General features: G+C 72.2%; 39 protein-coding genes and 1 other RNA gene (2 of these 40 cut by a window edge). 19 read left to right on the top strand and 21 right to left on the bottom strand.

From position 1 onward, the window contains the following. Positions 1 to 594, bottom strand: partial view of a nitrate/nitrite transporter gene (locus AB0B50_RS34760; protein WP_362339815.1) — the 5' end (the start) only. The gene continues 750 nt to the left of window position 1, outside the view; 594 of the gene's 1344 nt are visible here — the first part of the coding sequence; it begins with the start codon at positions 592 to 594; its stop codon lies off the left edge, out of view. Between the two features lie 165 nt (positions 595 to 759). Further along, the gene (locus AB0B50_RS34755) at positions 760 to 1407 is read right to left on the bottom strand and encodes a MarR family transcriptional regulator (protein WP_362339814.1); all 648 of its coding nucleotides are present in this window, start codon (positions 1405 to 1407) and stop codon (positions 760 to 762) included. Between the two features lie 129 nt (positions 1408 to 1536). Between AB0B50_RS34755 and AB0B50_RS34750 the strand changes: the two genes are divergently transcribed. Together AB0B50_RS34750 and AB0B50_RS34745 are read left to right on the top strand one after the other, a co-directional pair. Then, the gene (locus AB0B50_RS34750; RefSeq protein ID WP_362339813.1) at positions 1537 to 2493 is read left to right on the top strand and encodes an EamA family transporter; all 957 of its coding nucleotides are present in this window, start codon (positions 1537 to 1539) and stop codon (positions 2491 to 2493) included. Positions 2494 to 2559: 66 nt separating this feature from the next. Beyond that, complete coding sequence (locus AB0B50_RS34745) at positions 2560 to 3204, top strand: NAD(P)H-binding protein (protein WP_362339812.1); 645 nt, start codon at positions 2560 to 2562, stop codon at positions 3202 to 3204. 86 nt (positions 3205 to 3290) lie between these two features. On the opposite strand, the gene AB0B50_RS34740 is transcribed toward AB0B50_RS34745, so the two are convergent. The 5 genes from AB0B50_RS34740 to AB0B50_RS34720 all read right to left on the bottom strand — a co-directional run bounded on the left by AB0B50_RS34740 (position 3291) and on the right by AB0B50_RS34720 (position 9824). Next, positions 3291 to 3890, bottom strand: coding sequence for a hypothetical protein (locus AB0B50_RS34740; RefSeq protein ID WP_362339811.1), 600 nt, complete (start codon positions 3888 to 3890; stop codon positions 3291 to 3293). Between the two features lie 398 nt (positions 3891 to 4288). Then, positions 4289 to 5476 carry an acyltransferase gene (locus AB0B50_RS34735; protein WP_362339918.1) on the bottom strand — a complete coding sequence of 396 codons (1188 nt, stop codon included), beginning with the start codon at positions 5474 to 5476 and terminating at the stop codon, positions 4289 to 4291. Between the two features lie 47 nt (positions 5477 to 5523). Continuing rightward, complete coding sequence (locus tag AB0B50_RS34730) at positions 5524 to 7599, bottom strand: glycosyltransferase (protein WP_362339917.1); 2076 nt, start codon at positions 7597 to 7599, stop codon at positions 5524 to 5526. Positions 7600 to 7832: 233 nt separating this feature from the next. Beyond that, positions 7833 to 8585 (bottom strand): hypothetical protein, encoded by a 753-nt coding sequence (locus AB0B50_RS34725; RefSeq protein ID WP_362339810.1) that lies wholly within the window; start codon positions 8583 to 8585, stop codon positions 7833 to 7835. Between the two features lie 231 nt (positions 8586 to 8816). Next, positions 8817 to 9824, bottom strand: a complete 1008-nt coding sequence (locus tag AB0B50_RS34720; RefSeq protein WP_362339809.1) for a LysR family transcriptional regulator — start codon at positions 9822 to 9824, stop codon at positions 8817 to 8819. Between the two features lie 84 nt (positions 9825 to 9908). Between AB0B50_RS34720 and AB0B50_RS34715 the strand changes: the two genes are divergently transcribed. Then, positions 9909 to 11249, top strand: coding sequence for an MFS transporter (locus AB0B50_RS34715; RefSeq protein WP_362339808.1), 1341 nt, complete (start codon positions 9909 to 9911; stop codon positions 11247 to 11249). On the opposite strand, the gene dacB is transcribed toward AB0B50_RS34715, so the two are convergent. The 8 genes from dacB to ftsE all read right to left on the bottom strand — a co-directional run bounded on the left by dacB (position 11170) and on the right by ftsE (position 18235). After that, positions 11170 to 12732 (bottom strand): D-alanyl-D-alanine carboxypeptidase/D-alanyl-D-alanine-endopeptidase, encoded by a 1563-nt coding sequence (gene dacB / locus AB0B50_RS34710; protein ID WP_362339807.1) that lies wholly within the window; start codon positions 12730 to 12732, stop codon positions 11170 to 11172. The genes AB0B50_RS34715 and dacB overlap by 80 nt on opposite strands. A gap of 222 nt (positions 12733 to 12954) precedes the next feature. Continuing rightward, positions 12955 to 13803, bottom strand: a complete 849-nt coding sequence (locus tag AB0B50_RS34705) for a collagen-like protein (protein WP_362339806.1) — start codon at positions 13801 to 13803, stop codon at positions 12955 to 12957. Further along, the gene (locus AB0B50_RS34700; protein WP_362339805.1) at positions 13800 to 14024 is read right to left on the bottom strand and encodes a hypothetical protein; all 225 of its coding nucleotides are present in this window, start codon (positions 14022 to 14024) and stop codon (positions 13800 to 13802) included. Before AB0B50_RS34700 ends, AB0B50_RS34705 begins: the two co-directional genes overlap by 4 nt. Before the next feature lie 229 nt (positions 14025 to 14253). Beyond that, positions 14254 to 14623, bottom strand: a transfer-messenger RNA (tmRNA) gene (ssrA, locus tag AB0B50_RS34695). Between the two features lie 134 nt (positions 14624 to 14757). Further along, a complete protein-coding gene (smpB, locus tag AB0B50_RS34690; protein ID WP_362339804.1) occupies positions 14758 to 15279 on the bottom strand; it encodes an SsrA-binding protein SmpB in 522 nt (173 codons plus the stop codon). A gap of 18 nt (positions 15280 to 15297) precedes the next feature. Further along, positions 15298 to 16497 (bottom strand): S41 family peptidase, encoded by a 1200-nt coding sequence (locus AB0B50_RS34685; protein ID WP_362339803.1) that lies wholly within the window; start codon positions 16495 to 16497, stop codon positions 15298 to 15300. Positions 16498 to 16575: 78 nt separating this feature from the next. Further along, complete coding sequence (ftsX, locus tag AB0B50_RS34680; protein WP_362339802.1) at positions 16576 to 17493, bottom strand: permease-like cell division protein FtsX; 918 nt, start codon at positions 17491 to 17493, stop codon at positions 16576 to 16578. Positions 17494 to 17545: 52 nt separating this feature from the next. Then, on the bottom strand, positions 17546 to 18235 hold the full coding sequence (ftsE, locus tag AB0B50_RS34675; protein WP_362339801.1) for a cell division ATP-binding protein FtsE: 690 nt from the start codon (positions 18233 to 18235) through the stop codon (positions 17546 to 17548). Between the two features lie 240 nt (positions 18236 to 18475). Here ftsE and AB0B50_RS34670 point away from each other — a divergent pair, with 240 nt between their 5' ends. Further along, positions 18476 to 18667: a hypothetical protein gene (locus tag AB0B50_RS34670; protein WP_362339800.1), complete on the top strand. Its 192-nt coding sequence runs from the start codon at positions 18476 to 18478 to the stop codon at positions 18665 to 18667. Positions 18668 to 18813: 146 nt separating this feature from the next. Here the strand turns inward: AB0B50_RS34670 and AB0B50_RS34665 are convergent, their stop codons facing one another. The 4 genes from AB0B50_RS34665 to AB0B50_RS34650 form a co-directional block, all read right to left on the bottom strand. Next, complete coding sequence (locus AB0B50_RS34665) at positions 18814 to 19488, bottom strand: LPXTG cell wall anchor domain-containing protein (protein ID WP_362339799.1); 675 nt, start codon at positions 19486 to 19488, stop codon at positions 18814 to 18816. A 280-nt stretch (positions 19489 to 19768) separates the two neighbouring features. Further along, complete coding sequence (gene prfB, locus AB0B50_RS34660) at positions 19769 to 20875, bottom strand: peptide chain release factor 2 (RefSeq protein ID WP_362339798.1); 1107 nt, start codon at positions 20873 to 20875, stop codon at positions 19769 to 19771. 324 nt (positions 20876 to 21199) lie between these two features. Beyond that, a complete protein-coding gene (locus AB0B50_RS34655) occupies positions 21200 to 22441 on the bottom strand; it encodes a protein kinase (protein WP_362339797.1) in 1242 nt (413 codons plus the stop codon). A gap of 178 nt (positions 22442 to 22619) precedes the next feature. Next, on the bottom strand, positions 22620 to 24299 hold the full coding sequence (locus AB0B50_RS34650) for a protein kinase (RefSeq protein ID WP_362339796.1): 1680 nt from the start codon (positions 24297 to 24299) through the stop codon (positions 22620 to 22622). Between the two features lie 439 nt (positions 24300 to 24738). Here AB0B50_RS34650 and AB0B50_RS34645 point away from each other — a divergent pair, with 439 nt between their 5' ends. From AB0B50_RS34645 to AB0B50_RS34590, 12 genes are all read left to right on the top strand, one after another. Then, entirely contained in the window at positions 24739 to 28050 is a 3312-nt protein-coding gene (locus tag AB0B50_RS34645) for an FHA domain-containing protein (RefSeq protein ID WP_362339795.1), read from the top strand. Positions 28051 to 28337: 287 nt separating this feature from the next. Further along, on the top strand, positions 28338 to 29732 hold the full coding sequence (locus AB0B50_RS34640; protein ID WP_362339794.1) for an ABC transporter substrate-binding protein: 1395 nt from the start codon (positions 28338 to 28340) through the stop codon (positions 29730 to 29732). A gap of 70 nt (positions 29733 to 29802) precedes the next feature. Beyond that, on the top strand, positions 29803 to 31083 hold the full coding sequence (locus tag AB0B50_RS34635; protein ID WP_362339916.1) for a sugar ABC transporter permease: 1281 nt from the start codon (positions 29803 to 29805) through the stop codon (positions 31081 to 31083). Next, the gene (locus tag AB0B50_RS34630) at positions 31080 to 31961 is read left to right on the top strand and encodes a carbohydrate ABC transporter permease (RefSeq protein WP_362339793.1); all 882 of its coding nucleotides are present in this window, start codon (positions 31080 to 31082) and stop codon (positions 31959 to 31961) included. Before AB0B50_RS34635 ends, AB0B50_RS34630 begins: the two co-directional genes overlap by 4 nt. A 153-nt stretch (positions 31962 to 32114) precedes the next feature. Continuing rightward, the gene (locus tag AB0B50_RS34625) at positions 32115 to 34364 is read left to right on the top strand and encodes a bifunctional glycosyltransferase family 2 protein/CDP-glycerol:glycerophosphate glycerophosphotransferase (RefSeq protein WP_362339792.1); all 2250 of its coding nucleotides are present in this window, start codon (positions 32115 to 32117) and stop codon (positions 34362 to 34364) included. A gap of 45 nt (positions 34365 to 34409) precedes the next feature. Next, the gene (locus AB0B50_RS34620; RefSeq protein WP_362339791.1) at positions 34410 to 36647 is read left to right on the top strand and encodes a CDP-glycerol:glycerophosphate glycerophosphotransferase; all 2238 of its coding nucleotides are present in this window, start codon (positions 34410 to 34412) and stop codon (positions 36645 to 36647) included. Positions 36648 to 36677: 30 nt separating this feature from the next. Then, positions 36678 to 38492, top strand: a complete 1815-nt coding sequence (locus AB0B50_RS34615; protein ID WP_362339790.1) for a hypothetical protein — start codon at positions 36678 to 36680, stop codon at positions 38490 to 38492. 47 nt (positions 38493 to 38539) lie between these two features. Further along, entirely contained in the window at positions 38540 to 40783 is a 2244-nt protein-coding gene (locus tag AB0B50_RS34610; protein WP_362339789.1) for a bifunctional glycosyltransferase family 2 protein/CDP-glycerol:glycerophosphate glycerophosphotransferase, read from the top strand. Continuing rightward, positions 40780 to 42543, top strand: a complete 1764-nt coding sequence (locus AB0B50_RS34605) for a hypothetical protein (protein ID WP_362339788.1) — start codon at positions 40780 to 40782, stop codon at positions 42541 to 42543. Before AB0B50_RS34610 ends, AB0B50_RS34605 begins: the two co-directional genes overlap by 4 nt. An 8-nt stretch (positions 42544 to 42551) precedes the next feature. Further along, positions 42552 to 43547 (top strand): class I SAM-dependent methyltransferase, encoded by a 996-nt coding sequence (locus tag AB0B50_RS34600; RefSeq protein ID WP_362339787.1) that lies wholly within the window; start codon positions 42552 to 42554, stop codon positions 43545 to 43547. A gap of 124 nt (positions 43548 to 43671) precedes the next feature. Beyond that, a complete protein-coding gene (locus tag AB0B50_RS34595) occupies positions 43672 to 44673 on the top strand; it encodes a hypothetical protein (protein ID WP_362339786.1) in 1002 nt (333 codons plus the stop codon). Next, complete coding sequence (locus tag AB0B50_RS34590) at positions 44670 to 47498, top strand: stealth conserved region 3 domain-containing protein (RefSeq protein ID WP_362339785.1); 2829 nt, start codon at positions 44670 to 44672, stop codon at positions 47496 to 47498. The genes AB0B50_RS34595 and AB0B50_RS34590 overlap by 4 nt, the downstream gene beginning before the upstream one ends. Here AB0B50_RS34590 and AB0B50_RS34585 read toward each other — a convergent pair. Beyond that, positions 47474 to 49585, bottom strand: a complete 2112-nt coding sequence (locus AB0B50_RS34585) for a CDP-glycerol:glycerophosphate glycerophosphotransferase (RefSeq protein ID WP_362339784.1) — start codon at positions 49583 to 49585, stop codon at positions 47474 to 47476. The two genes, AB0B50_RS34590 and AB0B50_RS34585, sit on opposite strands and share 25 nt — an antisense overlap. A 148-nt stretch (positions 49586 to 49733) precedes the next feature. Here AB0B50_RS34585 and AB0B50_RS34580 point away from each other — a divergent pair, with 148 nt between their 5' ends. Both AB0B50_RS34580 and AB0B50_RS34575 read left to right on the top strand, forming a co-directional pair. After that, on the top strand, positions 49734 to 53246 hold the full coding sequence (locus AB0B50_RS34580; RefSeq protein WP_362339783.1) for a CDP-glycerol glycerophosphotransferase family protein: 3513 nt from the start codon (positions 49734 to 49736) through the stop codon (positions 53244 to 53246). Next, a complete protein-coding gene (locus AB0B50_RS34575; RefSeq protein WP_362339782.1) occupies positions 53243 to 54802 on the top strand; it encodes a hypothetical protein in 1560 nt (519 codons plus the stop codon). The genes AB0B50_RS34580 and AB0B50_RS34575 overlap by 4 nt, the downstream gene beginning before the upstream one ends. A 40-nt stretch (positions 54803 to 54842) precedes the next feature. Here AB0B50_RS34575 and AB0B50_RS34570 read toward each other — a convergent pair whose 3' ends face one another. Then, positions 54843 to 56462 carry a glycosyltransferase family 39 protein gene (locus AB0B50_RS34570; protein ID WP_362339781.1) on the bottom strand — a complete coding sequence of 540 codons (1620 nt, stop codon included), beginning with the start codon at positions 56460 to 56462 and terminating at the stop codon, positions 54843 to 54845. Positions 56463 to 56572: 110 nt separating this feature from the next. On the opposite strand from AB0B50_RS34570, the gene AB0B50_RS34565 reads away from it, so the two are divergent. Further along, positions 56573 to 57671, top strand: partial view of a glycosyltransferase family A protein gene (locus AB0B50_RS34565; protein ID WP_362339780.1) — the 5' portion only. Its footprint extends 515 nt past the window's final position; the window shows 1099 of its 1614 coding nt (coding positions 1–1099); its start codon is at positions 56573 to 56575; the stop codon falls past the right edge of the window.

Here is a 57671-nt window from a genome sequence, read left to right as displayed (position 1 = left end):
GACCGCGGAGACGACGATGAGGGGGATGTAGATCCCGAGCACGGCCCGCGGCCCGCCGCCCGCGCCGATGACGGCGAGCCCGACGAGCTGCACCACCGGCACCCCGATGTTGCCGCCTCCCGCGTTGAGCCCGAGGGCCCACCCCTTCTGCTTCAGCGGGAAGAAGGAGTTGATGTTGGTCATGCTGGACGCGAAGTTGCCGCCGCCGACGCCGGTGAGCAGGGCGCACAGCATGAAGGTGGAGTACGAGGTCCCCGGCTCCATGGCGACGAACGCGGCGACGGTGGGCAGCAGGAGGAGGGAGGCGGCGATGACGGTCCAGTTGCGCCCCCCGAACCGGGCGACGGCGAACGTGTAGGGCACCCGCACGACGGCCCCCACGAGCGTCGCCATCGACACCAGGAAGAACTTCCCTGCCGCGTCGATCCCGTACTCGGGCCCCATGAACAGGACCATCACCGACCACAGGCTCCAGACCGAGAACCCGATGTGCTCGGAGAGCACGGAGAACACCAGATTCCGCCGGGCGACCCGCTCCCCTCCCTCCTCCTTCCAGAACCTCTCGTCCTCCGGGTCCCACCGCTCGATCCACATCACATGCCTCCACGGAGTAGTCGCCGTGCAACGGCCGACGCTCCAGAAGGTAGGGAGACCGCATTTCAGCCCTGTGGCCCACGGTGACCGCCGGGGAACGTTGCTCTCACTCGGGGCCGAGCGGGGTGGTGAGGAGGTGCGGGGGCGGATGTGAGGCGGGCGACCTCACCCCAGACGTGTGTCCCCCAGCGACACCAGCAGCGCGCGCAGCGCCTTGTCGACGGCGGCGCGGTCCTGCGGGGTCAGGGCCGACAGCATGCGTTCCTCGTTGGCGATGTGCTCGACGACCACGCGGTCGACCAGGTCGAGGCCGGCCTCCGTGAGGCAGACGCGGATGGCCCGGCGGTCGGTGGGGTCGGGGCGGCGTTCGATCAGACCCTTGCGCTCCAGCTTGTCGAGGCGGTTGGTGATGGCGCCCGAGGTCACCATGGCGGACTTGAGGAGGCCGCCCGCGGTCAGTTCGTGCGGGGCGCCGACCCGGCGCAGTGTGGCGAGGACGTCGAACTCGGGGAACTCCAGGCCGAATTCGGCGAACACCCGCTTCATGCCCTTGCTCAGCAGGTGGTCCGCCCGCTTGATGCGACCGACCAGGGCCATCGCGTCCAGGTGCGTGAGGTCCAGGTCGGGGCGCTCGCGGCGCCACTGACCGCGCAGCTCGTCGATGGCATCGGTGGCACTGGTTGCGTCGATGGCGCCAGTGGTGTCGGTGGCGCCAGTGGTGTCGGCGGCATCCACGGCATGCGTGGCGCCCACCACGCACACGGCGTCCTCCGCACCCGCGCCGGACCTCTCTGCCGTCCCCTGCTCAGCCATTCCTGCACCTCTTCCCTCATGGAGCCAGATATCTCAACGTTCAGATACTTGACGTTCGCAGACCTGGGGTCCATATTTATCTCAACGTTGAGAATAACAGCGTTCAGGGGAACAGCGAGGGGAAGCGTCATGTCCGTCAGCAGGAGCACCACCACACAGCACCCGGCCGCGGCCGAGGCCCCCCGGAGCCGTCCGGCTCCCGCGCCCCGCACCTCCGCCAAGGCCGCCGCGGGCATCGCCGCCCTCGCCGCCATCGGCCCCGCGACCTGGGGCACCACCTACGTCACGACCACCGAACTCCTGCCCCCGGACCGGCCGTTGCTCGCCGCCGCGCTGCGCGCGCTGCCCGCCGGGCTCATCCTGCTCGCCCTCACCCGGCGCCTGCCGAGCGGCGACTGGTGGTGGAAGGCGGCCGTGCTCGGCATCCTCAACTTCGGCGCGTTCTTCCCGCTCCTCTTCTTCGGCGCCTACCACCTGCCCGGCGGCGTCGCCTCCACGATCAGCGCCGTCATGCCGCTGCTCGTCGCGGGCTTCGGCATCGGCGTCCTGAAGGTCCGGCCCACCCGCCGTACGCTGCTCGCGGGCCTCGTCGGAGTCGCCGGCGTCGGGCTGCTGGTCCTGCGCGGCAACGCCGCGGTCGACACCGCGGGAATCGTGGCCATGCTGGTGGCCACGACGCTGATGGCTCTCGCCGTGGTCCTCAGCAAGCGGTGGGGACGGCCGGAAGGTGTCTCCCTGCTCGCCTTCACGGGGTGGCAACTGACCGTCGGCGGCGTCGTGTTGGCCCCCGTCGCGCTCACCGCCGAGGGCCTGCCCGACCACTTCACCGGCGCCAACCTCGCCGGGTACGCCTACCTCGGCATCATCGGCACGGCCCTCGCGTACGCCCTGTGGTTCCGCGGCATCGAGCGCCTGCCCGCCTCCTCGGTCTCCTTCCTCGGCCTGACCAACCCGGTCGTCGCCACGCTCGCCGGCCTGCTGCTCCTGGGGCAGACGATGACCGCGTGGCAGGTCGGCGGCCTGGTCCTGGTGGTGGGAAGCGTCGTGCTCGGCCAGACCCGCGCACCCCGGACGCCCCGCGCCTGAGCCGAGCCCCGCCCTCCCACTGAAGCCGCCGCTCCCTCCCCAACCCACCCCCGAGGAGCAGAACCCATGCGCATCACCGTCTTCGGAGCAGCGGGAAACACGGGCAGCCGCGTCGTCGCCGAGGCCCTCTCCCGCGGCCACGAGGTCACGGCCGTGGTCCGGGGCCCCGCCCGCTTCGCCGAGCTGCACCCGGGCGCCACGCACCGCGCCGGGGACGCCGAGTCACCGGAGGACGTGGCGAAGTCGAGCGTCGGCCAGGACCTGGTCGTGAACGCCACGAGACCGGCCCCCGGCCGCGAGGACGACCACCCCGCCATCATCAGGTCCCTCCTTGCGGGCCTGGCGGGAACCGGCGTCCGCCTCCTGATCGTCGGCGGCGCGGGCAGCCTGACGGTCCCGGGCACGGCGGGCGTCCTCGCGATCGACGACCCGCGGTACGTCCCGGTGGCCTGGCGGCACATAGCGGCGGCGTCCAACGCCCAGTACGAAGCGGTCCGCACGGCGGACACGGACGTGGACTGGACCTACCTGAGCCCCGCGGCCCTCTTCGAACCGGGCGCGCGCACAGGCAAGTTCCGTATGTCGAAGGACGAACTCCTTGTGGACGCGGAAGGCAACTCGTCCATCTCGATGGAGGACTTCGCGGTGGCGCTCCTGGACGAAGCGGAAACCCCCGCCCACCACCGCAGCCGCTTCGCGGTCGGCTACTGACACCCGGCACCGCGCCACACGGCGGAGGGCGCCGCACGGCGCCCCCTCACCCGCGAGGCCACGTACGACGCCCTCCCCGAATAGGCCTACTTCGCCGCGAACTTCCAGATCACCGGGTCGGCGTCGTCCTTCTCCGCCCAGTGGACCTCCAGGGACTTCGCGCCCGCGGGGATCAGGTAGGTCTCGCAGAGGACGTGACTCTCGCCCTTCTTCCAGCCCTCCAGGTCCAGCTTGTCCTCGCAGCCCGGGGCGTCCTCGGCGGCACCGATGAGGAGGCCGCCGCGGGTGCCGTCCGCGTAGATCTCCGTGGTGTCCGGGGCGTCGGGGGTGTCCGTGAGAGGGGCGCCGCCCTTGTGGGTGTACTTCACGTGGGCGGTGGCGGCGACCAGGCCCTTGGCCCGCTTCGGGTCCGAGACCAGCTTCTTGGTCTCGGCCTCCGTGCCCACGTCGATCTTCTGGGCGGCGACTTCGTACGTGACGGTCGCGTCGCCCTCCTTCACCTTGCCCGTGGTGCTCTCGCCGGCGGCCAGCGCGGAGGGCTCCTTCGGCTTGGCCTGGGAGTTGGCGGAGTCACCCTTCGGCTTGTCCTCGGCCTTCTTGTCGTCACCGCCACCGCAGGCGGTCAGCGCGAGGGCGAGCACGGCGACGGGCGCGGCCGCGCGCAGCGCGGTCTTCCTGAAAAGCAAAGCGATCTCCTGGCAGAGGTGGACCCACCGCCCGGCGGGTGTTCGACCCTCGACGCGCGGCAGGAAGAGCCGTCAGCTTAGGAGCCGGTCACAGGGGGCGTCGAGATCGTTACGCCCCACCGACGCAGCGGCGTTGGCGAATGCAACGCCCCAAGAGCGGGGATCGCCACGCCCGCCCCGCAAGTCCGCCTTCCGTCACGGAGATTTCATTCGTTCGCTGTAGCGAATACCCGCCGCCTTGCGGTCAGCGGCAGTTGCGCCCACGCGCCGCTCAACCACCCGATTTACAACCGCATTTCAGCTCATTGCGGGTGCGTACTCGTACGTAACAGTCGCGCAACGCATTGGGCTGGTCACCGGAATCCCGGCGACCAGCCCCCTTCGCTGCTAATGATCCGTTAAGAGCGACCTCGGGCACGGGCGCGACCCGTCGCCTTCGTCCCGTTCGGCCACAGCCTCGGCCGCCGCTTCGCCGCCAGGTCCTCGACCCAGCCCACGGCCACCACCATCAGGCCGATCAACGGCCAGACCAGGACGGTCATCCACAGCATGTACGTCGTGTCCAGGGCCGAGCTCCAGCGCTCGTCCTCCATGAACGGCAGGTCGTACGCCATGTCGATGATCGGCACCGTCGCCATGATCAGGAGGTTGTGCCAGAGGTAGATCGTGACGGCCCTGTTGTTGGAGAGCGTCACCAGCTTGTCCCACTTCGCGAGCCTGCCCGGCAGCTCCTGCCACGACGGGGAGTACGTGAGCAGGATGACCACGAAGCCGAACGACCATGTCGCCTGGGCCAGTGGGATGTCATTCAAGTCCCAGCCGTCCGGGCCGAGGTGGCCCGAGGCCCACCACAGCCCGAAGGCCATGATCAGCGCCGAGACCGACACCGCGAGGTAGCGCGGGACCTGCGCAAGGAGGCCCTCCTGGTGCGCGAAGCCGAGGACCCAGCAGCTGCCGTACACCGCGAAGTCCGAGATGGCGTTGCCCGTCTCGCCGGGGATCGTGACCACGCCCGTGCCGACGACCGCGGTCAGCGCCAGCGGCGCGAACAGCGTCGCCCACGGCACCTTGCGGAACGCCCACAGCAGGAGCGGCGACGCGATGACGAACCACAGATACGCACGGATGTACCAGAGCGGGCCCGCGGCCTGCGCGGGCCAGGTGTCCTCCAGGAGTCCCGCCTTGTCGCCCAGGTGCCAGGGGAAGGGCGGCGCCCCCACCGGGAACACGTAGTTGACCATGCTCAGCAGGCCCCAGGTGTCCCCGTGGTCGGGGTCGTCCGAGACGCTCCAGCCACCGGCGAAGAGCAGGAGGAGCGCCGCCGCGCTGAAGACCCACATGGGAGGCAGGAGCCGGCGTACGCGGCCCTTGATGACGCCCCACGCCGGGCGGTTCAGCGAGCGCGCCATCAGCGAGCCGGCCAGCGCGAACATCACGCCCATGGAGGGGAACACGATCGTCAGCCACGCCCAGCCGAACAGGTGGTAAATGACGACACGGACGAGCGCGAGCGAGCGCAGCAGGTCCAAGTAGCGGTCCCTGCCGGGCTTCTCGGGAGCGGCGGCCTGGGCCACGGGGGCTTCCATCGGCGCCTGCGGCAGCGGCCGCGTCCCACCGGGTACGTAACTGTGGCTCATGCGACGGGCCTCCGATCATGGCCGCCCGTTCGCTGTCGCGGGATGGAACCGGGCGCCTCCACCACTCCCGTGCGCCGGAGCTTCTGCCAGCGAAGGCGGCCTCCGGTGAGAGCGGTGATCCAGGACTGCAGCAGCACGACGTACATCAGCTGCCGGTAGAGGATCTGCTGGAGGGGCAGCGAGATCAGGTGGGTCATGCGTTCACGGTCCAGGCGGAAGGCGTACGCCGCGCAGACCGCCTGCACGGCGAGCACGCCGAGCCAGGCGGCGATGGTCTTCTGGGTGGGGCCGAAGACCAGGCCGTAGAGAAGGAAGACGTCGATGAGGGGCGCGAGCAGCGGGGCGAGCACCATGAACAGCGACACCAGCGGGAGTCCCACACGGCCGAAGCGGCCCGAGGGCCCCTTCTCGACGGCCGCGCGGCGGTGCTTCCAGATCGCCTGCATCGTGCCGTACGACCAGCGGTAGCGCTGGGACCAGAGCTGCTGCACCGACTCCGGGGCCTCGGTCCAGGCACGGGCCTTCTCCGCGTACACGACGCGCCAGCCGTCGCGGTGCAGAGCCATGGTGATGTCGGTGTCCTCGGCGAGCGTGTCGTCGCTCATGCCGCCGACCCGCTCCAGTGCCGAGCGGCGGAAGGCACCGACCGCGCCGGGGATGGTCGGCATGCAGCGCAGCATGTCGTACATCCGGCGGTCGAGGTTGAAGCCCATCACGTACTCGATGTGCTGCCAGGCGCCGATCAGCGAGTCCCTGTTGCCGACCTTCGCGTTGCCCGCGACGGCGCCCACGCGCGGGTCGCCGAACGGCTGCACGAGTTCGCGCACGGTGGACTGCTCGAAGACCGTGTCGCCGTCCATCATCACGATGATGTCGAAACGGGCGTTGGCGATGCCCCTGTTGAGAGCGGCGGGCTTGCCCGCGTTCTGCTGGCGCACCACGCGCACGTTCGGCAGGCGCAGGCCCTCGACGATCCGCGCGGTGCCGTCCGACGACCCGTCGTCGATGACAACGACCTCGATGGGATGGTCGCTCGCCATCAGGGAACGGACCGTCGCCTCGATGCACTTGGCCTCGTTGTACGCCGGTACGAGGACGGAGACCGGCTCGGTGACCGACTGCCCCCAGCCGAAGCCGCGCCTGCGCACCCGGCGGGCGTGCACCGCCGACAGCAGCAGCATCAGGCCGAAGCGGGTGAAGACGAGCACGCCGATGACCGCGAGAGCGATCACGAGGCCGTCGGTGATGTGCTCGGACGCGCCGACCAGGAAGACCCAGGCCTTGCCCTTCCACAGCTCGACGCCGGTGACCTCCCTGTGCGCGCTGGGGGCGTCCAGGGCCTCGGTGAGGTTCCCGAACTCGTAGCCCTGCTTCCGCAGTTCGGGCAGGAAGCGGTCCAGCGCGGCGACGGTCTGGGAGCGGTCGCCGCCGGAGTCGTGCATGAGGACGATGGCACCCTCGCCGCCCTTGGGCGTGGCGCGGCGGATGATCTCCTCGACGCCGGGGCGCTTCCAGTCCTCGCTGTCGGTGTTGTTGACGACGGTGAGGTAGCCGCGGCTGCCGATGTACTTGGTCACCGGGTAGGACTTGTCGTCCATGGCGTCGGCGAAGGAGGAGTACGGCGGCCGGAAGAGCGAGGTCCTGATCCCGGCGGCGCCGGCGAGCGCGAGCTGGTTCTGCGAGAGCTCCCAGTCGATGCGGCTCGTGGACTGGTAGGAGAGGTCGGGGTGGTTGAAGGTGTGCAGGCCGACCTCGTGGCCCTCGTCGACCATGCGCTGGACGAGGTCGGGGTGGCGCGAGGCCATGGTGCCGGTGACGAAGAAGACGCCGTGCGCGTGGTGTTCCTTCAGGACGTCGAGGACCTTGGGGGTCCACTCCGGGTCCGGGCCGTCGTCGAAGGTGAGCACGAGCTTGTGGTCGGGCACGCTCAGCGTGGTCTCACGGCCGCCCCGGGTGTCGATGACCGGGCCGCCCTCCATGATCTTCCGCGGTACGTGGTCGGTGGGCGCGGGCGGCCTGACGCGGTGGTCGGCGAGGATCTCGCTGTGCACGTACCCGCGCAGCATCAGCATCGCGAGCAGCGCGACGAGCAGCAGCGAGGGCAGCAGATAGCGCAGGGGCAGCCGACGGCGCCTGGCGGCCGGCGCCTTGCCCCTGCGCCCCTTGGCGGGGCGGCCCTGTTCACGGCCCTGCGGGGCGTAGCCGTTCTGGGCGTGACCGTTCTGGGCGTAGCCGTTCTGGGCGTGACCGTTCTGGGCGTGACTGTTCCGGGGGCGGTCCGACCGGCCCCTGTTGGTACGGGAGTTCATCGCTGTGCGTCCTCCGAGGACGGCTGGGTGTCCGCGGCGGTGTGCTGGGACTGCTGGGACGCGGACTGCTGGGCGGCCGAGGAGGACTGGCCGGGGGCCGAGGTGTAGCCGACGGGGACCTCGCCGCCACCGCCCTCGCCGCCCGCGCCGCCCGCGTTGCCACCCGGTTCCGGTGACTCCGTCGCCGGGTCGGTGGGCGGGTCGGTCGGGTCCGTGGGGTCGGGGTCCGGGTCCGGGTCGTCCGTCGGGTCCGGGTCGGGGTCGGGACCGCCGCCGTCCTCCGTGGGGTCCGGGTCCGGGTCGGGGGCGGGCCTGCCGCCGTCGTCCGTGGGGTCGGGGTCGGGGGTCGTGCCCGGCTTGCCGTCCTTGTCCGCGCTGTTGGAGGGGTCGGGCCGGCCACTGCCGCCGGGCGAGGGCGTCGCGCCGGTGCTGTCCGAGGCGTCGGGCGACGGCGTCGGACCTGACGCCATGGACGGATCGGCGGGATCCGCCGTGCCGTTGGGCGTGTCCACCTTGCTCGCGGGGCGGTCGTCCTTGGGTCCCGGCATGGGCAGCCAGGGTGCGCTGGAGTTGCCGGAGAGCAGGGTGCCGACGATGACCACCGCATAGACCGCGCAGGCGATGCCGACGATCACGCCGACCCGGCGGTACATCCGGCTGCGGCGGCCCGTCTCGTCGACGAAGACCGGCCCTTCGGCCGCGCCCTCCTGGCCGGCTTCGGCGGGCAGGTCCGCCAACTGCCGCCCCACACCGTCGATCTGAACGGTGACCTCGTTCGGATCATGGGTATGTCCTGGTAGGGCATCTTCTCGCCAAGTTTCCATGCGTACGCACAACCCCCACGTCACTGACTCGGGTGCGCGCACGACTCCGGGCACTTGCCGTCCGGACCGGGCCCCCACCCGATCCGAGCGCTCCCCCTATCACACTGCGCCCAGGACCTGAATGTAGCGCACCGGAGTGACAGGCGTAGTTATCAGTCAGTTCTGACTCATCATGATGAGTGCATCCTTGGCCGGAACCCATCCGTTCGAGGGTTTCCGGAGCCACCCTTCCTCCGCGGCGAGTTCCGCCGCCGCCTCCCGCAAAGCGGTAACTCCCGGGTGAATCAGACCTTTTCGCCACACCAGCGACACAGGCGACAGCGGCACCGGATCCACCAGCGGTCGCAGCTCCGCCCCGGGCATGGCCGGAAAGCCCACCACGACGAGGGCCGGATTCCGCTTCTTGGCCATGAGCCGCCCGAACTCCTCGGCACCCACGGCCAGCGGCGCGGGCGGCGCGACCTCGATGCCGCGCCCCTCGAAGAGCCGGTGCGCGAGGTCGGTCCACTCCAGCGTCCGGGGGTTGCCCGCGCCCGCGTAGACGGTCTCCCCCGCGAGCGCGTCCAGCGGCACCGCGTCGAGCTCGGTCAGCGGATGGCCCGACGGCAGCAGGACCGCCATCGGCTCGTACCGCACGGGCTGTTGGGCGAGCCGCGCCCGCACGGCCGGGTCGAGCCCGGCGTACCGCCCGAAGGAGACGTCGAGCCGCCCGGCGGTCATCTCGGCGGCGGCACCGGTGAGTCCGCTCTCGAAACGGGCCATCAGCTCGCATTCCGGAGCGAGTTCACGGGCCCGTTCCAGTACGCGGCCGAAGAAGAGCCCCGGGCTGTTCAGGTCGACGAGCAGCGGCCGCGCGGCACCCGTGAAGGCGGCGACCAGGTCGTCCTGCGCCTCCAGGGCCCGCCGCGCGTACGGCACGAGCCGCTCGCCGTCGGCGGTGAGCGTGACCTGCCGTGTCGTACGGGAGAAGAGCTCGACGCCCAACTCCCGCTCCAGGCGCCGGACATCACGGCTCAGCGCCTGCTGCGCCACGTACATCCGGGCGGCGGCCCTGGTGAAGTGCAGCTCCTCGGCGACCGCGAGGAAGGCGCGCAGCAGCCGGGGGTCCACATGGCGGGCCGGGGCGGATGCCGGTGCGGGGCGCGTGCCTTGCTCTGCGGTCACCGCAGGAACCTACAACGCGGGTGCGTGAATCGGCACCCAGAAGGTGTTGGACCCCGCCCCACGGCCCCGGTGAGGCTGAGGGCCATGCCCAGCGACAGACCCCGGACCCCACCCCGCACCACGCCTCACCTCACGCCCCGCACCGCACCCCGCACCACGCCTCACCTCACGCCCCGCACCCCACCCCGCAACCCCTACGCCCGCCTCTTCGCGATACCCGGCGCCACCGCCTTCACGGTCGGCAACCTCATCGCCCGCCTCCCCATGGGCATGTTCAGCGTGAGCGCCGTCATCATGATCTCCGGGGCCCGCGGTTCGTACGCCCTGGCCGGCGCCGTCACCGCGACCGGCCTCGCGGCGACCGCCGTCGTGGCGCCCTGGACGGCGCGGCTCGTCGACCGGCACGGCCAGGCGCGCGTCGCCGTCCCCGCCACCGTGTTCGCCGCGCTCGGCTCGCTCTCGCTGCTGCTGTGCGTGCGCTACGGCGCGCCCGACTGGACCCTCTTCGCCTCGTACGCCGCCACGGCCACGACCCCGAACACGGGCGGCATGTCCCGGGCCCGCTGGGCACACCTCCTCAAGGGCGACCAGCAGGCCGTGCACACCGCCAACTCCTTCGAGCAGGCCGCCGACGAGCTCTGCTTCATGCTCGGCCCCGTCCTCGCGGCCTTCCTCTGCGGCGCGCTCTTCCCCCAGGCGGGCACGCTGACCGGCGTGGTCCTGCTGGTGACCGGCGTCCTCGTCTTCGCCGCCCAGCGTGCGACGGAACCCCCGCCCCAGGGACGTACGCACACATCCTCCGAAGCCCGATCGCCCCTCCGCGCGCGGGGGATGCCCGCGCTGCTGATCACGTTCCTGGCCACCGGCGCCGTCTTCGGGTCCCTCGAAGTCGTCACGATCGCGTTCGCCGACGGGCAGGGCCACAAGGCCGCCGCGGGTGTGATCCTCGCCCTCCAGGCGGCGGGCTCCTGCGCGGCGGGTCTGGCCTACGGAGCGGCGAAACCGCGCGGGCCCCTCGTCCGCCGCCACCTCCTGTGCGTCGCCGCGATGGCGGCCCTGATGACGCTGCCGCTGCTCGCGGTGACGGTCACCGGATCGCTGATCGCCCTCTCCGGAGCGCTGCTCGTCGCGGGGATGGCGACGGCGCCGACCATGGTCACCGGCATGACGCTCATCCAGGACCGCACCCCCGAGGGGCGGCTGAACGAAGGCATGACCCTCGCCGTGACCGGCCTCCTCGGGGGCATCGCGTGCGGCGCCGCGGGCGGCGGCTGGGCGGTGGAGCGCCTGGGCCCCGCCGCGGGCTACTGGGTGCCGGTCGCCGCCGCCTGCTGCGCCCTGCTGCTCAGCAGCGCGCAGGCTTGCGCCACGAGCACTCCAGCTCGCCGCCGTCCCGCTCGGCCCCGCGCGTCGAACGGGGCTTGACCAGTACGGCCTCGTCCTTCGTCGAGGAGGCGAGGGTCACCACGATCGCGTCCTCCAGCGCCTTCACCGACGAGGGCATGTAGTTGTTCAGGATGATGCTGAACACCAGCTCGCGCCCGCCCTTGTCCTTGACGTATCCGGACAGCGCGGACGCTCCCGTCAACGTCCCCGTCTTGGCATGGACGTTGAGGGCCGCGGGTGTCCCGCACATCCGCGTGCGCAGCGTGCCCCCCTCGAACTTGTCGGGGGCGCAGGCCACCGGCAGGGAGGCGTACCAGTCGGCGAACCACGGCTCGCTCTTCACCGAGCGCAGCAGCTTGATGTACTGGTCGGCCGCGACGTTGTCCTTGCGCGAGAGCCCGGAGCCGTCGACCTGCCGGATTTTGCCCGGGTCGACGCCGACCGTCTTCAGGTACCCGCCGATCGCGGCGATGCCGTCGTCCCAACTCCCGGGCCGACCGGTCGCCTTGTACCCCATGGCCTTGGTCAGGGACTCGGCGTGCATGTTGTTGGACAGCTTCATGAAGGGGGTCATGAGGTCCTTGACCGGCATGGAGTCGTGCGAGGCGAGCTGCCGCGCACCCTTGGGCGTGGCGATTCCGGTCCTGGTCGGCCCGCTCACCTTCACGCCGTGCGCGGCGAGCGCGTCCCGGAAGACGGCGGCCGCGTACCCGGTGGGCTCCCAGACGGTGACCCACTCCTCGGTGGTGTCCCCGCCGACCGGCACGGTGCCGCTGACGGTGATGGTGTTCTTGCCGTGCTGCCGCTCCACGGCGATGGTGTCGTCGCCGCCCTCCGCGACGGTGGTCGCGCGCAGATCGATGTCCACGTAGTCGGTCTTCGGCGTCACGCTCACACGCGGCTTGTCCCCGGCCTTCGCGCCCGGCGCCACCTCGACGATGACCGTGCCGGTGTCGTAGTCGGTGTCGGGCGCGACGCTCAACGCGCTGATCTGCGCCGCGTAGTACGAGGACTCGTCGTCGCCGCTCCAGTAGTCGCCGATGCGCTTGGCGTCGAACCGGGTGTCATCGGCGACGAGCCGCCCGGACACCTTCCTGATCCCCGAGTCGGCGATCTTCGCGGCGAGTTGGTCGTAGTCCTTGGCGAGCGTCGTCGGATCGCCTGTGCCGCGCAGATACAGGTCTCCCCGGAGCACGGGCCCGCTCCGCTTGCCTTCGGAGAGGACGTCCGTGCCGAACCGGTGGTCGGGGCCGAGGAGTTCCATGGCCGCGGCCGAGGTGAGCAGCTTGGTGTTGGACGCGGGCATCAGACGCCCGCTGGAGCGGTGCTGGTAGAGGACGTCGCCGGAAGCGGCGTCCGCGACCACGACACTGGCCACGCCGCCCTCCATCCGGGGGTCGCCGAGGATCGTGTCGATGGCTTCGGGCAGCCCCGACCGGTCGGAGTCCGCCCCGGCCGGCGAACTGACGGAGAGGGTGGCCGCCGCGACACCGAGGACGGCGGGCCAGATCCAGTGACGCATACGGTTCGTGACGCGTGGCGCGGGCCGCGTGGGCCTCGAAGATCTCACGGGTCTGCTCATGACCCAGGAGCATCCCGGACTCCACGCCCCCACAACAGACCCCACTCCGGACACGACGGTCCCAAGGCGAACCCAAGGCGAACCCAAAGCGGCCCCGAGCGCCTCGGACGCCCGCCGTCACAGCAAGAACCCACCCGCATCCGCCCGCCGCTGGGGGGCGGATCACCCATCCGTCCCCCGGTCCTCCCGCAGCCCCGGATCAGGATGCCGCCGCCGTTGAGGCGGCAGCGCGGCCAGCAGCGTCAGGGCGGGAGCAGGGGCCGTGGGAGTTCCGCCGGTGCGGCGGCAGATCAGGGCGTCGGGGTCACCGGCCGGCTGCTGGAGGCTGTAGCCGTCGGGGCACGCGGGCCCGGGGTCGCCCGCCTCCCCCTTGGGGCCCCGCTCACCAGGAGGGCCGGCCGGGCCCGCGGGACCCGCGGCGCCGCCCCCGCCCGCCGGGCCGTCCGCACCCGCGGGGCCCGAGGGACCCTCCGGGCCCTGCGCGCCGTCCCGGCCGTCCCTGCCGTCCACCCCCGGAGGCCCCGTCGGCCCCGGCTCCCCGGACGCCCCCGCCTCACCGGGCTCGCCCGACTCACCCCGCTCCCCTTGCCGCCCGCCCTCTCCACGCGAGCCCTTCTCCCCCGGCTCCCCGTCCGAACCGTCCGAACCGTCCGAGCCATTCGAACCGTTGGAACCATCCGAGCCGTCCACACCGTCCGCCCCACGCGAACCGGGCACCCCCGCGGGCACCCGCACCCGGGCCAAGAGGTCGTCGATGGCGTCGGAGGGGTCCGGCGCGGCGGGGGTGTCGCCGTGGGACCTGACCTGCGCGCGCAGCGTACGTACGTCACGGGCAAGGGTGGACACCGCCTCGCCCCGCCGGTCCGCCTCCGCCGCGAGCCCGTCGGCACGGCGGTCACCGGCGTCGATGCGGGCCCACAGGATGGCGGCGACACCGGAGAGCGCGATCAGCACGCAGACGAGGAACACGCTGCGCCAGCGGCGGGCCAGGAGTCGCTCGAGCTGGGTCACGGCGTGCCTCCGAGCCGTTCGTTGGCGATGAGGAGCCGGGCGATCTCACTCTGGTCCTGGGTGTGCAGGGCGTTCAACTCGGCGAGTTTCGCGTCGCGTTCGGCGACCTGGCGCTCCAGGCGGTCCCGCTCGATCTGGAGCTTCTCCGTGAGGCTGGAGTAGCCGTTGACCGCGTTCTCGCCGCGTTTGCCGAGGTACGCCACCACGGCCCCGGCCAGCACCCCGAAACAGGCGAGAACGGAGCCTAAGAGAGTGACGGTGGCATCCACAGATGCAGTAACGAGTCACATGCCCCAAGGATGTGCCCGCGCCGCCCACCGACCGTGCCAACAGCCTTTCGGCATACGGAAGTTGACGGCGGAGCGCCGTGACGGGACAGGCGTGGAAACGGAACGGGCACGGAAAAAGCCCCCTGGCCTGGGGCCAGAGGGCTTCAACCTCACATGGGAATTGTGGAGATGGCGGGAATCGAACCCGCGTCCAACGGTGCAGAATCAGGGCTTCTCCGTGTGCAGTTCGCTGTGATTTTCTCGGCCCCGGTGATCTCGCGAACAAGTCTCCGACGGGCCCAGTCACTGTTTGATTTCCTCCTAGGCCCCGTGACCGGGTCTAGAAGTTTAGTTCCCTAGCTGATGCCAGGATCCGGGTCGGGAACAGCCCCGGGCTGACACTTCGCAAGTCGCTACTTAGGCAGCGAGGGCGAAGGAATCGCGCTTGGTGTTGGCGATTATTGGTTGCGACACGTGGTTAACGAGATCATTGCCGCTTCCTCGACACGCTTCCCCTGCTTCGACATCCGCTGTCGAAACCGATCATCCCCATGTTGATTTTTCAATCCGGGCCTCTCGACCCTGGGTCTTTCGACCCGGTTGCCCCTGCCGTGAGGGGCATGGCCCATCGTACGTGACCAACGCACGACGATGCCAGCGTATTCCTGGCGGCCCGCTCCCGCCGCTAGCCGATGCCCTGCCTGCGACGTGCCGCCGAGATCGCGCGGTTCGTCTCGCGGGTGTCCTGCTTCTCGCGCAGCGTCTGCCTCTTGTCGTACTCCTTCTTGCCCTTGGCCAGGGCGATCTCGACCTTGACCCGGCTGTCCTTGAAGTACAGGGAGAGGGGCACGATCGTGTGACCCGTCTCCTGGGACTTCGACTCCAGCTTGTCGATCTCGGCCCTGTGCAGCAGGAGCTTGCGCTTCCGCGTGGCCGAGTGGTTGGTCCAGGTGCCCTGCACGTACTCGGGGACGTGGATGTTGTGCAGCCACGCCTCGCCGTGGTCGATGTGCACGAAGCCGTCCACCAGGGAGGCCCTGCCCAGACGCAACGACTTGACCTCGGTGCCCATCAGCACCAGGCCGCACTCGTACGTGTCCAGGATGTGGTAGTCGTGCCGCGCCTTCTTGTTCTGCGCGATCATCTTCCGGGCGGGCGCCTTCTCGGCGGCCTTCGCGGCCTTGCGCTTTACCTTTTCCTTCGCCATAGTGCGGTCATTTTCGCACTACGAGGGGGGTCCGAGGCCAGTCAATACTTGCTCGGCCCGGGTCTCCGCCCCGTCCTCGACCTCCAGGTCCGGGGTGATGCCCCGCCCGTCGACCGCACGCCCCGAAGGGGTGCGGTAGTGGCCGACGGTCAGCTCGGCGACGGAGCCGTCGGGAAGACGGCTCGGCATCTGGACCGAGCCCTTGCCGAAGGTCCTGGAGCCCACCACGACCGCGCGGCCGCGGTCCTGCAGGGCGCCCGTGAGGAGCTCGGCCGCGCTCATCGTGCCGCCGTCGACGAGCACGACCACGGGTCTGGCCGTGTCCCCGCCCCGCTCGGCGTGCAGGGCCTTCTGCTCGCCCCGTACGTCGTACGTGGCCACGAGGCCGCCGTCCACGAAGGCGGACGCGGCGGTGACCGCCTCCGTCACCAGACCGCCCGAGTTCCCCCGCAGGTCGAGCAGGATCCCCGCGCCCTCGGGGGCCTCGCGCACCGCGGAGCGCACGGCCTCCCCGGAGCCCTTGGTGAACGCGGCGACCTTGATCAGGGCCGCGTTGCCGGCCAGGTCGGTGACCGTGACGGAGTCCGTGGAGAGATGCACCCTGTGCAGCGTCCGGCTCCACGCGCGCGTGCCGCGCTCCACGCCGAGGACCACCGGGGTGCCCGCGCGGTCGCCGCGCAGCAGGGCGAGGACCTCCGTGACGGGGCGGCCCGTGACGCGCTCGCCGTCGACGGAGCGCAGCCGGTCGCCCTTGCGGAGCCCGGCCCGGTCCGCGGGCCCGCCCTCGCGGACCTTGGATACCTCGATGCGTCCGTCGGCCGCGCGCCGTGCTCCGAGGCCGACGCCGGTGTACGCGCCGTCGAGGGCCTTCTCGAACTCCTGGTACTCCCCTTGCGAGTACACCGACCCCCAGCGGTCCCCGCTGCGGCTGACGGCGTCCTCGGCGGCCTTCTTGCCGGACTTGCCGTCGGCCATGGCCTCGGCGGCGGCGTCGGCCGCGGCTTCCTCGGCGGAGTCGGCGTCGCTCGTCGGAGGGGCCGAGGCGTCGGAACGTACCGAAGGAGAGGGGGATTTCCGGCCGTCGTCGACGGCTTCGCTCCAGGAGCCCGTGGCCGCGCCGGTGGCGAGGACGCTCGCGAAGACCAATGTCAGGGTCGCCCCGCGGCGGATGCGGCGGGGCCGGGAGAACCGGTCGGCGAACCGGTCGAGGCCTGACATGACGGTGAGTCTAGGACAACCGAGGGCGCCGTACGGCGGGTTGAACCGTACGACGCCCTGACACGCTGGGGGCTCTTGTCACACCTTCAGGTACTTGCGCAACGCGAAGAACGCCGCAAGCGCGGGCATCAGAAGGCCGATCGTGAGCACCAGGGGCAGCGTCGCGAGCACCTCGTCCCAGCCGATGAACTGGATCAGGTTCAGCTTCTCGGAGAGCGCGAGGCCGTGGTCGATGATGAAGTACCGCCCCACGAGCAGCATTCCGCAGGCGACGGCGCCGCCGATGAGGCCGGCGACGGCGGCCTCCATGATGAACGGCATCTGGATGTAGAAGCTGGACGCGCCGACGAGCCGCATGATGCCGGTCTCGCGGCGGCGGCTGAACGCCGAGACGCGCACGGTGTTGACGATCAGCATCAGCGCCACGGTCAGCATCAGCGCCATCACCGCGCGGGCCGCCCAGTTCATGCCGTTGAGCAGCTCGAAGAGGTTGTCGAGGATGCCCTTCTGGTCCTGCACGGACTGCACGCCGTCACGCCCGGAGAAGGCGGTCGCGACCACCTGGTACTTCTCCGGGTCCTTCAGCTTGATGCGGTACGACTCCTGCATCTGGTCCGGCGTGAGGGAGCTGGACAGCGGGGAGTCGCCGAACTGCTCCTTGTAGTGCTTGTACGCCTCGTCGGCCGACTCGTGCTGGACCGTGTCCACGACGGGCATCTTCTTCAGATCGCCGAGGATCAGGTCCTTCTGCTCGTTCGTGACGGCGCCCTTGGCGCACTTGGGGTCCTGCTCGGCGTCGGCCTTGTTGCACAGGAAGATCGAGACGTTGACCTTGTCGTACCAGTAGCCCTTCATGTTGTTCACCTGGTCGCTCATGAGCAGCGAACCGCCGAACAGGGCGAGCGAGAGGGCCACGGAGACGATGACCGCGAAGGTCATCGTGAGATTGCGACGGAGACCGACGCCGATCTCCGACAGGACGAACTGGGCGCGCATGGCGGCCTTTCAGTGGATCAGGTGGAACAGACAGCGGTGGGGGTACGGGTCGTCAGTGCTGGTAGCCGTACACGCCGCGCGACTGGTCGCGGACGAGACGGCCCTTCTCCAGCTCGATGACCCGCTTGCGCATCTGGTCCACGATCTGCTGGTCGTGGGTGGCCATCACCACGGTGGTGCCGGTCCGGTTGATCCGGTCGAGCAGCTTCATGATGCCGACGGAGGTCTGCGGGTCGAGGTTGCCGGTCGGCTCGTCGGCGATGAGGAGCTTGGGGCGGTTGACGAACGCGCGCGCGATGGCGACGCGTTGCTGCTCACCGCCGGAGAGCTCGCCGGGCATCCGGTCCTCCTTGCCGCCCAGGCCCACGAGATCGAGGACCTGCGGCACGGACTTGCGGATCTCGCCGCGGGACTTGCCGATGACCTCCTGCGCGAACGCGACGTTCTCGCCGACGGTCTTGTTGGGCAGGAGCCTGAAGTCCTGGAAGACGGTGCCCAGCTGGCGGCGCATGTGCGGCACCTTCCAGTTGGACAGGCGCGCGAGGTCCTTGCCCAGGACGTGCACCTGGCCGTGGCTGGTGCGCTCCTCGCGCAGGATGAGCCGCAGGAAAGTGGACTTTCCGGAGCCGGAGGAACCCACAAGGAAGACGAACTCGCCCTTCTCGATCTCGAGGGAGACGTCCCTGAGCGCGGGGCGGGTCTGCTTGGGGTAGGCCTTGGAGACGTTGTCGAATCGGATCACGGATGCACCACGGGTTGCCGGGGGTAGGTGAGCGTGACCATACGCGAAGGCGGTACACCGGCGCAGTCGGCGTCCTGAGTTGCACGGATTGTCACGGGTGACAGGGGGAACGGAACGGTCGGAAACCGTCGGGAAACGGCGGGCCGCGCCGAAATCCGCGGAAGCTGGCACAGTGGTAGGGGGAACGATTGGGTTCCCCGTAGCGTTGGGCAGGCTGAGACTGTGCGGGAGGAGAAGCGCATGACCCTGGACCGGTTGGTATGCGCGAACTGCGCAGCGCCCGTGAATGAAGGCCGCTGCCCCGTGTGCCGGGCCAATCGCGAGCGCCTGCAGCAGGAGGGGCCCTTCGCGGGGCTCAATCCCGCGGCGTTGATAGCGATGCTCGTGGTGCTGATCGCGGCGGTGGCGCTGCTGGCACACCAGACCGCGTAGAAGCGGCACACAGAGAGTCACGGCGCCGGCACGAGGGCGCCGTCGACCCGAGCGGCACAGGCGACACGGAAGGGCCCGGAGCTTCGCGAAGCTCCGGGCCCTTCTTCACGCGTACGTGGCATACGTCGCGTACGTCGTCGCCTGGATCAGGCAGCGGCGCCGCGGTTGCCGACGAGGCGCGGCAGGATGCGGAAGCCGATGCCGCCGGCGATCATCGTCGCGGCACCGATGACCAGGAAGGTGGTCTCGGCGGCGCCGGTCTCGGCGAGCTCGCCGCCCTTGTCGGTCTTGTCGCCGGCCCGCTCGACGGGCTTGGAGCCGGTGTCGGTCAGGCTGTCCTTGCCCTTGCCCTGCTCGACGGGGGTGTTGCCGCCGCCGTCGGGGTCGGTGTCGTTGCCGCCGTTGCCGCCGCCGTTGCCGTTGCCCGGGTCGGTCGGGCCGGTCGTGGGCTCGCTCGGGTCCGTCGGGTCCGTGGTCGGGTCCGTCGGGTCCGTGGGCTCCTCGGTGGGCTCCGTGGGCTCCTCGGTGGGCTCGGTCGGCTCCTCCGTGGGCTCGGTGGGCTCCTCGGTCGGCTCCGTCGGCTCCTCGGTGGGCTCCGTCGGGATCTCCGTGGGCTCCTCGGTGGGCTCGTCCTCGTCCTCGCCCAGGCCGACGTCCACACCGACACCGGACTCGTCGGCGTGCGCGTCGGCGCTCACGCCACCGAGGTCGACGCCGACGTCGAGCGCCGAGGCGGCACCCGCGGCGGTCAGCGAGGCACCGGCGGCGATCACCGCACCGGCGGCTATGCGCGCGATACGGATCCGCGTCTTCTTGGTCATCTGGCTGCTACCCCCAGTAGCTGAATCGTCAGTGAGGCAGCGTCCGGGGCGGCGACCACTGGGGACGATCGATCGGCCCCCACAGATCCCACGCGCCCCAGAAATACGCATGCCGCGCGCCAGCCTTTCCACTTTTCACAGCAGCGTCAAGGTCGTTGCGGGCGCGATGTCCGATATAGGGGCAGTTGACCGTCGTACGGAGATGTGACTGTGACGTAAAAGGCAACTGCCGCCTCTGGGGCGGCAGTTGCCTTGTCGATAAAGCCGCTCCGGGCGGTTTCTACTTCTCCTGCTGCTTGCGCCAGCGAATTCCGGCTTCCAGGAATCCGTCGATCTCGCCGTTGAAGACGGACTCCGGATTGCCGACCTCGAACTCCGTCCGCAGGTCCTTCACCATTTGGTACGGGTGCAGGACGTACGAACGCATCTGGTTGCCCCAGGAGTTTCCGCCGTCGCCCTTGAGGGCGTTCATCTTCTCCTGCTCCTCCTGGCGGCGGCGCTCGAGGAGCTTGGCCTGGAGGACGTTCATCGCGGTCGCCTTGTTCTGGATCTGCGAGCGCTCGTTCTGACAGGAGACGACGATGCCGGTCGGGAGGTGGGTCAGGCGGACCGCGGAGTCGGTCGTGTTGACGCCCTGGCCGCCGGGGCCCGAGGAGCGGTACACATCGACGCGCAGCTCGCTCTCGTCGATCTCGATGTGGTCGGTCTGCTCGACGACCGGGAGGATCTCGACACCCGCGAAGGAGGTCTGGCGGCGGCCCTGGTTGTCGAAGGGCGAGATGCGCACGAGGCGGTGGGTGCCCTGCTCGACCGAGAGCGTTCCGTAGGCGTACGGGGCCTGGACGGCGAAGGTGGTCGACTTGATGCCGGCCTCTTCCGCGTACGAGGTCTCGTAGAGCTCCGTCTTGTAGCCGTGGCGCTCGGCCCAGCGCAGGTACATGCGCTGGAGCTTCTCGGCGAAGTCGGAGGCGTCGACGCCACCGGCCTCCGCGCGGATGGTGACGACGGCCTCACGGGAGTCGTACTCACCGGAAAGGAGGGTGCGGACTTCCATCTCGTCCAGCGCCTTCTTGACGGACTCGAGCTCGGACTCGGCCTCGGCGCGGGTGTCCGGGTCGTCCTCCTCCTCGGCCATCTCGAAGAGAACGCCGAGGTCGTCGATGCGACCGCGGAGCGCCTCGGCCTTGCGCACCTCCGCCTGGAGGTGGCTCAGCTTGCTGGTGATCTTCTGTGCCGCTTCCGGGTCGTCCCACAGGGACGGCGCGGCCGCCTGCTCCTCGAGCACGGCGATATCGGCCCTCATCTTGTCGAGGTCCAGGACGGCCTCGATCGACTCCATGGTCGAGGAGAGGGACTTGAGCTCTTCGGATACATCGACGACTGCCACGACTCCAGCCTAACGGCTACGGCAAGCGGTCTTTTCCGGACGGGGTTCCCTGCGGGGCCCTGTGGGGCTCTGTGGGGCCCTGTGGGGCCCTGTGGAGCTTGGGCGGGGGTTGTGTGCGGGCGTGGGGCTCTTCTGTGTGTGCGGGTAGTGGGGCTCTTTCTGTTCCGCCGCTGCGCGGCGGGTGGGCGGGAGACACCCGCCGCGCAGCGGCGGGGCAGGGGCGGCCCGCCGCTCAGGCGGGCGAAAGGCGACGTGCGCACCCCGGGCCCCGCAGGCACAGGCCCCGCAGGCCCCGCAGGGCGCAGGCCCCGGTGTCCCTCAGCGCTACGGAGTCTCCGGGGCCGAGTTGCCGCTGTCCGGCGGCGTCCCGTCCGCGTCGTCGCCGCTCGTGGCCGCCCAGGTGCCCACGCCCGCCGCGGCGGCCAGGACCACTCCCGCGACGCCCAGCGTGATCCTGCGGCGGCGGGCCGAGGCCCGGTGCTTGGCGGAGCCGGGGCGGGCCGCGCCGGACGCGCGCGGGGCACGGGCCGTGCCGCGGGCGCCGCCGGCCAGCTCGTCGGGGCCGGGGACGCGCATGGAGGTGTGGGTGTCGCGGTTGGAGTCGGCGGAGGCCGATCCCGGGACGAGGGGGACCGCTCCGCGGCGGGGCGGGGCCTCGCTCGGCTCGGGGGCGGACTCCTCGTACGCCTCCTCGGCCGGTGCGGGGTCCGTGTCCGGTTCGTCGACGTCCAGCGGCGGCATCCCCGCGACCAGCGGCAGCAGCTCCCGCAGGCGCGCGCCGAGCTCGGAGGCGCGCAGCCGGGACGCGGGGGCCTTGGCCAGGCACTGGACGAGGAGCTGCCAGAGCTCCTCGGGGATGCCGGGGAGCGGGACCACCGTCTCCGTGACGTGGCGGCGCAGGACCGCGCCGGGGTGGCCGCCGCCGAACGGTGTGAAGCCCGCCAGGAGTTCGTACAGGACCGTGGCGAGGGCGTAGATGTCGACGGCCGCGCGCGGGGGCAGGCCCTCGATGATCTCGGGGGCGAGATAGTCCGGGGTGCCGATGATCTTCGTCGCGCGGGTGCGGCGCGGGGAGTCGATCAGCTTGGCGACGCCGAAGTCGGTCAGGAGGGCGGGGTGCGCGCCGCCGGGGCCGAGCGGGCCCTGCATGTCCAGGAGGACGTTCTCGGGCTTGACGTCGCGGTGCACGATGCCCGCGGCGTGCGCGGCGGCCAGGCCGTCGGCGACGTCCGCGACGATGGCGACGGCGGCCTCGGGGGCCAGGCGGCGCTCGCGCTCCAGGCGGGTCCGCAGGTCGGTGCCGCGGACGAGGTCCATGACCAGGGCCAGGTCGTTGCCGTCGACCACGAGGTCGTGGACGCCCACCACGCGCGCGTGGTCGAGGCTGAGCAGCGCCGTGCGCTCCTGGACGAAGCGGCCGACGAGTTCCTGGTCGGAGGCCAGGTCCTCGCGCAACAGCTTGATGGCGACCGGACCCTCGGGCCCCTCGCCGAGCCACACCGTGCCGGCGCTGCCACGGCCCAGGATCTGGTGGGCGGTGTACCGGCTGCCGATCTTGCGCGTCAAGACTGCTCCTACGGATGCGTGTTGGCGACAAAACTACGCGGCATCGCCGCCAACCTTCACTCCGGGAGCAGAAATCACTCTGCAGATGTCGACAAATCCCCGAAGTCGCACCCGGGTTCGTCCGGGGTGGCTCCGGGGATTCGTCCGGGGATCGCCGTGCTGGGGGCGGGAACGGCGGCTAGTTTCCGCCGATCCTGCCCATCCAGCCGCTGACCGTGTCGTACCAGTCCTTCAGCTGCTCCCAGTAGCCCTTGGTCGTGCCGATCCAGTCCTGCAGCGGGCTGAACTCCCAGATCAGCCAGCTCGCCACGAACAGGATGACGATCGTGAACAGGCAGCCCTTCAGGCAGCCGAGACCGGGGATCTTCATCGGGTTGGCACTGCGCCGACGCGGCTCACGCGGCTCGCGCGCGGGGCGCGGGGCGGGCTGCTGGGGCGGCGGTGCCTGCGGGGGCGCCGCATACTGCTGCGGCTGGTGCTGGGGCTGGTGCTGCTGCGGCGCGGGCGCGTACTGCTGCTGGCGCCGCTGGCCGCGCGGCTGCTGCGGCGCGTACTGCTGGGGGCGCTGCTGCGGCTGCTGCTGGGGCCGGGCCACCTGCCGCTGGGGGCGGCGGCGCAGCGGGTCGTCGTCCGGGTCCAAGTACGCCTGGTACTGGGTCTGTTCGTTGCGGTCGCGGGCCGCGGCCATCTGGTTCTGCCAGGGGTGCGGCTCGTTCGGGTCCGACCCCGGCGCGTTCGGCGGGACCGGCGGCATGACCGCGGTCGGGTCGGCCGCGCCGCGGTTGTTCGGCAGCACGGAGGTCGGGTCGGCGTCGCCGGACCCCGGGCCGTGGCCGCCGGTGTTCTGCATGACGCTGGTCGCGGCGTTCGGGTCGTACGAGCCCGCGTTGCTCGGCAGGACCTGCGTGGGGTCGGCCGCGCCCGGGGTCTCCGGGACATGGGCGGGGGCCGGGTCCGGCATGAGCAGGGCACCGACGCCCTCCGCCGCGGCGATCTGCGCCGGGGTGGAGTGCACGCCGACGCCCTCGGCGACGGCTCGCAGGCCGCGGGCGAGGTTCTCGGCGCTGGGGCGGCGGTCCGGGTTCTTGTCGAGGCAGCGCTCGATGACCGTCCACAGCGGGTCGGGGACGGTCGAGGGGCGGCGCGGCTCGGCGCTCAGGTGCTGGTGGAGCACCTCCAGGGCGGAGCCGCCGCCGAACGGCGGGCGTCCGGTGACGAGCTCGTACAGCAGGATGCCGGCGCCGTAGATGTCCACGGCGCTGGTCTGCGGGCGGCCCTCGGCGGACTCCGGGGCGACGTACGCGGGCGTGCCGACGAATTCGTGGGTGCGGGTCAGGCCCGGGGAGTCCGCGAGGCGCGCGATGCCGAAGTCGGTGAGCATCGGGTGCATCCCGGCGTCGTCCTGCTTCAGGAGCACGTTCGCCGGCTTGAGGTCGCGGTGCACGACGCCGTCCGCGTGGCTCGCGGCCAGCGCGTCGGCGATCTGGGCGGTCAGCAGGGCCGCCGCGACCGGCGTGAACGGGCCGTTCTCGCGGAGGTAGCGGTGCAGGTCGGGACCGTCGACCAGGTCCATGACCAGGGCGAGGAGATCTCCCTCGACGACCAGGTCACGGGTTCTGACGATGTTCTCGTGCGTGAGCCTGAGCAGGACGGACCGCTCCCTGAGGAAGCGCATCACGACGTCCGCGTCGTTGGCGAGCTCTTCCTTGAGGACCTTGATCGCGACGGTCTCGCCGGGCTGGCCGGGAACGGCCGCCTCGGCCCCTGCGGTCTCCCGCTGGCGGGCTCGCCAGACGGTGCCCGTGGCGCCGCGCCCGAGCGGCTCCTCGAGCAGGTACTTGCTGCCTACCGGCCGCACGTCATGCGCTCCCTGCTGGTCTGGCTGGTCCCGTCCGGACGCTGGTCCTGTCCGGGGGGTCTGTCCGAAGGTGTTCCGACCCACTGTAGTGCCGCCGAACGGGGCACCGGCGGGTCTGATTCCGCCCGGCCCTTTTCTTTCCGGGACGTACCGGATCGCTGTTCGGTGGAAAGACGCTCGCCCATGGCCATTGGTTGCCGAGTGGTCCCGAATTGACCATCTCCTATGGCCGTTCGTAGATATCCGCAACGGTCCAACCAGGCACTTTTCCGAGCAGAGCCGACCAATCAAGATCACTTACGGGTGGCCGCCGGGCGTGTTGTCGGTGGCAGGTGCGAGGATGCCTCCTGTACTGGCCGACGTGCCCGTGTGCGGTGGGGGGAATCACAGCGCGTGTCCCCGTGCCGGGCGCCCAGCGCAGAAGGGACCGCTGACGGCGATGCAGATCCGGCTGACCGTCCTCGGGCCGCGCAGCGGCCAGACCGAGCAGCAAGGCCGCCCCACGGCGGCGACCGGGGCCCAGGGCGCCTGTGACGTCCTGGTCACCGCCCCGGCCGGTACGGCGCTCGCAGCGGTGGCCTCCGGCCTCGCCACGGCCGTCGCGGGCAGCGAGGGCCCCCTCGTGCTGTACGCGGGCCCGGAGCGCCTGGACGCCCAGCGCTGCACCCTCGGCGAGCCCCCCTTGACGGACGGCGCGGTGCTCTCGCTCGGCGCGCCCGCCGAGCCCGGACCCGAACTGGCCGGTGCGGCCGCTCAGTTGCACGTGGTGGCGGGCCCTGACGCGGGCGGCGTCCACCTGCTGCACGGCGGCCAGATCCGTGTGGGCCGCTCCGCCGACGCGGACGTCCCGCTGGACGACCCGGACGTCTCCCGGCTGCACTGCGCGGTCACGCTCACGCCGGACGGCCGGGTCACGGTCACCGACCTCGGCTCGACGAACGGCACGGCGGTGGACGGCCGCGAGGTCACCGACCGCCCGGTGCGGCTCTCCCCCGGCTCCCTGCTGCGCATCGGGGAGTCCGCGCTGCGCCTGACGGACGGCGGCCACGGCCCGGCGTCCGGCGCGGGCGACGCGCTCACGACGGCTCCGGACGGCGAGGGCCACGTGCGCGTGCGGCCCGTTTCCGCCGGCGACTACGCCCCCGGGGTGCGAGCGCCCGATGGACCCACCCACCATGCGTACGGCACCGCGAGCTGGGGCGCCGCGGGAGGTCACCCTCAGGAGGGAACGTACGCAGGTCCTGAACAGGGCGGGGCACCCGGGCCGGACGGCCTGAGCGGGGCGCATGGAGCGCCCGGCCGGGCCGGGACCTCCGCGCGGCCGGTGGCCGGTGACGTGCCCGTCGTGCCGCAGCAGGGCCTCGCTCCCGACGCGGAGCGGAGCCGGACCGGGACCCCCGCGCGCGGGACGACCGTGCCGCGCGGCCTGCGCAAGCGCGGCGGCCTCTCGGCCTGGGCCCGCCGGCTGACCGGGGGCAGGGACGGCGCGGCGGACCACACTCCGTACGAGGACGACGAGGCGTACGGAGGTCACGGCGGGCCCGGCGGCCACGACGAGGCGTACGGACTCGGGGGACACGGCGGCGACCGCCCCGCGGCCCCCACCCCCGAGGACCTCGCCGTCGCCGCGGCCGCGCGCACGCCCGAGTCGTGGCCGGATCCCGCCTCCCTGCTGCTCACGGCGCTCGGTCCCGGGCCCCGCCTCTGGGAGCGCGGCCCCGGCCACCCGGAGGCGCTCGCGGTGCGGCTCGGCACGGTCGACCGCGTCATGCCCGCGGCGGACGGAGCGGAGGGGCTGCTGCCCGCCGTGCCCGTCACGGTCGGCCTGCGGGAGGCGGGCGCGCTCGGCCTCGCGGGACCCAGGGACCGGCTGACCGGCCTCGCCAGGTCCGTCGTCGCGCAGCTCGCCGCGCTGCACTCCCCCGACTCCCTGGAGATCGTGCTGATCAGCACGGACCGGGCGCGCTCCACGGCGGAGCGCACCGCGCAGTGGGCCTGGCTCGGCTGGCTCCCCCATCTGCGCCCCACCCACGGCCAGGACTGCAGGCTCCTCCTCGCCTACGACCGCGACCAGGCGGCGGCGCGCACGGACGAGCTGATCCGGCGGCTGGACGACCGCATCGCCGACGGCGCGGGCAGCGGTGCCACCGGGGCCCACACCGTCGTGGTCGTCGACGGGGACCCCGGTTCCGCGGGGCTGCGCGAGGCCACCGTCCGGCTCGCCGGTGAGGGCGCGCGGGCCGGTATCCATGTCGTGTGCCTCGCCGAGACCGCGGCCGCCTCGCCCGCGTCCCCGGTCCCGGAGACGTACGAGGCGGCGTGTGCGGCATCGCCCGCCTTCCGCGCGTGCGGTGCCGTCGCCCTGCTCAGCGGCGACGTGGCGACCGCGCTGCGGCTGATGCGGACCGCGGGCGGACGCCCCGCGGGGCACGGCACCGTCGCCACCGTGGACGCGGTGTCCCCCGCCTGGGCCGAGCGGTTCGCGCGGGCTCTCGCGCCGCTGCGGACGGACGGCACGGCAGGCGAGGGGCACGCGCGCGTGTCCGCTCCGCTGCCCCAATCCGCCCGTCTGCTCGACGAGTTGGGGCTCGCCAGGGCCACGCCCGCCTCGCTGATGGCACGCTGGGCGGCCGCCGCCGACGATCCGGACGCGCTCGGGGGGCGTGCTCTGGCAGTGCTCGGCGCGGGACCGCGCGGGCCCGTCGTCGCCGACCTCGTGGCCGACGGGCCGCATCTGCTCGCCGAAGGGCCCGCGGGCAGCGGGCGCACGGAACTCCTGAGGTCCGTCGCCGCGTCTCTGGCCGCCGCCGAGCGGCCCGACCGGCTCGGCATCGTCCTCGTGGACGGGCGGGACAGCGTCGGCACGGGCGGGGCCGCGGGGCGCCAGGGCGCGGGGCTCGGTGTCTGTACGGACCTGCCGCACGTCACCACGCACCTCGTGGCCAACGACCCCGTGCGGATGCGTGAGTTCGCGCAGTCACTGGCCGCGGAGCTGAAGCGGCGGGCCGAGCTGCTCGGCAGGCTCGGGTTCACGGAGTGGCACACCCAGCGGGAGGTGTCGGGGCGGATGGTGGCGCAGCGGTCGCAGCCGTCCGCGGCGGCCGCCTCCGGGGGCACCGGCGCCTCGGGGGGCGTGTCCCTGCCGGCCCAGGTGTCCGACGGGGATCTCGATGCGCCGCCCAGCTCCACGATGCGGCTGCGGCCCGCCTCGGCGCGGCAGCAGGTGGATCCGGGACCGCCGCTGCCCCGGCTCGTGGTGCTCGTCGACGACTTCGACGCGCTCCTCGCGCCCGCGCTCGGGTCTCCCGGGCGGCCCGCGGCCGGTTCCGTCGTGCGGGCGCTGGAGGCCGTCGCGCGGGACGGGGAGCGGCTCGGGGTGCATCTCGTGGCGGCGACGGCGCGCAGCGAGCGGGTCCTCGAGACCGAGTTCGGGCAGCGGGCGTCGCTGCGGGTGGCGCTGGACGCGGTGGTGGCGGGGCCCGAGGAGCCCGCGCCGGGGCGGGGTGAGCTGAGCTCGCCCGACGGGCGGGCCACTGCCTTCCAGGCGGGGCGGGTGACGGGGCGGATTCCTCGTACGGCTACGTTGCGGCCGACGGTGGTGCCGTTGGAGTGGGAGCGGATGGGGGATCCGCCGGCTCGGCGGCCGGTGCGGGAGCTCGGTAACGGGCCTACGGATTTGGCCCTGCTGGCCAGCGCGTTGGAGAGGGCGGCTCGGTCTGTCTCTGCGGATCAGGTGCCGTCGCTTTTGTAGGCGGGGCACAACTCCCCTTGGTGGGCGCCTTGTCGATCGGTTGCCCCGCATTTCGGGTTGTGCCCACCCTTCCCCAAGCTCTCGGCTCCGCTCGAGCAGGGGAGACCCCACTCGCCGTGCGGAACGCCTGCCCACAACGGTAGTAACTGGTTCATCACCTGCCATGACGCCACGTCACAACGCCATCACGATCAATGAGTTGACAGCGCAGGCCATCTTGCCGCCCCTCCCCGCGCGGGCGTAGACCAGACCGCACGGGACTCGCCAGGGAAGAGAACGGGGCAGTGATGCGCAGCACTCTTCGTACACGTAGGGCACCGCTACATCGGCGTACCACCGCCAAAATCGCCGCAGCCGTCGTCGCGGGGACGCTCGCGCTCACCGTCACCGCGTGCGGCGGGGACGACAACGACGACGGGGACAACGGAGGAAAGGACGGGGGCGAGGACACCGGTTCCTCGCTCCAACTGCCCGAGCTGGACGGGGAGAACGTGTCCGTGGCCGCCGTGTGGGGCGGCGCGGAGCGCAAGGTGTTCCTGAAGGTTCTCGACGAGTTCGAGAAGCGGACGGGCGCCAGCGTCTCCTTCGTGCCCGCGCAGGACCCCATCATCAGCTTCCTGGAGTCGAAGGTCGCCGGCGGTCAGCCGCCGGACGTCGCGATGCTTCCGCAGGTCGGCGCGATCGAGCAGGCCGTGGCGAACAAGTGGGCCAAGCCGGTCGGGGCCGAGGCGCAGAAGCAGCTCGACAAGAACTACGGCCAGGGGTGGCAGGACCTGGGAGCCGTCGACGGCAAGCAGTACGGCGTGTACTTCAAGGCCGCCAACAAGTCGCTGGTCTGGTACAACACCGCGGTCTTCGAGAACGCGGGCGTCAAGGAGCCCAAGACCTGGGACGAGTTCATGAAGACCGCCCGGACCGTGTACGACTCCGGTGTGCCGCCGGTATCGGTCGCGGGCGCCGACGCGTGGACGCTGACCGACTGGTTCGAGAACATCTATCTCTCGCAGGCGGGCCCTGAGAAGTACGACCAGCTCGCCCAGCACAAGATCAAGTGGACGGATCCGACCGTCAAGAAGGCGTTGACCACGCTCGGCGAGGTCTTCGGGACGAAGGGCTTCGTGGCGGGCGGCTCGAAGAGCGCGCTGCAGACCGAGTTCCCCGCCTCCGTGAAGCAGACCTTCACCGGCGGCGACCAGCCCAAGGCGGGCATGGTCTTCGAGGGCGACATGGTGTCCCTCTCCATCTCCGAGACCAAGGCCGAGGTGGGCACGGACGCCAAGGTGTTCCCGTTCCCGGCGGTCGGGGACGAGTCCCCCGCCGTGGTCGGCGGTGACGCGGCCGTCGCGCTGAAGGACAGCAAGGGCGCGCAGGCGCTGCTGACCTTCCTGGCCTCGCCGGACTCCGCGAAGATCTGGGCCGAGGCGGGCGGGTTCATCTCGCCGAACCGGGGCCTGCCCCCGTCCGCGTACCCGAACGACGTGCAGCGGGGCATCGCCAAGAACCTGATCGCGGCGGGCGACGACATCCGCTTCGACATGTCGGACACGGCCCCGCAGTCCTTCGGCGGCACGCCGGGCAAGGGCGAGTGGAAGGCGCTGCAGGACTTCCTGAAGAACCCGAAGGACGTCGAGGGCACGCAGAAGGCACTGGAGACGGCCGCGGCCAAGGCCTACAAGGACTGACGCGATGGCGTCCGTGAACGCCGGGGGCACGCCGAAGGCCGTGCCCCCGGTCCCGACCCCGCGCAAGAGCGTGACCGGCACCCGCAAGACCATGGCGGTGCTCTTCCTGCTGCCCGCCCTGGTGCTGCTCGGCGCGCTCGTCCTCTACCCGATCGGGTACTCGTTCTTCCGCAGCTTCTTCGACGACTCGGGCGGCTTCACCGCGTTCGACAACTACAAGACGCTGTTCACCGACGACAGCATCCGTACCGCCATCAAGAACAACGCGATCTGGGTGGTCGTGGCCCCCACGGTCGCGACCGCCCTCGGCCTGATCTTCGCCGTTCTCACCGAACGGGTGCGCTGGGGAACGGCGTTCAAGCTCGTCATCTTCATGCCGATGGCGATCTCCATGCTCGCCGCGGGCATCATCTTCCGGCTGGTGTACGAGTCCGACCCCGAGCGCGGCGTCGCCAACGCCGTCGTGGTGAGCGTGCACGACACGTTCGCCGAGTCGTCGGCGTTCCCGCAGGCGCATCCCGCCATGAACTCGCCCCTGAAGTCGGCGGACGGCGGTGCCTTCATCACCAAGGAGCCCGTGAAGGCGGGTACGCCGGTGGTGCTGCCGCTGACCGGTGTGGCGCCGGACCAGATGCCGGACGACGCGAAGGCCGCGAAGCCGGCGCAGGCCGATCCGGACAAGGTCACGGGCACGGCCTGGCAGGACTTCACGCGCGGCAAGGGCCGGGGCGAGCCCAACGCCCCCGACAGCGCCGAGTTCGGCTACGCGGGCATCAAGATCGAGGCCGTCAAGGGCGGCGAGGTGGTGGCGTCCACGGAGGCGGCGGCGGACGGCACGTTCGTGCTGCCGAAGGAGGCCGACGGTGCCCAACTGCGCTATCCGGAATCGAACTTCCGCGAGCCCTACAACGGCATCGAATGGCTCGGCCCGACCCTGATCACACCGTCGATCATCGGCTCGTACCTGTGGATGTGGGCCGGGTTCGCGATGGTCCTCATCGCGGCGGGCCTCGCGAGCGTGCCGCGTGAGCTCCTGGAGGCGGCGCGGGTGGACGGGGCCAACGAGTGGCAGGTGTTCCGTCGTGTGACGGTGCCGCTGCTCGCCCCGGTCCTCGCGGTGGTCCTGGTCACCCTCATGATCAACGTACTGAAGATCTTCGACCTGGTCTTCGTGATCGCGCCGGGCTCTTCGAAGGACGAGGCGAACGTTCTCGCCGTCCAGCTGTACAACTCGGCATTCCTGGACAAGGAGTTGGGAGTGTCGAGCGCCATCGCGATGCTGCTCTTCCTCCTGGTCATCCCGGTGATGCTGTTCAACATCCGGCGGATGAGGCGGGAGGCGAGGCGATGACCGCCCAGATCCACGTCGTCAAGGCGAAGCAGTCGCTCGGCGGGCGCATCGCGTCCCTCCTCGGCAGCACCGCGCTGCGCGTGTTCCTCGTCCTGGTGGGCCTGTTCTGGCTGGTGCCGACGATCGGCCTGCTGCTCGGCTCGTTCCGCACCCCGGAGGACATGAGCGAGAGCGGCTGGTGGACGGTGTTCAGCGCGCCGTCGCAGATGACGTTCGACAACTACACCGCCCTCCTCAAGGACGAGACGATCACCGACTCGATCCTGTCCAGTGTCATGATCACTGTGCCCGCGACGCTGCTCGTGGTGGTCATCGGGTCGCTCGCCGGATACGCCTTCGCGTGGATGGAGTTCCCGGGCCGCGACTGGTGGTTCATCGGCGTGGTCGCGCTGCTCGTCGTCCCGGTGCAGGTGGCGCTGGTGCCGATCGCCGATCTCTTCGGCAAGATCGGCATCTTCGAGACCACGATCGGCGTGATCACCTTCCATGTGGCCTTCGGCCTGCCGTTCGCGATCTTCCTCCTGCGGAACTTCTTCGCGGAGATCCCGCGCGAACTCCTGGAGGCGGCGCGGCTGGACGGCGCGGGTGAAGTGCGGCTGTTCGTCCGCGTCGTGATGCCGCTCGGGGCGCCCGCGATCGCCTCGCTCGGCATCTTCCAGTTCCTGTGGGTCTGGAACGACATGCTGATCGCGCTGATCTTCGCCGACTCCAAGAACCCGCCGATCACGGTCGCGCTCCAGCAGCAGGTGCGGTTCTTCGGCGACAACGTGCAGATCCTCGCGCCGGGCGCGTTCATCTCGATGATCATCCCGCTGGCCGTCTTCTTCGCGTTCCAGCGGCAGTTCGTGTCCGGCGTGATGGCGGGCGCGGTGAAGTAGGGCTCAGGGCACGGCACATACGTACGGTGATCGAGGCGGCCCGTAACCGGGCCGTCTCCTTCCGTCTATCCCCCGTATGCCACATCCGGCGTAACTCGCTCACCCCATCAGGCGTTTCCGGGCAGTATGCCCGCGCCGACCCATGGATGTGCCTTGCCCCGGTTCAGTGTCATCGTCCCCGCGTACAAGGTGCAGGCGTACCTGCACGAGTGCCTGGCGTCCGTGCTGGAGCAGTCCTTCACCGACCTGGAACTGATCGCGGTCGATGACTGCTCACCGGACGCGAGCGGCGCGATCATCGACGAGTTCGCCGCCCGTGACCCGCGCGTGAAAGCCGTGCACCTCACGGAGAACGTCGGTCTCGGCCGGGCCCGCAACGCCGGCATGGAGCGCGCCACCGGCGACTATCTGATCTTTCTGGACAGCGACGACTCCCTCACCCCCGGCTCCCTGCACGCGATCTCCGACCGCATCAAGGAGACCGACGAGCCGGACGTCCTGATCTACGACTACGCCCGCACCTACTGGTCGGGCGAGGCCGTCCGCAACCAGTTCGCGGGCCAGCTCACCGAGGAGGGCGAGGCACCCTTCCGACTCACCGACCGTCCCGGCCTGTTGAAGGTCCTGATGGTCGCCTGGAACAAGGCGCACCGGCGCGAGTTCATCGAGCGCGAGGGCTTCACCTTCCCGCCCGGGTACTACGAGGACACGCCCTGGACGTACCCGATCCTGATGGCGGCGGACACCATCTCCACCCTCGACCGGGTCTGCGTGCACTACCGGCAGCGGCGTCAGGGCAACATCCTGGGCACCACGAGCCGCAAGCACTTCGACATCTTCGACCAGTACGACAGGGTCTTCGCGTTCCTCGACGAGAACCCCGAGCTGTCCGCGGCCTGGCGCCCCGTGCTGTTCCGGCGCATGGTCGACCACCTCTCCACGATCTTCACCAAGCGGGGCAGGCTGCCGCGCGGGTCGCGCGCCGAGTTCCTGCGCAAGGCCCGCGCCCACTACCGGCGACACCGCGCCCCCGGCGCCCACGTGAGCGCCCGCACCCGGCTGCGGCACGGCCTGGTGCGGCTCGGCTCGCACCGCACCTACCGCGGCCTGTGGGCGGCGCTGCGGCTGCGCTCCCGCGCCAAGCGGTACGCGGCCACGGCCCGCCGTCGTGCCAAGGGCGCCCTGCTGCAGCTGCACTACCGCATCCAGCTGCGGCTGCCCCTGCGCGCGAACTGCGCCGTCTTCTCCTCGTACTGGGGGCGGGGCTACGGCTGCAACCCCGGCGCCCTGGAGGCCGCGATGCGCGAGCACGTGCCGGGCATCAGGACCGCGTGGATCGCCGACCCGCGCCACCACCACACCATCCCTGCGGGCACGCGCAGGCTGCGTCCCGGCACGGCCGCGTACTGGACGGCGCTCGCCCGCTCCACGTACCTGGTGAACAACGTCAACTTCGACCGCAGGCTGGTCAAGCGCCCCGGCCAGGTCCTCGTCCAGACCCAGCACGGGACGCCGCTCAAGCACATGGGCCTGGACCTCCAGGACCGCCCGGCCGCCGCGCGCGGCACGGACTTCGGCGCCCTCCTGAAGAACGCCGACAAGTGGGACTACGTCCTGTCGGCCAACCGCCACTCCACGCTGGTGTGGGAGCGCGTCTTCCCTTCGGCGTACACCACGCTGGAGTACGGCTACCCCCGCAACGACCGCTTCCAGCAGGCGACTTCGGCCGAGGTGGCCCGGCTGCGGGAGAGCCTCGGCATCCCGCACGGCGCCGTCGCCATCCTGTACGCGCCCACCCACCGCGACTACCGCCGCACCCAGCGCCTCACCCTCGACCTGGAGCGGATGCTGCACACGCTGGGGCCGCGCTTCGTCGTCCTGACCCGCGCCCACCACTTCTACGACGCGCCCCTCGGGGAGAGTTCGGGCCGGCTCATCGACGTCTCCGACCACCCGAGCGTCGAGTCGCTCTGCCTCGCCTCCGACGCGCTGGTCACGGACTACTCGTCCCTGATGTTCGACTACGCCAACCTCGACCGGCCCATCGTGCTGCACGCCGACGACTGGGAGGCGTACGAGGCGGCCCGCGGCACCTACTTCGACGTGCGGGAGTTCCCGCCGGGCGCGGTCGCGCGCAGCGAGGACGAGCTCACCGACATCTTCGCCACCGGGCACTGGGCGGGCTCGCGCTCGGCGCAGCTGCGGCGGGCCTTCCGCGAGCGGTTCTGCGCGTACGACGACGGGCGTGCCGCGGAGCGCGTCGTACGCCATGTGGTGCTCGGCGAGCAGAGCGGGCTGCCGTCCGTGGTGCCCCTGGAGGAGCGGCACCCGGCGCCCGCGGCCGGCGTCCCGCAGCCGGACCCGGCGCCCTACGCGAGCCTCCAGCACTCCCCGCATCTGTGAGCCGTGTCGTGTGAGTCCTGTGAACCACCATCGAGAGAGGCTGTCTTGTCGCGCTTCAGCATCATCGTCCCCACCCATGGCGTACCGGGGCGGCTCGCCGACTGCCTCGCCTCGGTGCTCGGGCAGTCCTTCGCCGACTTCGAGCTGATCGCCGTCGTCGACTCGCTCGACGAGGCGGCCGACCCGTGCTCCGCCGTCGTGGCCGAGCACGCGGAGCGCGACCCACGGGTGCGCCGTACGCAGTCCCCGCCCGACGAGGGCCTGCCGGGGGCGCGCAACGCGGGGACGAGAGCGGCGGGCGGCGACTATCTGCTGTTTCTCGACGGCGACGACACCCTCGTGCCGGGCGCGCTCGCGGCGCTCGACGCCAGGATCGCCGAGACCGGCGGCCCCGATCTGCTGCTCTTCGACCACGAGCGCGTGCACTGGTTCGAGGGCAGCCAGGGCCCGGTCCTGACCCGGCTGTGGGAGGGCGCCCCGCGCGGGACCTTCACCGCGGCCGAGCACACGGCGCTGCCCGATCCGCTGGTGCCCGCCTTCTCCGCCGTCTGCAAGCGCTCCTTCGTGGCCGAGCACGGGCTTTCCTTCGCGCCCGGCATGTTCGCGGACATGGTGTGGAGCACGCAGACCGCGCTGCGGGCCGAGCGGATCGCCGTCCTGGACCGGGTGTGCGTACGCCATCTGCTGCGCCGCCAGGGAGCGCGCACCCGCCTGCCGGGCGCCCACCACCTGGAGCTGCTCGACCAGTTCGGGCGGGCGATGAAGGGGGCGGCGGAGCTCGACGTGCCCGCGCCCGTGCTCGCGCGGCTCTTCCGCAGGCTCACGCACGAGGTCCTCAAGACGGCGTCGACGCCCGCGCGGCTGCCGAGCGCGCGGCTGCGGCGGCGCTTCTTCCGGCAGGCCACGCGGCTGTACCGGCTGCACAGGCCCGCCGGGTTCCGGCCGCCCTCGGGGAGCCTCGGGGTGCAGCACCGGCTGCTCGGGGCCGGGGCGTACGCCGTCTTCTGCCTGCTGCGCGGCGCGAAGAACCGGCTGCCCTCGCTGGTGGGCCCCACCCTGCAGCGCGTGCGGCGCAGGCTGCAGCGGCACCGCCACCCGTACAAGGCCTTCCTCAAGCGGCCCGTCGACGAGAACCTCGCGGTGTTCTCCGCGTACTGGGGGCGCGGCTACGCCTGCAACCCGGCCGCGATCCATGCCGCGACCCGGCGTCTTGCCCCGCACATCAAGACGGTGTTCCTGGTCTCCGACGCGACAACGGCCGGTCTTCCGGAGGGTGTCGAGGGCGTGGAGATCGGCAGCCTCCGCTACTGGGAGTGCATGGCCACCGCCAAGTACACCTTCAACAACGTCAACTTCGAGATGGCCGTCAAGAAGCGGCCCGGCACCGTGCACGTGCAGACCCAGCACGGCACGCCGCTCAAGCGGATGGGCGTGGACCAGGTGGAGTTCCCCGCCGCGGCCGCCGCCGCGGGGCCGCTCGGCAAGCTCCTGCAGCGCGTGGACCGCTGGGACTTCAACATCTCCTCCAACCACCACTCGACCGAGGTGTGGGAGCGCGCGTACCCGGGTGCGTACGAGAGCCTCGACGTCGGCTATCCGCGCAACGACGCCTTCTACAGCGCGACGGCCGACGACGTGACCTCGATCCGCAAGCGGCTCGGCGTGCCCGAGGGCAAGGTCGCCGTCCTGTACGCGCCGACCCACCGCGACTACCGCACGGACTTCGCCACGCAGCTCGACCTGCCCGCGTTCTGCGACGCGCTCGGCGAGGAGTTCGTGGTCCTGATGCGCGCCCACCACTTCTACGAGGGCTCGGCGGGGCTCGAAGAGGTCGTGCGCTCCGGCAAGTTGATCGACGTGACGGAGCACCGCTCGCCCGAGGAGGTGTGCCTGGCCGCGGACGCGCTGATCACGGACTACTCGTCGATCATGTTCGACTACGCCAACCTCGACCGGCCGATCGTCATCTACGCCGACGACTGGGACATCTACCGCGAGACCCGCGGCGTCTACTTCGACCTCCTCGCCGAGCCGCCGGGCGCGGTGGCCCGCACCCAGAGCGAGCTGACGGCGGTGTTCCGCTCCGGTGCGTGGGAGGGCGAGCGGGCCCGGACGCTGCGGGCGGCGTTCCGGAAGCGGTTCTGCGACCTGGACGACGGGCTCGCCGCCGAGCGCGTGGTGCGCCGGGTGCTGCTCGGCGAGTCCGTGGAGCAGCTGCCGCCGGTCGTTCCGCTGCGCGAGCGCATCCCGGCGCCCGCCGCGCCCCGCGTCCCCCAGCACTGACCGCATCCCCCGTACCGAGGACGTCCCGCCATGCCCCACGTGAGCGATCAGCGGCCGGCGCCGCGCACCCCGTATGCGCCGCGTGTCGTCGCCCAGCGCACGGCGGCGTCCGCGGTCTCGGCGGCGCGGGCCGCGGCGGGGCCGCCCCGGCTGTGGAACGCGCTGGTCGTGGCGGTGCCCGCGGCGGCCGTCCTGGTCCTCGGGTACCGGCACCGCTGGGTGGGCGACGACGCGCTGATCTACACCCGGGCGGTGCGGCAGATCCTGGCCGGGAACGGGCCCGTCTTCAACATCGGGGAGCGGGCCGAGGCGTCCACGGGCACCCTGTGGCAGTGGCTCCTCGCCCTTTGCGGGTTCGTCACCGGAGCCGACCCGGCGGTGCTCTCGGTCGCGCTCGGCCTGCTCACCACGGCGGTGGGCTGGCTGCTCGCGGGGGACGCCGCACGCAGGCTGCACGGCCGCACGGCGCGTCTGGTGCCCGCCGGGGTCCTGGTGCTGCTGCCGGTGTGCGCCGTCTGGGACTACGCCACGTCCGGCCTGGAGACCGGCCTCGCCACCTGCTGGCTCGCGGGCTGCTGGTGGCTCCTGGCCAGGGATGAGCGCCGCCAACTACCGCTCACTGCCGTGGTGTTGGGGCTCGGGCCGCTGGTCAGGCCCGACCTGGGGCTCGTCAGCGCCGTGTTCCTCGCGGTCTGGTTCGTGCTGCTGCGCGCCCGGCGGCGTACGACGGTGGGGCTCGCGGCGGCCGCGTGCGTGCTGCCGGGGGCGTACGAGGTCTTCCGGGCCGGTTACTACGGCGTGCTCGTGCCGCTGCCCGGGATCACCAAGGAGGCGTCCGGCGCGAACTGGGGGCGCGGGCTGCTGTACGCCGCCAACTTCGCGCTGCCGTACCGGCTTTGGGTGCCGCTGCTCGTGCTCGCCGTGCTCGGGTCCTTCCTCGTGGTGCGCAGGACCACGCGGGTGGCCGTCGGCTCGGTGCGCCCGGCCGCGCGACTGCCGCGCCGCCCCGTCCTCCTGGTGGCGGCGCCGATGGTCTCCGGGGTGCTCTCGCTGCTGTACGTGGTGCGGGTCGGCGGGGACTTCATGCACGGGCGGATGCTGCTGCCGGGGCTCTTCCTGCTCCTGCTGCCGGTGTGGGCGCTGCCCCGCGGCCGTGCCGTCGTCGCCGGCGGGACCGTCCTCGCTCTCTGGGCGGTGTGCTGTCTGCTGCTGTGGCGCCCGCCCGTGGTCTCCGGCTCCGGCGAGATCTGGGACACCCACGTCGGCTACCAGCAGGCCACCCGGGACCCGTATCCGATCAACCAGCGCCTGCACGGGGAGCGCCCCACCGTGTACCGCGCCGAGATCGCGCGGGCCCTGCGCGCGAAGAGCCCCCGCCTCGTCCTCGAAACCACGTACAACCGCCCTCACCTCACCCTCCCGCTGGCCCGTGACCGGCAGGTGCCCGTCGCTGGCGCCATGGGCTTCCTCGGCCACAACGGCATCGTCGTGCCGCTGGAGGGACTCGCCGTCGACCCGCTGAGCCTCGCCCACCCCCTTGGCGCCCACATGGAGCGCTCGGCGACCGCGCGTGCCGGGCACGAGAAGCCGGTGGCGCTCGCCTGGCTCGTCGCCGACCTCACGGACCCCGGCACCCCGCTGCCGCCCGGCGTCGACCCGCGCGCGGTCGCCGCCGCCCGCCACGCCCTGACCTGCGGGCCGCTCCCCGAACTCCTGGACTCGGTACGGCAGCCCATGGGCCCCGCGCGCTTCTGGCACAACCTCACCGGCTCCTGGCAGCGCACCGCCTTCCGCTTCCCCGCGGAGCCGCGCGCCGCCGAGGCCGCCCTGTGCCCCAGGAACTGAGCCGCACCCCGCCCCTGTCCCATCCGTCACGACCCGTGGAAGAGCCCGTGCCCCGTTTCAGCATCATCGTCCCCGTCTACAAGGTGCAGGGCTTCCTGCGCGAGTGCCTCGACTCGGTCCTGACGCAGTCGTTCACCGACATCGAGGTCATCGCGGTCGACGACTGCTCGCCCGACCACTGCGGCGCCATCATCGACGAGTACGCCGCGGTCGACACCCGGGTCCGCGCGGTCCATCTGCCCGAGAACGTCGGCCTCGGCGGGGCGCGCAACGCGGGCGTCACCCACGCCACCGGCGACTACCTCCTCTTTCTCGACAGCGACGACAGCTACACCCCGGGCGCGCTCGCGGCCATCGACGAGCGGCTCGGCGCCACCGCGGACCCGGACGTGCTGGTCTTCGACCACGTCCGCACGCACTGGTGGGGCCGGGGCGGCCGGAGCATGACGGCGGACCTGCTCGCCTCCGCGGGCACGGACACGTTCGACATCCTGAGCAGCCCGCACTACCTGCATCTGTTCCTGGTCGCCTGGAACAAGGCCTACCGCCGCGATTTCTTCACCGCGCACGGATTCACGTACAAGAAGGGGCTCTACGAGGACGCCCCGATCACGTACGAGGCGCTGGTCTCCGCACGGCGCATCGGCTGTCTGGACCGGGTGTGCGTGGAGTACCGCCAGCGCAGGCAGGGCGCCATCACGCGCACCCCGGGGCGCAAGCACTTCGACATCTTCCCGCAGTACGCGGGGTTGTTCGCGTTCCTCGACGAGCACCCGGAGCTGGACGCGGCCCGGCCGCTGCTCTTCGAGCGGATGATCAACCACTTCCTGGCGACACTGCCGCTCACCGAGCGCGTCCTGGTCGAGGACCGCGGCGACTTCTACCGCACGATCGTGGAGTTCTACCGCCGCTACAAGCCGGCCGGGTTCACCCCGCCCGACGACCGCTACCGCCTGCAGTGGCGGCTCGCGGCGGGCAGTCCGTACGCCGTCTTCCGTGCCTTCGCCGCCGCCCACTCCCTGCAGTCGGCAGCGCTGCGCAAGAAGCGGAAGCTGCGCAAGAAGGCCGTCAGGAAGGTGAAGCGCACCCTCACCCGTGTCCAGCGCCACCGCCCGCTGGACCCCAACCTCGCGGTGTACTCGGCCTTCTCGCACCGCGGTCTGCTCGGCGACCCCGCGGCCGTCCACCAGGCGGCGGGCGCGCTCGCCCCGCACGTCAGGGCGGTGTGGGTGGTGCGACGCGACGCGGTCGACCGGGTGCCCGACGGCGTCGACTTCGTGCTGCCCGACACCCCGGCCTACCACCGGGTCACGAGCCGGGCGACGTACTTCTTCAACAACCTCAACTGGGCGCCGGGCCTGGCCAAGCGCGAGGGCCAGATCCACGTCCAGACCCACCGGGGCACGCCGCTCAAGCACATGGGCGCCGACCTGATCGGCCGCCCCGCGGCGACCTACCACCTCAACGTCCGCGCCCAGCTGTGGCGTTCGGACCGCTGGGACTACAGCCTGGTGTCGGGGCGCCACGCGCAGCTCGCCTGGGACCGCGCCTACCCCTGCCGCTTCACCTCCCTGCCGACCGGCGCGCCCCGCAACGACGTCCTGGTCAAGGGCGATCCGCTGCGCGGCATCGCGGTGCGCAAGCGGCTCGGGATCCCCGACGGCAGCACCGTGGTCCTGTACGCGCCCACGCCGCGCGACTACCGCAAGTGGTACGAGCCGCGCCTGGACTTCGAGCGCCTGGCCCGCGAGGCGGGGCCCGGCGTCACCCTCCTCGTGCGCCTGCACTCGCAGTACGCGAACTCCGCCGTGCGCGGCCTTCAACTGCGCGACCTGGAGCGGCGCGGACTGCTCATGGACGTCACCGACGAGCCGTCCGTCGAGGACCTGATGCTCGCCTCCGACGCCCTGGTGACCGACTACTCGTCGCTGATGTTCGACTACGCCTGTCTGGACCGCCCGATCGTCGTGCACGCGGACGACTGGGAGGTCTACCAGGCCACCCGCGGCACCTACTTCGACCTGCTCGCCACGCCACCGGGCCACGTCACCACGAGCACCTCGCAGGTGGCGGACCTGTTCGCCTCAGGGAAGTGGCGCGACGCCCGCTCGGCCGCGCTGCGCGCGGACTTCCGCGCGCGGTACTGCGAGTACGACGACGGCCACGCGGCCGCCCGTGTGGTGTCCCTGGTCATGCTCGGCCAGGAGTACCCGCTGACGCCCATCCCCCAGCAGGACGCGGGCCGCCACCTGGGCGTCCCGCTGTCCCCGCTCCCGAACGGCACGCGATGAGCGGCACGACCGCGTCGGCCACGGGCATTCCGGAGCAGGCGGCGCGCCCGAAGGAGGACGGGAGCACCGAGGGCGTCGACCCGCCGTCCTTTGTGGCCCGTTGGTGGGCCGACGGGGTTGCCGTCGCCCTGGGCGGCGCCCTCATCGCGCTGCACGCGTCGCTGCTCGGGCGGTGGGTGGTCGACGACGCGGCCATCACCTTCGCGTACGCGCGCAGCATCGACGAAGGCCTCGGCCCGGTCCAGCAGGCGGGCGCCGAGCCGGTCGAGGGGTACTCCAACCCGGCCTGGCTCGCGCTCCTCGTCGTCGGGCGGCGGCTCGGCCTCTTCGACCACCGTGCCGTGCTCGGCGTGCCCGACCTGATCCTGTACCCCAAGGCGCTCGGCATGCTGTGCGCGCTGGGGATCCTGGTCGCGATCGCCTGCGCGGCCCGGCGTCTGGTGTCCCGCTCCTGGCTGGTCACGGGCGCGGCCGGGGTGCTGCTCGGCGCCAACGTCTCCTTCGTGGCCTGGATGTTCTCGGGCCTGGAGAACCCGCTGTACGCCTGCGTCGCCACCGTCCTCGCCGCCGTGCTCGTCCGCGCGGTCACCACGGGGAACCTGCTCGGCAGGGGGCCCGCGGTGGCATCCGGGCTGCTGGCCCTCGTGGCGGCGCTGACCCGGCCCGACGGGGCGGTGCTCGCGGGGGTGTATCCGCTGCTGCTCCTGCTCACGCTGCGGCGCGCACAGCTGCGGGCGCGAGCCGGAGCCGCGGCCCTGTGCGTCGCCTCCTTCGCCGTGCCGTACGCGCTGTTCCTCGCCTGGCGGTACGCGGTCTTCGGACGGCTCGTGCCCAACACGGCGGTCGCCAAGGCGCAGGAGCTCCCCGACGCCGAGCTGTTCTCCAGGACCACCGGCGAGCTCCTCACCTTCGCGGGCTGGCCCGCGGTGCTCGTGGCCGCCGCCCTGACCGGCATCGCGCTCACCCGGCGCGGGATGCCCCGCACGGCGCTGGCCGCGGTCGTCCTGCCGCTCGCCCTGACGCTGTGCGCGTTCGGCATCCTGGAGCCGGACTGGATGGGCATGTACCGGTTCGCGACTCCCGTGTGGCCGCTGGGAGTTCTGGCCCTGACGCTCGCCGCGGTGGGCCTGGCGGAGCGGGGCGGGCCGCGCCCACGGGCCGCCGTCGCGCTCGCGCTGAGCGGGACGCTGCTCCTGTCGTGGTCCGCGCAGCGCGAGCGGGCCGCCGAGTTCCGCGCCGAGCCGACGCTGCCGATGTGCCTCGTCGTCAACCGCGACGGGGTTGTCTTCAACGAGTACGCGGACCGGCTCGGCATCAGAGACGCCTCCGTGCTGCTGCCCAGCCTCGGCGGCACGCTGCTCACCAGCGACCTGAAGGTGTACGACCTCGCGGGTCTGACCGAGCCGCGGATCGCCGACGCACTGGCCGCGGGCGACGCGGAGGCCCTGCGGACGTACGCCTTCGACGAACTGCGCCCCACCTTCGTCCACGCCATCGGCGTCTGGGCGCGCAAGAGCGGCATGAAGGCGCCGCGGCTGACCGCCGAGGGCTATCTGCCGCTGTACCGCACGGCTGACGGCGGCGGTGACTGGGTGCGGGCCGACGCCGTTGAACACCCCGAGCGGCTGCGGCAGTTGCGCGCCTGGGCCGCGCGAGCCGTACCGAGCGCGTACACGAGCGGGCGGCACGAGTGCGGTGACGTCCTCAGACCCGGACAGCACGCCGCGGCGGCCGCGTCGCCCGCGCCCGCACACCCCTGATCACCCCGATGAACCCGACCGTGATCAACCCGATGAACCCGACCGATCGACCGACCCTGATGGAGACCCCCGCCATGACGACGACCAGCAGCGAAGCCACCACCGGCCAGGACGCGGACAACGAACTGCCACGACCGGCCACCCTGGAGGACGTACCGGGCTGGTTCTGGCCCCTGGACCAGCGCCTGTTCGCCTGGTTCCTCGGCGAGGGCGCCGCGGACAGCCCGGCGGGCGACCTCCTGGAGATGGGCTGTTACCTCGGCAAGAGCACCATCGTCATGGGTCAGTTCCTGCGCCCCGAGGAGAAGATGACCGTCTGCGACCTCTTCGGGTCCGACGACGGCTACACCAAGGAGGCCACCAAGGCCTTCTACCAGAAGTCCCTGACCCGGCGCGCCTTCGAGGCCAATTACTCGGCGTTCCACGACGCCCTGCCCGAGCTGGTCGAGGGCCGCACCGACGTGCTGCCCGACCTGATCGAGGACGACTCCTGCCGGTTCGTCCACATCGACGCCTCGCACATGTACGACGACGTGCGCGACGACATCCTCACCGCGAAGGCCGCGCTGCGCGAGGGCGGCATCCTGGTCCTCGACGACTACCGCACCGAGCACACGCCGGGTGTCTCCGCCGCCTCCTGGGAGGCCGTGTTCCGCCACGGGCTGCGCCCGGTCATGCTCTCCTCCAACAAGATGTACGGCACCTGGGGCGATCCCGCGCCGCTGCGTGACGCGCTCCTGGAGAACCTGCGCGCGGTGCCGAACTGCAAGCCGGAGATCCAGCGCATCGCGGGGACCGACGTGCTGCGCGCCTCGCGGGCGAAGATCCCCGCGCCGGACCTGGTGACCTCCCGTCACCCCGCCTCCGTGGCCTCGCGCGTCCTGCCCGCGCCGCGGTCCGAGGGTGCCCAGGCGCCGGGGCGCAAGCCGTCGGCCCTGCGCAGGCTCGCCGTCGACCTGCTGCCGCCGGTGGTGACCCGGGCGGTGCGCAAGGCCCGGCGCTGACCTCGGCTCGCTGACCTCGGTTCGCCGACCCTGGCTCGCCGCCCCTGGCTCGCTGACCTCGGCGGGAGCGGCAGATGGCCCAGCTCAGGACCCCACCGGAGTGACGATCGGACAAAGTGGGGCAATGCGCCACCTCGCCCCTCGGTTCGCCCCGCCGCCCCTCGCCCGGCGGCTGCTCACCACCGCGCGAAGCACCCGTTCCACCGCGCGAAGCATCCGCTTCCGCCTGGAGCGGGCCGCCGCGGGGCGGGTGCGCGGCGCCGGGCGGACCGGGCCGCTGCTGACTCCCGTGCACCTCTCCCTACGCGACAGCAGGACGCTCAACCTCGCGCTCGCCGCGGACCGCCTGCCCGAAGGCCCCGAGGGCGCCCGGCTCCTGATCACGCGCGGCCCGCGCAGGTTCGCCGTCCCCCTCGTCCACGAGCGGCACACAGGCGCCGCCCCTCTGCTGACCGCCACGGCCACCCTGCGCGGCATGCGGGACGGCGTGTGGCGGCTCACGGTCGAGACACAGGGCGCCCGAGGACGCGTACGACGCCATGGGCTCACGACCGCCGACGTCGGCGCGGCGCCCGCGACGCCGACCGCGCCGCACGCCCCCGATCCGCTGACCGGCACGCTCGTGCGGGTCGTCAGAGCCCGCGGCGGACGGGCCGTGCTCCAGGCGACGCGGTCCCTGCCCCGCGCCGAGCTCGTGCGGTTCGTGCCGCGCGGGGACGGCATCACCGTGCACGGGCGGCTCGTCGCGGGGGCCGCGCCGGGCGGGGCCGAGGCCGTGCGGCGGCGGGACGGTGTCGTCGTACCCGCCGAAGTGGACTGGCAGGGCGGGGCGTTCGCGCTGCGGGTGCCGCTGGACGCGATGGCCGGTGCGGGGTCGGGGCAGTGGGTGTGGGACTTCCGGGTCGGGGCGCTGCCGCTGGGGCGGTGGCTGTCCGACGTGCGCGATCCCTCCGCCTCCTACCCCACCCCCTTCCGTGTCTTCGCACTGCCGGGCGGCGCGGTCGTCAGGGCCCACGCCCACTTCACCGCGTCCGGCGCGTTCGCGGTGACGTGCCTCGACATCACCGCCACCACCGGAGTAACCACCGACGCCCTCGCCGTCGCCGCCACCGAGGAGACCTCATGAAGATCACGTATCTGCTCGGCTGGGGCGACGAGATGGGCGGCACCGAGCTCGCCACGTACACCCAGGCGCAGCACCTCGCCGAGCGCCCCGGCATCGAGGTCGAGGTCGTCTCCGTCTTCCGGACCCGCGCCGAGCCGTTCTTCCCCGAGGCCCGCGGACTGCCGGTGCGCTATCTCGTGGACCGCACCGTGACACCCGAACGCCCCGTACGGGAATCGGAGTTGGACGACGCCGCGTGCCGCACGCTGGCCGCGCTGCCCAGCGAGCTGATCAGGCCCGCCTGGGAGGACGCCTTCGACCGGCTCTCCGACGTCGAGATGACCGCGGCCCTCGGCACGCTCGACACCGACGTCCTGGTCACCACCACGCCCGCGCTGCTCGCCGCCGCCGTGGCCCTGGTGCCCGCGCGGGTCGTCACCGTCCACCAGGAGCACCGGCCCACCCAGCGGCGCGGCCCCTCGGGGGAACCGCTGCTCCTTCACGCGCCGCGCCTGGACGCCCTCGTCACGCTCACCGAGCGCACCCGCGACTGGATCGCGGAGTCCCTCGACCCCACCGCACCCGAGCTCGCCGTGATCCCGAACGCCGTGCCCGACGGCTTCCGTCCGCGCGCGGACGGTGAGAGCAAGGTCATCGTCATGGCGGCGCGGCTGACCGGCGAGAAACGCGTCGACCACGCCGTGCAGGCCTTCGCGCAGGTGGCCGACGCGCACCCCGACTGGACCCTGCGGATCTTCGGCGGCGGGCACCGCGAGCGGCATCTGCGGCGCCTGGTCGACGGGTTCGGCCTGCACGACCGGGTCGAACTGCTCGGCCCCTGCCAGGACATGGCCGCCGAGTGGGCCAAGGCCGGGCTGAGCCTGATGACAGCGGGGCACAACGAGGCGTTCCCGCTGGTGCTCCTCGAAGCGCTGGCCGCCGGGGTGCCCGTCGTCGCGTACGACGTGCTGACCGGGCCCGCGGAGATCGTGCGGCACCGCGTCGACGGACTGCTCGTGCCGCCCGGCGAGATCCGTGAACTGGCGTACGCAATGGACGAGTTGATGGGCGACGACGCCATGCGCGGGGAGTTCGCCCGCGCCGCACGCGAAGGCGTGTACGCCCGCTTCTCCTCTGCGGACGTCACCGCGCGCTGGGAGGAGCTGTACACGCGGCTCGTGGCGGGGCGCGAGAGGCCGGAGCGGCTGCGCGGGCGCGCGGACCGCGTGGCGCTGGGCGTCGCCTCCGGCGGCTGCGGGTTCCGGCCCACCGCGCCGCACACCTTCGACGCCGCGGCGGGGGCCGGCGAGCGGGCCCGTGAGGACGAGATCCTCGCCGCCGACACCACGGGCCGCGTGATCCGCTCGGTGGGCCGCCTCGCCGAGCGCCGCGACGACGTCCTCGCGCCGCGCATGGCCGACTGGAACCTGGAGCTCGCCGCGTCCGCGCTGCGGGCGCAGGACGTCCCGTACGTCGTGGTCCGCACGTCCGGCGGCACCGCCCACACCCTCGCCGTGGCCGCCGACGAGCAGGACCGCGCCCTGAAGGCCATCGCCGGGGCGCTGCGCGGACAGCCCGTCTACGCCGAGCTGGTCAATCCGCGCGACGCGGCGCCGGGCGTCGTCCTGGCCGAACGCCTGGACTCCATCGGCGAGTTGGCGGGCGTCAAGCTCTTCAAGCCGGTGACCACGACGACCCTGTCGCTGCGGCACGGCGCCGGGCAGGCGTGCACGGTGGCGTTCTGGCCGCGCTCGCCCGAGGGCTCCTTCCGCGCCCCGTTCGGCACGACGCTCGCCGGGTCGGAGCTGCCCTCGCTGACCCCCACGGCGACGCTGCGCGTGGCAGACCGGAGCTACCCGACGCTCGACGTGTTCGCCCAACTCCTGGTCAAGGACGTGGACTTCCCCGTCGACGCGGTCTACACCTGGGTCGACGACAGCGATCCCGAGTGGCGCGCCCTGCGCGACGCCGCGCGAGGCGGCGGCGCCACCTCCGCCGACAACGGCGCGGTGCGCTTCCGCAACCGCGACGAGCTCCGCTTCAGCCTGCGCTCCCTGGCGATGTACGCGCCGTGGATCCGGCACGTGTACCTCGTCACGGCGGGCCAGACGCCGGCCTGGCTCGACCGGGACCACCCGGGCCTGACGGTGGTGGACCACCGCGACCTCTTCGCCGACGCCGACGCGTGTCTGCCGACGTTCAACTCGCACGCCATCGAGTCCCAACTGCACCGCGTCGAGGGCCTGTCGGAGCACTTCCTCTACTTCAACGACGACATGTTCCTGGGCCGCCCCACCACGCCGGAGACGTTCTTCCTCAGCAACGGCCTCGCCCGCTTCTTCTGGTCGTCGGCGTCTGTGCCCGCCCTGCCGGTCTCGCCGGGCGACGAGGGCTATCTGGCGGCGGCGAAGAACAACCGCGAGCTGCTGCGCCGCGCGTTCGGCAGGACGACGACGCACAGCTTCTTCCATGCGCCCTACGCGCTGCGCCGCAGCGTCCTCGCGGAGATCACCGAGCGCTTCCCCGAGGAGACGGCGGCCACGGCCCGCAGCCGCTTCCGTTCCCACGGCGACCTGGCGCTCGTCTCGTCGCTGCACCCCCACTACGCCTACCTCACGGGACGGGCCGTGCCCGCCGGCATCGCGTACGACTTCGTGGACATCGGCGACCGCGCCGACCACGCGCGTCTGGGGCGGCTGCTGCAGAGCCGCGACAAGACGGCGTTCTGCATCGGGGAGTCCCCCGACAGCGGTATGGCGGACACGGAGATGGCGCTCGCCATCCGGTCGTTCCTGACCGCCTACTTCCCGGTGCGCTCACCCTACGAGGCCGCTCCGGCGGCCTGACCGCCGCTCAGGAAGAGCCGCCGTACGACGCGTTCGGCGGCCTTCCCGTCGTCGTAGGGACAAAAGCGCGCCCGGAACGCCGTCCGCAGCGCCGTCGTCTCCGGGGTGTCCCAGCCGCCGAGCCGGAAGAGACCGGCCAGTTCGTCCTCACTGGTGGCCACCGCGCCCGGTGTCTCGCCGGGGCGCCCGGAGAGCAGGTCGAAGTAGGTGCCGCGGGCCAGGCGGTAGGCCTGCCAGTCGGGGGCGTACGTCACGATCGGGCGGTCCAGACAGGCGTAGTCGAACATCAGCGAGGAGTAGTCCGTGACCAGGGCGTCGGCGGCCAGGCACAGGTCCTCCACGCGCGCGTGCCCGGTGACGTCGACGAGCTGCGGGTGGCTTTCGAGACCGGCGTCGGCGCCGTAGAAGTAGTGGGCGCGCACGAGCACGACGTACGAGGGGCCGAGGCGCTCGACGAAGCGCCTGAGGTCGAGGCGGGGCAGGAAGCCCTTCTGGTAGTCGCGGTGCGTCGGCGCGTACAGCAGGACGGTCCGGCCGTCGTCGACCCCCAACTGCGCCCGGACCCGCTCTACTTCGTCCTCGCCCGCCGTGAAGTACACGTCGTTGCGCGGATAGCCCGCCTCCAGGGCCTGGTAGGCGACGGAGGGGTAGACGCGCTCCCAGATCTCGGTGGAGTGCGGGTTCGACGAGAGGCTGAAGTCCCACTGGTCGGTGTGGTCGAGGACCTTCTGGAAGCTGATGCCGTGCGTGCCGGCCGGGTAGCGGCGCTGGTCGAGGCCCATCTTCTTCAGCGGGGTCCCGTGGTGGGTCTGGAGGTAGACCTGTCCGGGGCGCTTGGTGAACCCCCCGGGAAAGCTGGAGTTGTTGACGAGGTACGTCGCCGTGGCCATCGCCTGCCAGTAGCGCCGGGAGCCCTCGATGACGTACTCGACCCCGGCGGGCACCTTGTGCTTGTTGCGGCTTGAGACCACCCACACGCCCTTGACGTGCGGGGCGAGTTCGCGGGCCTTGGCGTGGATCGCCGCCGGATTGCAGGAGACCCCGCGATTCCAGTAGGCGCCGTAGACCGCGAGGTGCGGGTCGAGGGAGCGGCGCAGGTCGGTGCGGTAGACGGCGCGCATGGCGCGGGCGCGCAGCTTCTTCTTCTGGCGGGCGAGCTGCCGAGTGACGTGCAGCCGCCGGGTCTCGGCCTTGCGCAGTCCTTCGTAGGAGGCGTAGGAAGCGGCGGCGAGCGCCTTCTCCTCCGGGGTGCGGGGCGCGGTGTCCCCCGGTCCGTGGGCGCGGTAGACGCGGGAGGCCTCGCGGAAGAAGTCGCGCCGGTCGCCCTCGCGGATCCTGCCGGGGTCCTCGAGGACGGCGAGCAGATGGGCGGCGGCGTGCGGCAGGAGCCGGGCGCGCTCCTCGCGCCCCGCGGCGGCGAGGAGTTCCTCGTACCGCTCGGCGACGGCGAAGTGCCGTCTGCCCGGCGTCTTGGCGAAGCTGCCGCCGCGCCGCTCGCGCCAGCGCACGCACGGCCGCTCCAGGACGGCGATGCGCTCGCCCGCGCGCAGGGTGGCGGTGTGGACCGGCACCACGTCCTCGTACGCGCCGTCGGAGAAGGCGAGCCGCCGCTCCCGCCAGAAGGCGCGCCGCAAGACGCGGTTCCAGGCGGCGGGGGCGACGGCGAGGGGGTCGCCCGCGAGGTCGTCGCCGCCGGGGCGGACGTTCTCCCACCAGTCGACGCGGTCGTGCGCGCAGAGCAGGACGTCCGGGTCGCCGGCGGCCGTGAGCGCGGCGTCGATGGCCTCAAGGGCGCCCGGCAGGAGCAGGTCGTCGCCGTCGAGGAAGAGCAGGTGGTCGCCGGTGGCGCGGTCGGCGCCGATGTTGCGGGCCGGGCCGGGGCCCGCCTGGGCGGGGAGACGGACGAGTTGCGCGCGCGGGTCGCGCTCCGCATACTCCGCGGCGATCGCGGCACAGGCGTCGGGCGACGCGTCGTCGACGACGATCAGTTCGAGGTCGCCGAAGGACTGGGTGAGCACCGAGTCCAGGCATTCGCGCAGGTATCCCTGGACGCGATGGGCGGGGACGACAACCGAGAAGCGCGACATGCACACCGACGGTAGTCAGCGGGACACCGCCTGTCGAAGACCGATCGTCACTCGTTGGGGTGGTCGAGGGTAAAGAAGTTGACGGTCGGGAGCCGGGAACGGGCAAAGGGGACGAATATGCCCGTATCCCCACGAAAGGCCGGTCGCCGTGCAGCCCCGTCTCAGCGTCGTCGTACCCATCTACAACGTCGAGGAGTTTCTGGAGGAGTGCCTGGAGTCGATCGCCGGGCAGACCATGGACGGGCCCGGCCTGCTCGGCGGCCTTGAGGCGCGGGGCGGCCTGGAGTGCATCCTCGTCGACGACGGCTCCACGGACGCCAGCCCCCGCATCGCCCGTGAGTTCGCCGCCAAGGACCCCCGCTTCGTCTACGTCCGCCAGCGCAACGCGGGGCTCAGCGCCGCCCGCAACACCGGGGTGCGCAAGGCGTCCCCCACCGCCGAGTTCCTGACCTTCGTCGACAGCGACGACGTCGTACCGCACGACGCGTACGCGCGGATGATCGCGAGTCTGGACGCCTCGGGGTCCGACTTCGCGAGCGGCAACGTCTGGCGGCTCAACGAACGCGGCCGCTCCCAGGCCTGGCAGTACAAGTGGCTGACCGAGCCGCGCACCCGCACCCACATCGGGCGCGACCTGGACCTGCTCTCCGACCGCGTGGCCTGGAACAAGGTCTTCCGGCGCGCCTTCTGGGACCGGCACCGCTTCACCTTCCCCGAGGGCAAGCTCTACGAGGACACCCCCGTGATGATCCCGGCGCACTTCCTCGCCGGGTCCGTGGACGTGCTCAGCGACCACGTCTACTACTGGCGGGTCCGCGAGGGTTCGATCACCCGGCGGCGCACCGACGTCAAGGGCGTGCGCGACCGCATCGCGGCCTGCGCGCACGTCAGCGGCTTCCTCTCCGAGCACGCGCCGGACATGAAGCGGACGTACGACGTGTCCTGCCTGCGCGACGACTTCGTGTACTTCCTGGAAGGGCTGCCGATGGGCGGCCCCGAGTACCGCGCGGTGTTCATGACGGACACGGCGGCCTTCCTGCGCCGCGCCGACCCGGAGGTCGTCGCGGAGCTCCCCGTCGACCTGCGCGTGAAGTGGCAGCTCGTGCGCGAGGAGCGGCTTGCCGAGCTGATCGAACTGCTCGCCTTCGAGCGGGCCAACGGCACCGCCTTCCATGTGCGCGGCGCCGTCCGCCGCAGCGCCTCCTACCCGGGCGTCGGCCGCGTCCCCGAGAAGCTGGCGCGGATCGGGCGGCGCGAACTGCCCGTCGTGGCGCGGGTGACGGAGTCGCGGTGGGGCCCGGACGGCAAGCTGCGGATCAGCGGCTACGCGTACGTACGCAATCTGGAGGCCACCCGCCCGGGGCACTCGATCAAGACGGGGCTGCTCAAGTCGGCCCACAGCAGAGGGCAGTTCCGCCGCGTGCCGACGAAGACCGTCGCCGCGCCGCAGGCCACCGAGCAGTCGCGGCAGCGGCTGCACTGCTACGACCTGTCCGGCTTCGAGATGACCGTCGACCCCGAGCAGCTGAAGACCGGCGGCCGCTGGCGGCCCGGGAACTGGCTGCTCGGCGTGGTCGTCGCCGGACACGGCACGGTGCGGCGCGCGGCCGTGCGGGCCGTGGAGGGCGCGTCCGCGCAGTCCGTGGTGCGCGAGCTCGGCGACGGGCTGCGCCTCGTCCTCGGCTTCAGCAAGGGGCGGCTCGTGCTGAGGATCCAGGAGTACGCGGCGCGCGTGGACGCCCACCGGCGCGACGGGGACGACGTGGTGCTGAGCGGGACCCTGCCCGGTCGGTTGCGCCCCACGTCCCTGCGCCTGACCCACAAGCACACGAAGACGCACTTCGACCACCCGGTGAAGCTCACCGACGACCGCTTCGAAGTCCGGGTGAACCTGGGCGAGTTGGAGGGAGTGGAGCCCACCCCGCACCGCGCGCCCAAGGAGGTCGAGCCGCCGCACGGCGACCGCTGGCAGGCCAATCTCGTGCTGCCCGACGGGAAGTTGAAGTCCCTGGCCGCCACGCTCGACCTGCCCCCGGGGCGGTACGCCTCGCGCGCGGGCCGCGAGCTGTGCGCCACCGCCAACGACCAGGGCCAGCTGGTCGTCGAGTTGACCCGGCAGCCGGTCGCCGACCGCGTGGCGTGGGACGCGGACGGCAGGCTGACCGTGGAGGGCTCGGTGGCGGCGGCGAGCTGGACCGAGCCCGAGCTGGTGCTGCGGCACAGCGGCCGCGACGAGGAGCTGACGGTGCCCGCCGAACGCGACGGCGACCGGTTCCGCGCGGTGCTCGCGCCCGGCGGCGGGGCGCTGCGCGAGGGGCGGTGGTACGCGTTCCTGCGCGAGGCGGGAGCGACCGAGGCGGGCGCGAGCGAAGGCGGCACGCCCCGCGCGGCGGACGGCATGCCCGTGCGGCTGCTCGCCGCCGCCTCGGCCACGCTGCCGCTGCGACGGACCGTCCAGGAACGGGAGTTCACCGTCGACCGGCGGTTCGGCGACCGTCTCCTGGTCGAATCGGGCTCGGTGCTCGCACGGTCCGAGCGCGGGGCCTACCGGCGCCACCGGCTGCGCACCGCCCACTACCCGAGCCGTCGCAAGCAGCCCCTGACCGACGCCGTCCTCTACTTCGACGGGGACTCGCCGCGCGCCGTCCACGAGGAGCTGGTGCGGCGCGGCACCGACGTCGAGCACCTCTGGGTCACCCACGACCAGCAGACCCGCGTCCCCGCGGGCGCGAAGGGCGTCGAGGAGCACAGCGCCGCCTGGTACGAGGCGCTGGCCCGCTGCCGCCGCATCGTCACCGCGGGCCATCTGCCGGAGTTCTTCGAGCGCCGCGAGGGCCAGACCGTCGTCCAGACCTGGAACGGCGCCCCGCTCAAGCGCATCGGCACCGACCTGACCGACACGCTCTACGCCGACCACGGCCACCTCGACGCCCTGCCGAGGCTGGCCCGCCAGTGGGACGTCCTCGTCTCGCCGAACCGCTTCTCCACCCCGCACCTGGGCCGCGCGCTCGCCTACGACGGCGAGGTCCTGGAGGCCGGATCGCCCCGCAACGACGTGCTGTTCGCCGACGACCGCCGCAAGGTCGCCGAGCGGGTCCGCCGCGAGCTGGGCATCGCACAGGGCAAGCGGATCGTGCTGTACGCGCCGACGTACCGCGACCACCTCGCGTACTCGCCCGGCAGATTCCGCTACGAGCCCGCGCTCGACTTCCGCGCGGCCGAGTCCGTGCTCGGCGACGACCACGTGCTGCTGGTGCGCAAGCACCCGCTGACGGCGGGCCGCCTGCCGGGCGCCCGCGCGCCGTTCGTGCGCGACGTGTCCTCGCATCCCCGCACCGCCGAACTCCTGCTGGTCGCCGACGTGTTGGTGACGGACTACTCCTCACTGATGTTCGACTTCGCGCACACAGGACGTCCGATGCTCTTCCACGCGTACGACCTGGAGCACTACCGCGACACCGTGCGCGGCTTTTACCTCGACTTCGAGACCCGCGCCCCTGGCCCGCTGCTCGCCTCCACCGGCGAGGTCGTCGAGGCGCTGCGCGACCTGGACGCCATCGCGGCCCGGCACGCGGAGGCGTACGCGGCGTTCCGCGAGGCCTACTGCGACCTGGACGACGGCCGGGCCGCGGCCAGGGTCGCGGAGAGGCTGATGCGGTGAGCGGCGCGCTGTTGACCCGCCGCGTCGCCCACGGCTCGACGGCGCTGCGCGGCGGCGGCCCCCGGTGGCGCCCCACCCCGTACCTGGTCTTCGGCGGGCTGTTCTGGCTGGTGATGTCGCTGGCCTTCTGGCGGGTCCCGATGTGCTGCGACTTCGGCCAGCACGCGGCCGTGGTCGAGCGCCTGAAGGAGAACCTCCTCCATCCCGCGCACCCGATGGCGGACCTGCCGGGCGACGGCAGCGCCTACTACTCGCCCTACGCCGTCGCACAGGGCCTGTTCGCCGAGGCGACGGGGCTCGCGGGCTGGGAGGTCGTGAAGCTCGCGGGCCCGCTGAACCTCCTGGTCCTGCTGACCGGCATCGGCCGCTTCGTGCGCGTCCTGACGCCCCGTCCGTGGGCTCCGGTGCTCGCGCTGTTCGCGATGGTGCTGCTGTGGGGCACGCGGACGGCGTGGTGGAGCGGCTATCTGGGCCTGATGTCGATGACGGGGAACCTCGGCTACCCGTCGACATTCGCGATCGGCCTCACCTTCTGGGCCTGGGCGTGGGCGGGCTCGCTTGCGCGCGGAGCACGGCCTGCGGGGCGCGTGACACGGGGTTCGGGGCAAGGGCTTCGGGCGTACGCGGGTCTGGGCGCCCTGTGCGGACTGATCCTGCTCGTCCATCCGATCTCGTCGGTGGCGGCGGTGATCGGCGTGGTCGCGTTCGCGGCGTCCGGCCACCGGCTGTGGTCCTGGGCGGTGACGGCCGTCACGGCGGTGGCCCTCGCGGCGGCCTGGCCCTATTACAGCGTCTTCTCGCTGGTCGGCGACGAGTCGGTGGACTGGATCCACCGCCAGCTCTACACGGAGATGCCGCAGCGCTTCTGGCTGGCGCTGCTCGGCCTGCCGGCCCTGTGGCTCCGCTTCCGCAGGGACCGCAGGGACCCCCTGGTCCTGATGTTCGTCCTGGACTGCCTGGTCGTCATGTACGGCTGGCTCAGCGGCCACTACACCTACGGCCGCATCCTCGGCCTGACCCTGGTCCCGCTCCAGTTCGCCCTGGCGATCGAGCTGGCGGCGCCGCGGCCCTGGGGCTGGCGGCGGGGCGCGCTCGCCGGGGCCGCCGCGCTCGGCGCCTGCGTGGGCTTCTGCCAGATCCAGGCGGGCGCCGTCGTGCCGCGCGCCCTGGACCCCGTCGGCTTCGACCAGCCGCCGCGCTGGCCGGGCTACGGGTGGGCGGTCGGCCATATGCACAAGGGCGACGTCGTCCTGACGAACGGCTACCGCGCCACGCGCTCGGTGCCCGGCTACGGCGCCAACCTCGTCGCTCCCGCCTGGCCCGACCCCTCGCTCGACGAGAAGGTGCGGAACGTCCGCCTGAAGGCGGTGCGCGCCTACCTCTCCCCCGGCTCCACCCGGGCGGAGCGCACGGCGATCGTGCGCCGCTACGACGTGCGCTGGCTGCTGCTCACGCCCGAGCAGAAGGCGCCGCCGGAGGCGGTTGTCGTGGCCTGGAGCCCGCGCACCGGCGAGGTCCTCGCACGGGTGAACGGGGCAGGGCAGCGGCGGACGTAGGAGCGGTGCGGGGCAGCGGCGGACGTGGCAACGGGCCAGGTCAGCGGCGGACGTAGAGCCGCAGAGTGGCGCCCGGCACCTTGTGGAGGGTGCGGGCGGTGAACTCCCTGTCCAGGACGGCGAGTTTGGCCTCGTCGGCGCTTCCCGCCCAGAGCCCTCCGCGGACGGCGTACTCCCGGCTGTGACGCAGCGTGGACGGCTCGGCCACGACCCAGATCCGGTCCACGGAGGCGAGCCTGCGGCGCAGTTCGGCGGGGTCCGCCTCCACTCCGTACAGCGTCCCCGACGCGGCGGGCGACGCGGCGAGCGCGAGGTCCCTGCCGCCCCGGAAGCCGTCGGGGTAGACGAGGGCGACGCGCCGGGCGATGGCGGGCAGGAACAGGACGGGGTCGCCGGGGCGCAGAGCCCGCGCCGCGACGGTGGACGCGGCTGCGGGGTCCTCCCTGCCGTGCCCGACGGCGCGGTCCACGCGGTGCAGCGGAAGCTGCCACCACAGGGTGAGGCCGACGGCGACGGCACCGACGACGGCGACGGCACCCCGGGGGCGCGCGAAGCCTGGCCGGGGCAGTCGGCCCAAGCCTGGCCCGGGCAGTCGGCCGAGTCCGGGCCGGGGCAGTCGGCCGAGTCCCCGCACCGCCCGGTCCGCGCCCGCCGCCACGAGCAGCGGCAGGCCCGCGAGGGCGAAGAGCACGTAACGGTCGTGGTAGAGCGGCCACCCCTGCGAGACGGCGAAGAGCACGGCGGGCGGCAGCACGAGCAGCGGCAGCGCCACGGCGGGCAGCGCGAGGCGCCCGCCACGGCGCCACGGCCGCCGCAGCGCGAGGACCGCGAGCAGCAGCTGGCCGACGAGGACGAGCGACGTCGGCCCCGCGAAGGAGCGCAGCAGCCGGTCGGCCGCCGCGCCGTCCGGCGCCACCAGCCACGACACCTGCGCGGACTGCCCGCCGGAGACGAGGAGCAGCGGCAGGAGCAGGACACAGACCGCGCCCGCGGCGAGCGCCCAGGCCCGCCACACGGTGCGCGGCGCGCGGGACAGGAGCAGCGTCGCCGCGTGGGCGAGGAGCAGCAGGGCGGCGAGTTCGTGCAGCAGCGCGGTGCCGACGGCGGCCGCCGCGTAGGCGCACCAGGCGGACGGGCGCTCCGGCCGGTCGACCGCCCGCGTCAGGAGCAGCGTGGCGAGTGCGGCCCCGGCGGCGACGAGCGCGTACGAACGCCCCTCCTGCGCGTAGTGCCCCGCCATCGGCGTCACCGCGTACAGCAGTCCGGCCCACAGGCCGACGCGCGGGCGCGCGAGCCGGGTGCCGAGGGCGGCGACGAGCGCGGCGGCGGCCGAAGCGGCGAGCACCGAGGGCAGGCGCAGCGCGAACTCGCCCGGGTCGACGGGGAGCAGGGCGTGCATGAGGACGTAGTAGAGGCCGTGCACCGCGTCGACGTGGTGGAGCAGGTGCCAGATCTCGGGGAGCGAGCGCCGGGCGACCTGGAGGGTGGCTCCTTCGTCGCGCCAGACCGTGCCGCGCTCCAGGCCCCACAGGCCGAGGACGAGCATGACCAGGGCGGGAACCAGTGCGGCGAGTACGGGGGCGGTGAGAACGGGAGCGGTGAGGAGCGCGGGAACGCGCGCGGCGGCTGCGCGGGCAGCGGTGGGCACCTTGACCTGCATGGTGCGAGTTTGTGCTATTAGCCCACTTTCACCGAGGATTGACACCTCGTGCCGTGCCCACGAAAGCCCCCTTAGTCGGATAATTACTGGAAGCCCCTAAAATTTCCCCTGTGGAACGCATCCTGCCCCAGCCGCCTGTCCAGGTCTCCGTCGTCGTGATCGGCTACAACGACGCGGCCCACGTCGCCGACGCGGTGCGCTCCGCGCTCGCCCAGGGGCCCGTCGTCCACGAAGTGATCGCCGTCGACGACTGCTCGACGGACGACAGCGCCGACGTCCTCGCCGCCCTCGCCGCCACGGACCCGCGCGTGAAGGTCGTGCGCCGCACGGCCAACAGCGGCGGCTGCGGCACGCCCCGCAACGACGGGATCGACGCCGCCTCGTGCGCGTACGTGATGTTCCTCGACAGCGACGACGTGCTGCCGCCCGGCGCCGTCGACGCGCTGCTCGCCGCCGCGCGCAGGCACGGCGCGCAGGTCGCGTCCGGACTGTGCGTGCGCCGCGAGCTGCCCTCCGGGCGCGAGGTGCCCTGGCAGCCCGAGCTCTACCGCAAGGCGCAGCTCGTCGCCCGCCCCGAGCTGCGCACCCGTCTCGTCCACGACACGCTCTGCGTCAACAAGCTCTACCGCACGGACTTCCTGCGCGAGCACGGCATCCGCTTCCCCGAAGGCCGCTTCATTTACGAGGACTTCGTCTTCACCGCGCGGGTCCTCGCCGCCGCGCCCCGCATCGCGCTCGTCCCCGACACGGTCTACGTCTGGCACGTGCGCCGCGCCGCCGCCAAGCTGTCGATCTCCCTGGACCGCTCGGGGATCGCCAACTGGGAGGCCCGCATGGAGGCGCACCGCCAGTCCGTGGAGATCCTGCGGGACGCGCGCGGCACCGGCGGCAAGCGGCTCGCGCGGGCGGCCCGCGCCAAGTTCATCGAGCACGGCCTGCGCATGTACACCCGTGAGCTGACCGCGCGCGGCAAGGAGTACCAGCGCCAGTGGTGGGCCCTCACGCGCGCGTACCTGGCGACGTTCGACGACGCCGACCTCGACGCGGCGCCCGCCCCCGGGCGCGTCATCGCGCGCGTGATCCTCGCCTCCGAGGAGCCCCGCGACCTGACGCGCCTGAAGCAGGTGGCGGCGCGCCCGGCGCGGCTCGCGCCGCCGTACCCGCGGGCGGCCGACGCCACCCCCATCTGGGCCGACGACCTCCCCCAGG

Origin of the sequence: Streptomyces sp. NPDC041068 (genome assembly GCF_040647455.1) — a bacterium.
Taxonomy (GTDB): Bacteria; Actinomycetota; Actinomycetes; order Streptomycetales; family Streptomycetaceae; genus Streptomyces.
Note: the sequence above shows the minus strand (reverse complement) of the source record. Positions and strands in the feature narration are given on the sequence as shown.

Coding starts and splice junctions, on each gene's coding strand:
- AB0B50_RS34755 (WP_362339814.1), bottom strand. CDS start 1,407: ATGGCTGAGCAGGGGACGGCAGAGAGGTCCGGCGCGGGTGCGGAGGAC.
- AB0B50_RS34750 (WP_362339813.1), top strand. CDS start 1,537: ATGTCCGTCAGCAGGAGCACCACCACACAGCACCCGGCCGCGGCCGAG.
- AB0B50_RS34745 (WP_362339812.1), top strand. CDS start 2,560: ATGCGCATCACCGTCTTCGGAGCAGCGGGAAACACGGGCAGCCGCGTC.
- AB0B50_RS34735 (WP_362339918.1), bottom strand. CDS start 5,476: ATGGAAGCCCCCGTGGCCCAGGCCGCCGCTCCCGAGAAGCCCGGCAGG.
- AB0B50_RS34730 (WP_362339917.1), bottom strand. CDS start 7,599: ATGCTGATGCTGCGCGGGTACGTGCACAGCGAGATCCTCGCCGACCAC.
- AB0B50_RS34715 (WP_362339808.1), top strand. CDS start 9,909: ATGCCCAGCGACAGACCCCGGACCCCACCCCGCACCACGCCTCACCTC.
- dacB (WP_362339807.1), bottom strand. CDS start 12,732: ATGCGTCACTGGATCTGGCCCGCCGTCCTCGGTGTCGCGGCGGCCACC.
- smpB (WP_362339804.1), bottom strand. CDS start 15,279: ATGGCGAAGGAAAAGGTAAAGCGCAAGGCCGCGAAGGCCGCCGAGAAG.
- AB0B50_RS34685 (WP_362339803.1), bottom strand. CDS start 16,497: ATGTCAGGCCTCGACCGGTTCGCCGACCGGTTCTCCCGGCCCCGCCGC.
- ftsX (WP_362339802.1), bottom strand. CDS start 17,493: ATGCGCGCCCAGTTCGTCCTGTCGGAGATCGGCGTCGGTCTCCGTCGC.
- AB0B50_RS34670 (WP_362339800.1), top strand. CDS start 18,476: ATGACCCTGGACCGGTTGGTATGCGCGAACTGCGCAGCGCCCGTGAAT.
- AB0B50_RS34665 (WP_362339799.1), bottom strand. CDS start 19,488: ATGACCAAGAAGACGCGGATCCGTATCGCGCGCATAGCCGCCGGTGCG.
- AB0B50_RS34645 (WP_362339795.1), top strand. CDS start 24,739: ATGCAGATCCGGCTGACCGTCCTCGGGCCGCGCAGCGGCCAGACCGAG.
- AB0B50_RS34640 (WP_362339794.1), top strand. CDS start 28,338: ATGCGCAGCACTCTTCGTACACGTAGGGCACCGCTACATCGGCGTACC.
- AB0B50_RS34630 (WP_362339793.1), top strand. CDS start 31,080: ATGACCGCCCAGATCCACGTCGTCAAGGCGAAGCAGTCGCTCGGCGGG.
- AB0B50_RS34615 (WP_362339790.1), top strand. CDS start 36,678: ATGCCCCACGTGAGCGATCAGCGGCCGGCGCCGCGCACCCCGTATGCG.
- AB0B50_RS34605 (WP_362339788.1), top strand. CDS start 40,780: ATGAGCGGCACGACCGCGTCGGCCACGGGCATTCCGGAGCAGGCGGCG.
- AB0B50_RS34600 (WP_362339787.1), top strand. CDS start 42,552: ATGAACCCGACCGTGATCAACCCGATGAACCCGACCGATCGACCGACC.
- AB0B50_RS34595 (WP_362339786.1), top strand. CDS start 43,672: ATGCGCCACCTCGCCCCTCGGTTCGCCCCGCCGCCCCTCGCCCGGCGG.
- AB0B50_RS34590 (WP_362339785.1), top strand. CDS start 44,670: ATGAAGATCACGTATCTGCTCGGCTGGGGCGACGAGATGGGCGGCACC.
- AB0B50_RS34585 (WP_362339784.1), bottom strand. CDS start 49,585: ATGTCGCGCTTCTCGGTTGTCGTCCCCGCCCATCGCGTCCAGGGATAC.
- AB0B50_RS34570 (WP_362339781.1), bottom strand. CDS start 56,462: ATGCAGGTCAAGGTGCCCACCGCTGCCCGCGCAGCCGCCGCGCGCGTT.